The following is a 57,671-nucleotide window of genomic DNA, read 5'->3' as shown; positions in this document are numbered from 1 at the left end:
TCTACATAGGCGCGAATATCGCTTAGTAAGTTTTCGCGCTCTTGAAGCTGGCTTTGCACTTCTGAGATACGCTGACCAATACTTACATCGTCATGCTTAATTTCAGCCGTTTCATCACCCGCTTGAAGCGTAAGCTTGGCAAGAGATTTACTTAAGGTTTTAACCTGTTCCAAGTGCTCACTGGCAGTTTTAAGCGTAGTTTCAAGCTGCCCATGCTGCTCTTGAAGCTGTTCGCGATTAGCTTTATAGGTGGCTTGTTTGCTAGCTAAATTACGCTCGGACTCACCCAATAACTTACGCGACTTAGATAGCCCTTCCTGCCATACCACTTTTTGCTTGGTAAACACGTTAGTGTACCAACGTTCGTAGTCGGCCACTTTATGACGATGGGTTTCAGTGCGAGTAATGTCTTCTTTAAGCTTATTGATTTGCTTTTTAAGCTGACCTATTTCATCAACATCCACGCCGCGATTACTTAATTCGCTTTCCAGCCAGCTCTGCATATCTTTGCGGTCTTGTGCAGCGTTGTCTTTCGCCTTACGCATGTCGCTATCAAGCTGAGATATACGTGCTTCACTATCAGCGATAAGCTGCTGCCAATGGAATTTGTGTTCGGTTTCCGCTTCGCGCTGCTGATCTTTGATTTCGTCACGACTTAGCTCAAACTGCGCCTTCGCTTGCTTTTGCGACTGCTGATTCGCTTCAAGCTTAGTTTTGGCTTTTTGCTTACGTGCAGAAAGCGCCTGCTGATATTCACTAAGTACCGTATCGCGGTCTTGCTGTGCACGTTTACGGCTGGCTTCGGCACTTTTAACAGCGTTGTCTTTTTGGGTAACCACAAGCTCGGCGTTGCGCACATCTTCGTTCGCTTTCGCGAGGCGCTGTTCACATTCGTTCTGCGCGGCAAGGGCAGCGGCTTGACGAATTTCAGCTTCTTGCAGCTGCTGTTTAAGGGCTTGTTCGGTAAAGGCATAGTCTGGGGTATCAAGTTCAGTAAGTGCTAACTTAACGCCCATAAAGGTATCGCTGTCGCCTTGTGCATTCTTTGCCATAGCAGGTGCTAAATCAGTACGCTCTAGTAGCTCAGGGCGAACAACTTTACCTAAGGATAGCTCCCAGTCATCGACATTGGCGCGCAAGAACTCAAGTAGCGAGCCTTCGCCAGGGTAAAGAAGCGCATTAATTTTGTTAACCGCTTTTTCTTCTTGTTGAAAGGCGTTGCGCGCTTTATCTAACGCATTAGAACACTCTTTGCGAAACTCAACTGATTTGCTGTGCGCCTGCTGCGCTTGTCGCAGCTCACCGCGCGCTGCATCTTCATTAATCGATGCTTCTTTGATGGCCGCATCAAGAATATCTAGCTGAGATTGTTCAAACTCGTTGTAGCCTGCATTACTTAGTGAAGCTTTTAGTTCAGCTTCAGCTACCTTTAACTCATTCAAACTATTTTGGTAATCGTTCTGAAGCGCGCTTAGCTGGCTATTGTAGTCGCTCTGAATGCGACTTAATGCTTCACGCTCGCTCTGCTGCTGCTCAGCTTTATTCTCTGCGGCTTCTTGGCGTGCGGCTGACATTTCTTCTAGGGTAATTGACAGCTTTTCACCTAGCTCAGCCAAGCGCTTGTTGTAGGCTGACTCAATATCTTGGTGTTTTTCAGTAAGCAATACATAGCGACTATCGGCCATGGCTTTTTCATTTTGCCACTGCGACAAATTTGCCACGTCTTCTTTAAGCTGCTCAATATTGTCGTCTTGCCACTTATCGAATTCACGCTCTACCGTATCAAGTTCACTGGTGAACTTCTCAACATCGGCGCGAGCAGATGAAATCACCTGATTTAGGTGATCACGGGTATCACCCCACTCGCTGTCCGTTTGTTTGCGCTGGAAGCTATTCTCATCCAGTTCATTCTTTGTTGTTTCAACGCGCGCAGCCAAGTAGGTCTTATCAAGCTCGAAGCTATGCTTAAGGTTAGCAAGCACTTGCTCTGTTGTGGTTAGCGCCATGTCAGCTTGTTCGAGTTTAGAAAACTCAGGGCGAATTTTGTCGAATTGTTTAATTAAATGACACTCTTTAATCCAGTCATCGACGCGGTGCCGGCTTAGGCCTGAAGTAGGTGGCGTAACGCCATCCTCTTCTAAAATGGCGGCAATCATGGCCTTGATAGTTTCCATCTTGCCTTCTTTAGAGTGAACCGCTTTAGCCAGTTTTTCGATGTGGCGCATGTGTTTCGACGGTTCGCAAAGGCTAAAGATTTTAGCGTAGCCTAATAACTCACGGGCATTGTTACTCTGGTTAAGCACACCGTGATCGTTTTGGATGATTGCGCGGAAGTCTTTCGTATTAAGTAAGCTCGTAACCAATATGTTGTTACGCTTCATAGCACGTGCAAGCTCGGCGCTGCTTACACTGGCGTGTTTGCCGTTCTTTTGCTCTATTAAATAGTCACTGATTTCAAATGGCTTGCCGATTAAACGGTAATTTACGCCCGTACCATTTGAGCTTAACACTGCTTGGCACAGGTCACCTTCGGCACGCGTGTATTCATAAATAATAAAGCTAGACAAACGAGGCAAATACCAGCGTTCAAAGCTGTCACGGGTTGCCGGTACCACGCGACTTGGGTACTCGCCGTAAAACACGGGAATAAGTCGTTGAAGCGTGGTTTTACCCGACGCATTGGTACCACAAATATTGGTGTGTCCATCAAGCTTTAGCTCGACTACGCCTGGTAAATGCGTGTCGATAAGAATAATACGTTTTAAGCCTGCCATAGTGTTCCTGTATCAATAACTCTGCCGCGTGAACGCTCACACAGCACAAAACTGTACCTGCTTTGATAGGGTAAAAGTTGCCTACCTGAAAGAAAGCGAGCACATGCGCACGATGTAGCCCGTCAGTGTATTATGAATTCACGAATTTGCACAGATGCGCGGCGATTTGTTGGTTACAAAGCATGCTATTGTTTGAAAGTTAAGTTAGCAAAGCATTTAAATATGCCGATAACGCTACTTAAAAATAAAGCGGCACGTACTGATTAGGTACGTGCCGCTTTAGCGAAAGCATAAAGCTTTCATTGAACAGCTAAGAAGTGAACTGTTTCTATAAGGCTGTCTATCAGCTGTTTTACTTCACTGACAATACATTTACCGACTCAGGCGCGGGATACATCATGCTGAAAGTCGGCGCAATGTCACCCGAGGCTGCATTTAGAATATTGTCAAAGCGCAGGATCATGCCATTTGATTTTTCAGCAACATATACATGGCCATTGCTGAGCATCAAGTCTACCGGATTACCCAACATTGAGTTCGGTCCTGCAATATTAACCGATACATCAGTTATGCCATCGGCACTGCCTGCGCCAGGGATCACGTACAATTTACCGTCAGTAGCATCCGCTGCGCTGCCTACATCGGAAATGACCAAGCTATCGCTTTGGCTATCATAGTCTATGCCATGGATGTTGGTCGGCGCGGCAAATGCTGTCCCACCACTTGCAGGAACAATCAGCCTGTCTTCACCCGTAATTACGGTTTCACCGCTTTCCATTTTGCGCATCACTTCTTCAAACACGGCAACCGAACCGTTAGTTAACGCCAGATAGGCGCTATCAGTCGATGGGTCGTAATCCACATCCCAAGGGCGCGCCCCGTTGGACGCTTCAAGTGTTAATAGAGGCGCAACATTGCCTGACGCACAAGGCGAAAATACGCGAACGGCAGGAGTAGTTTCGTTGACATCAGCTACAAATACCACACCTGCTTCTGAGGCAATATCTAACCCTTTAGGTGCAATCAGTCCGGTAGCGCTACCCATAATCATGTGGTCGTAGCTATCGCTGTACGTCATTCCATCGCGCATAGTTTTCAAGCGGTTGATTACTAGTAAGCCACCTGTTGAGCTATCCACATCATCAAAGGTGATGACACCATCACCACTAGCCGTGAAAGCGGCACTCTCAATGCTCATACCAGCCTCAAAGGTGCTTAGCTCGCTGGAAAGTACTGCGCTGTATTGCGCTACTTGCCCCGTGGTTGCACCTTCGCTTGCAGGGTTACTTGATACCGAAAGGCCCATAATAGGCATGGTAGTTATCCCGTCGTCAGAGGCGTCCTTCATTTCATCTAGTTCTTTAAATTCAGCCAAAGACTCTGGTTTCACCGAAGGTGTAGATAACGTCGGGGCAATGTCACCACTAGCACCGTTGAATATGTTAGAGAAGACCAAAATGGCGTCGTTTGATTTTTCCGCCACGCGAAGGTCAGAGCCCGTAAGAATAATATCTACAGGATTACCGAGCTGCGTCGATGCTCCACCGATAACTCTTGTTGGAACGACAGCTCCGTCAGCCGTAGAGACATTTTCTAAAACAAAAATTTGACCATCATCGGCAATTGCAGCATCGCCAACGTCTGACAACACCATGCGGTTAGACATAGGCTCATATACAATACCATGAAGGTTTACTGATATTTGATTTCCGTCTGCATCAGAAGGTACCACCGAGCGCATTACTGTGGGCGCAAAACCCGAACCAGCTACATTGTCATATACCGCTAGCGTACCATCGGTTAGAGCCACAAATAATCTATCGTTCTGTTCATCGTATGCTAGGTCCCATGGTTTTGCAGAAACCATAATCTCAGCAACAGGCGCAACGTCTCCCGACGCTTGCCCACCGAAAACGCTTACCTTTTGACCGTTAAAATCAGCTACCATTACCAACCCAGCGTCTTCAGCAAACGCGATACCTTTAGGGTTAACCAGGCCTGTTGCTGTACCGGTGATTTCGTTACCCGTATTCATCATATAGTTAGTTTGGACATCGAAATTGCACAATGTCCTCAATAAAGGTAAATCACTGTCACCTGCTTGCACCAAGGCTCCGCTTTCAGTGAAAACAATGCCTTCATTAGCGCCTGTGCTTACCGTGCTGAGTGCATTGGCATTTTGATCTACCACAGTTACCGTGTTGCGATTAGCATCGCCATTATTCGCAACCAAAAACGTACCAGCAGCAAAGCCAGGCGCACCGTCTTGCCCTGGAGCTCCATCTTGGCCTGGTGCGCCATCGATACCATCTGCGCCATTCAAACCGTCGCTCCCGTCATCACCATCACAGGCGCTTAAGGCCAAAACCATAGCTGAAGCTAATAGTGAAAGTTTTAATTTTTGTTGTGATGTTTTATTGAATTCCATCTTCATCTCCGTACTTGTTGTTTAGTGAAGAGACGCTGCCAACCGCGCAATGCGATAAGTACTGCTCACGTCCTACTCAATAAGCCAAACGGGCGACGATTGATATTAGATGCAAAAAAATAAAAAAACCTCAATGCATTGCTGCGATTGAGGTTTTTTAGCGTTATGAAATTATGCGATAGCCTTAACGTGGAGGGAAGCCACCGCCTCCGCCAAATCCGCCTGGACCGCCGAATCCACCCGGGCCGCCTGGACCACCTGGGCCTCCAAAACCGCCACCCGGAGGCATCATGCCTTTCATCTGGCGCATCATCTTCTTCATGCCGCCGCCAGACATCTTTTTCATCATTTTCTGCATTTGCGTAAACTGTTTAAGCAAACGGTTTACGTCTTGAATTTGCGTACCTGAGCCTGCTGCAATACGGCGCTTACGCGACCCTTTAATCATATCTGGGCGCGCACGTTCAGCCGGTGTCATTGAGTTAATAATGGCTTCCATTTGGTTGAACTGCTTGTCATTTGCCTGATCTTTAATTTTGTCAGACATACCGCCCATGCCAGGAAGCTTATCAAGCATTCCCATCATGCCGCCCATGTTCTTCATTTGCTCAAGCTGATCTTTAAAGTCTTGCAGGTCGAAGCCTTTTCCTTTCTGTACCTTCTTGGCCAGCTTTTCCGCTTTCGACTTATCGACTTTACGCTCAACCTCTTCGATAAGGCTAAGTACGTCGCCCATGCCCAAGATACGAGACGCAATACGCTCAGGGTGGAAAGGCTCAAGTGCATCAACCTTTTCGCCCATACCGATAAACTTGATAGGTTTACCCGTGATGTGACGAACCGACAGTGCAGCACCACCTCGTGCATCACCATCTGCTTTGGTCAGTATTACACCGGTTAGCGGTAGCGCGTCGTTAAACGCCTTTGCCGTATTCGCAGCATCCTGACCGGTCATGGCATCAACCACGAACAGAGTTTCAATTGGCTTAACAGCAGCGTGAAGCTCTTTAATTTCGTCCATCATGTCGCTGTCGACATGCAAACGACCTGCTGTATCCACTAGTAGTACATCGAAGAAATTCTTCTTCGCTTCAACAATGGCATCGTTAACGATATCAATGGGCTTTTGTAAAATCGTTGACGGGTGAAAAGCTACATTCACTTCACCGGCAAGGGTTTCAAGCTGCTTGATAGCGGCCGGACGATAAACGTCGGCACTCACTACCATCACTTTCTTTTTCTCGCGCTCAGTTAGGTATTTCGCAAGTTTACCTACAGACGTAGTTTTACCCGCACCCTGTACGCCCGCCATAAGCACAACAGCCGGAGGTTGAGTTGCGAGGTTAAGCTTTTCGTTCGCCTCCCCCATCACCGACTCTAGTTCAGACTGAACGATTTTAATAAATACTTGGCCAGGCTTGAGGCTTTTGGTTACTTCGGTACCAACTGCACGTTCTTTTACCTGTGCAACAAACGCTTTTACTACGGGTAGCGCAACGTCGGCTTCAAGTAGCGCCATACGCACTTCGCGTAGCGTTTCTTTAATATTGTCTTCAGTAAGACGCCCTTTACCGCTGACATTTCGTAAGGTCTGGCCTAAGCGTTCTGATAAATTCTCAAACATAGTATGAAACTTCTTTTTATTTCAGACGTAATGCCCGCATTGTAACGTAAAAGCGAACGGTAACGTACCCACAATTGCGGTTAAATTTTTAAACTTTTGCGTTAAGGGTTGTCGAAATTTGATGTACGAATTTCGAAGTCGATATGGAGTAAAAATTGTCCTTCCATGATCCTATATCCACACTAAAAGTGGGTGTGAAACAAACAAAATCAAGGAGATGGTTGAATTTACTTGCAAGTTGCAGTATCAATACCGACTCAGTCGGTGAAGACGTCACCTACCTATTACAGGACGCATCATGAACACCCTTTTCGCCATTTCTGCTGCTTTACTCTACGCATTAGCTGCGGCAGTACTTATTGGCAAATTCGTACACCAAGACGGCCCGAATAAGCGATTAGGGCTATCCATCGCTAGTGTTGGGGCAATTGCACATATCGCTTTTCTCACCAAGGTTATTATTGTCGCGCCTGGGCAAGACATGAGTGTAACCAACGTGCTTTCATTAGTGTCGTGGATAATCACCGTTTCCATGCTTATATTTGCCCGCGCCATTCCTAATCTTATTTTACTTCCTGTTGTATTCGGCTTTGCAAGTCTTACGGTACTCGCCTCACAGTTTATTCCCGTGTCGTACATCATGCACATAGAGCTGCAGCCGGGCTTAGTTATCCATATTAGCTTGTCATTGTTTGCTTACTGCACTTTGGTCATTGCATTCTTATACGCACTGCAAATGTCCTACATTACCTACCGGTTAAAGCAAAAAGGTGCTGCGTTACTACATTCATCACTACCGCCTTTAATGCTTGTAGAAAACATTTTGTTCAAGCTGTTGCTTGCGGGAACTTGTTTACTAACCGTCTCACTAATTAGCGGGTTTGTTTTCTTAGAAGATATGTTTAATAAAACCTATGCGCACAAAACAGTACTTTCCGCTGCAGCGCTTGTGGTATTTCTTATCCTTCTTATAGGCCAAAAGCTTCGAGGGTGGCGCGGGCGACAAGTTATTGTGATGACAATCTTGGGGGTGACGCTACTGTCCCTTGCCTATTTTGGCAGCAAACTAGTTCGCGAATTTCTTCTTTAAGACTCCCTGTATATATTGCTGAGCTCGCTGCCGGGGGTTGCTTTATACGCGGCTCGGCGGCGCTTGTCACTTTTCGGTGTTATCTAGTTAATTAGGGGCATATCGACAATTTAGGGGCATATCGACAATTTCCCCTTGAAACTCGGACCTCAAATCAATACATTTGAAGCCTAAGTTAAGACAGGAACCCATTAATTGGACGACATATCAACGAGTACGCTGTTTATCGCGCTCGGCGTACTCATATTACTATCTGCGTATTTCTCTAGTTCAGAAACTGGCATGATGTCGATTAATCGTTATCGACTCAAGCATTTGCAAGGAGAAGGCAACCGCTCAGCTATACGTGTTGCTAAACTTCTAGAACGACCTGATCGCCTTATCGGCCTTATTCTCATCGGAAACAACTTAGTTAATATTGCAGCATCCTCGCTTGCAACCATACTTTGTATTCGTTTATTCGGTGACTATTGGGGGCTGTTTGCTGCTACCTTTGGCTTAACGCTGGTCCTACTTATTTTTGCAGAAGTAACGCCGAAAACACTAGCTGCGCTGTATCCAGAAAAAGTGGCATTTCCGAGCTCCATTATTCTGCTTCCACTGCTTACCTTGCTGTACCCTTTTGTGGCAGCAATTAACGGTATCACAAACGGCATTCTAGCTTTGCTAAGAATTAGTCCTGCAAGTGGAAGTGACGACTCGTTAAGTCGAGAAGAGTTAAGAACCGTGGTTTTTGAAGCTGGTGCCATGATCCCTAAGCGACACCAAGATATGTTGGTGAGTATTTTGGACTTAGAAAGCGTAACGGCCGAAGATATCATGGTGCCACGTGCTGAAATTTTTGCTATCGACATTAACGACGATTGGAAGAAAATTCAAAAAGCCTTAACCCATGCTCAACATACCCGTGTTTTATTATACCGAGACAGTGTCGACGATGCGGTAGGCTTTGTGCATGTGCGTGACGCCCTGCGCCTACTATCAAAAGACCAGTTTACTAAATCAAGCTTGCTTCGCGCTGTTCGTGAGATTTACTACACGCCTGAATCTACCCCACTGCACACGCTGATGTATAAGTTTCAAGCGGAAAAAGAGCGCATTGCTTTGGTCGTTGATGAGTATGGCGACATTATGGGTCTAGTCACTCTTGAAGATATTCTTGAAGAGATTATCGGTGACTTTACCACCAGTATGGTTCCAGACCACAGTAAAGAAGCACACGTACAACAGGATGGTTCAGTATTGGTTGATGGTAGTGCCAACGTCCGAGAATTGAACAGAGAAATGGATTGGAACCTGCCTACGGAAGGCCCTAAAACCCTTAATGGTTTATTACTTGAGTATCTTGAAGATATTCCTGAGAACAAAGTAAGTGTGCGTTTGGCGGGTTATCCGTTAGAAATTGTAGACATTTCAGAAAGCATGATAAAAACCGTCAGAATCATGCCGGAATACTATGTTGCACCTAAAGAGTCGAATAATGACCACTAAGCGTTTTGGTGGTTAACCTGCCTTTCGGCCTTATCAGCTAACCTTTTGATTCGTCAGCTAGACGCTGTGCTCTATTTGCCAGCGCTCTAGCTTTCGCAGCAGCGACCTTATCTGACAATTCAGATAATTTGGCAATAATATCCTGCGTCTCCTTATCTTCACGTAAATCAGCCTCCGCCATATGCGATTGCAATGAACGTTTAAGGAGCTCAGGAATAGATTTGCTGTCCATTTCCCAACCCTTCAATAGAATAAACTTTGACACTCTCAAAGAGTCTATCGACCATGTGGGAATATACTTAACGATTAATTGTTCAATTTCCGAAATTAATCGCTAAGAAGGAGCAAGGCGTTTACAGCCCTTGATAATGCGTTACCAGCGTGCCTTTGTGCTCTTTTAAAGAATACTTGATAACAGCAATTGAGGCCGTAGAAAACAAACTTGTGGTGTAAGACTGGCACAGTTCATCAACGAGATAGCTAACTAGCGGCATGTGACTAACAACAAGAAGTTTTTTGATTGGTTTTTTGGAATTGACCGCGGCGTGAAGAAGTCCATCAATATAATCACTCACCAGTCTTGGCGAGCCTTCCGGAACAATATCTTCATTATTTTCAACTTTGTTCGCAATGATATCAAGCGATACCATATCATGGGTCTGTTTGGCTCGACGATAAGGGCTCACAAGCGCTAAGTCCACAATGCCTTTCTGGCAATACTGGTCTTTTAACCATAAAGCTGCTGTTTTGGCTTGCTCTCTACCTAATGGTGTAAGTTGCCTGCTTTTATCATCGAGTCTGGGCGCTTCTGCTTCACCGTGACGCATAATGAAAAGATAAATGTCGTCGTTGCTACTTTGACCTGACATAACATTGCGCATAGTATTAATGAAAGTACGCTAACGATATCAGAGAGCTGATTCTTCGCCTAGCGCTAAACTATGAATAATGAGAATTTTCGACCATTATTTAAGGTTTTGTGAAGATTATCTTAATAGACGCTCCAGCAGTAAGGTGCCTTTTATCAAATATGAGACGATGTGAATAACACAATAAACCTAGAAGACGCGCACCACGTTATGTTACCTAACGGGCTACGCGCTATGTTATGTTATACGCCTGAGGCAAGTGAGTCGTTTGTCTCTATGGCGGTAAGAGCTGGGCACTTTTACGACCCTGATGACTGTCAGGGGTTAGCTCACCTGTTAGAGCATATGTTGTTTATGGGAAGCCGTCATTTACCCAAGCCTAACGCAATAAATGGTTTTATTGAGCAGCATGGGGGCACGATAAACGCGTGGACAGGCACCGAGTATGCAAACTACCATTTCAACTGTAGCGGTGACGCTATTGCGCAAACCTTGCCCGCGTTCGCCGATATGCTTAGACAACCTTTGTTTGAGGACGAGGCGCTCACTAACGAAATCAAGAATATCCATGCAGAATTTGAATTCAAAAAGAAAGACGACCTGCGTCGACTTTATCAAATTCACAAAGAAACCTGTAATCCCCAGCACCCCTTTGCTAAGTTTTCAGTAGGTAATAGTGATACCTTTTCTCAACATGGATGCGCCGCGCTTAAACAACGCCTTAAAACACTTCATCAAACCTATTACTGCGCAAAAAACATGTGCTTGTGTATCGTCAGTACCATGCCGCTCCCGCAGCTTGAAGCATTAGTGCACCAATGTTTCGGTAGTATGCCACAAGGTGAATTGGCAGCTGATGATTGGCCACCGCTTTACACCGATAATGAGCTAGGAATACAAATAAACATTCACCCACTGCAGTCAGCTAAGCGAATGATAGTAACGTTCGCCCTACCCGCTTTGCAGAACGACTACAAAACAAAACCATTGAACTATATTAGTCATTTAATTGGGGATGAAGGTGAAGGAAGTTTACTTGCCTACCTTAAAGAAAAAGACTGGGCGCTGAACCTCATTGCTGGTTCAGGTATAGAAGGAGACAACTTTAAAGACTTTAATGTGAGCTTTCAGCTGTCGCAAAACGGGCTCGACAACAAAGACCGTGTATTAGAGGCACTTTTTAGTTATATCTCAATAATTCGAGACGCTTCTCATGAGGATTGGCGCTTTCACGAGAAATCGAAGTTAAATACGCTAACCCTTGAGTACGAAGAAAATATCAAGCCACTTAGCCTGGTCACTGAATATGCGCAGCACCAGTTTATTTTTGGTCCAGACGAATTATGCAAACTGCGTTCTACCATAGGAAGTTATGATAAAAGCGTCATTGAACATGCTTTGTCCTATTTCACTCCAGACAACATTCGTCTGAAAGTTATTTCGAAAGACGTAAAGACCACTCAAGTTTGTGCATTCTACGAAGCTGAATATAGCGTTGAGAAAATTGATGCTGTGTTGTTGCAAAAACTATCTTCACCTTCACCTATAAGTGAATTACAGCTTCCTCCACCCAACCCTTATTTAGCAAACGAGTACAGCCTTATACTGCCTGAGACTGGATTTAACATTCCTAATAAGTTAGTCGATACCGGCGGTTACCGGTTCTGGTTTGCCCAAGACCAGCAGTTCCACAGCCCTAAAGGCGATATTTATATTTCTTTTGACGCTGCAAAATTTTCTGACTCTTTACTGTCTGTTGCCGCTAAACGCATTTGGCTTGGCGCTTTAAATGATCATTTGCAGGCAAAATACTATCGAGCTGAAATTGCCGGTCTTCACTATCGTATATATGGCCATCAAGCTGGTTTTACGCTTCACACGCGAGGCTTTACTAACCAGCAAACCTTTTTGGCCAACGAACTTCTCGATGCTGTACTTGATTTTGTACCCGACGAAAGAGCGTTTGAGCATCACAAAACGCTGCAGCTCCAAAGCCTTCACAACTCGCTATTGAACAAGCCAACTAACCGTTTATTTTCTAGATTAAGCGTGCTTATTCAACGCAATACCCAGGCTCCAGTAGAACTTTTAGATGTGATAGACACTATCTCTTACGAGCAAATGCTTAATTTCAGAACCCGTGCTTTTGAACATTATTTTATTGAAGCATTTATTCACGGAAACTGGGCGAGTGAAGAAGCAAAAGCCTTTTCAGCAAACTTACAAAAACAATGTAAGAATGCAGGTGGTGGTCCACTATCACGCGCCGTATCTAAGCTTCCAGTAGGCGGGACACTTTATCATGAAGTGCTGTGCAATCATGACGATTCAGCGGTTGTGCTTTATCTACAGGCTCCGTCCCCAGGGTTAACCGATACGGCGTTATGTATGGTATTAGAGCAAATGCTAGCCGCTCCATTTTTCAATTCGTTACGTACAGAACAACAACTGGGCTATATCGTAGGAACGGGCTATGTTCCACACAACCAGCACCCCGGCATGGCGTTTTACATTCAAAGTCCACAATGCAGTCCCAAACACTTGTTAGATGCGATGACCGACTTTTTATTTCAGCAGTTAAACGAAATAGAATTCTACCGCTTCTATTGGCCAACTATTCAACAAAATCTCATAAAGCAGCTAGAAGAACGGGACCTTACCCTTTCGATGAAGTCTCAACGATTATGGGTAAGCTTAGGTACCCAGGATTTAGGATTTAATAGAAATGTTAAGCTTGCCGAGCGAGTGAAAGCGCTGAGTTTTGAAGAAATTCAAGATTTTGCACACCAACTCGCTAAACGTGAACGTTGCGGAGAACTGGTTCTGTTTTCAAGAGGAAAGTTCGAAGCAATCGAAACACAAGGGAAACGAACTATCAACAGCATTTCTCACTTTAAGCAAGAAATCCCGTACTACTAATCAACGTATACTAATAGCATAGTGTTAAACAAAACCGGCGATTTGCCTGTCTATTCACAGTACGTTTAGCATCGTGTTTACGCGGTAAGTATACTGCGCTCATAAATAGCCAACTTAAAAAGTAGCTAGCAACATAGCCCGTTCTTTCAACATCTTGTGGAAAACAAACACGAACCTACAAGATAGCCAGAATATAAACGTCAAGTTTTTGACCATGGTGTCGATAAATAGACATCGAATTTACCCTCGGTTGCTTAATAAGTAACCCATCATCCCTGCTATCTCTAAAAAGTCCTTGTAGAGACTCGGTTAATTCGGCATATTTATCATTCTGGTTGTTAGGGATGCTGCCAGAAAAATTAAAAAAATAATAAATGGCGTATGCCAAAGGTGTATAGGTGCGCTCAACCCTAATTTATTCAATGCTGCTTCTCTCGTTGGCTTTGTCTGGAATTATTTTCAATTCTGCAAAGGCGATAGAAGTGTCTGATCTTCACTTCACAGAATTAAATAAGCAACACGGCCTATCAGATACCGCAGTGTTAGACATTGTGGAAGACCATATGGGGTTTATTTGGCTAGCGACGTCAAATGGCCTCAATCGCTATTCGGGTTATGACGTAAAGCAATACCACCCGTCAGATGTTGATCCAAACTCCTTACCTTCTGGTTTCATTAAAACACTATTTGTCGATTCTGAAGGGCAACTGTGGGTTGGTACTCATTCCGGATTAGCACTTTATCAGCCCGCGTCCGACAACTTTAAAGTCTTCAACAAAGATAACTCTGTTATTAAAACCGATTTAATCACTGCCATCTCTCAATCAAAAAATGGCGACATCTTATTTGCAGATAAAAAGTTTTTGTATCGTTATTCAAAAAAAGCTTCACAAATCAGTGTCCTCACTCAAGTTTTTAAAGAAGAAAGCTTTATAAAAGTGATTTTTGAAGAGGCTAACCGTATATGGGTTGGCTCTAACCAATTCGGTGCTGCCTTAATAGACGTTGAAACGCTGGAAGTTCACAATGCAAGTAAAGTGAACCCTTGGGGTGTTTCTTTAGACATACGTGCACTGCACGATATCACTGTAATTAACGGCAATTATTGGTTGGCGACAAATGAAGGCCTTATTGTTTTAGCGTCTAATGGTCGTATTTTAAAGCGCATTAAAAGTGATGATTTGGGCGTAACCGAAGAAGTTAATTCTTTTTCAATTTCTGTGGTAGGTAAAGATATTTGGGTGGGCACTTATATCGGACTGTTTTTATTGTCAGATGCTGCTGAGAGCTCTATATCGGCAGATTATCAACCTGATTATTTGCATTTGAATTCAGATATTTATAGTTCTACTGGCATTCCATCGGCCATCGTATTTCGAGTAATTGAGGACCGGACGGGTGTTGTATGGGCCGCCACCTTTCATCGGGGCGCTTTTAAGTATCATCCTGAATATGCCAGCGTACATTTTCAGCCAGTTTACAACTCCGAGCGCCACAGCGACGATAATTATTCTACCCTGTGGGGCTTTGCCGAAAGCAGCAATAAGACACTCTACCTAATTTCTCAGCAAAAAGGGCTAGGTAAAATATCCCGAGAAACAGGCAAGGTATCCTTTTTCAAATTTTTCGAAGACATGGACCCAGCTATACATTACTGGGACATTGAAATTGATGAACAAGATAATATTTGGATTGCTTCGTCTGCTGGCTTACTCGTGCTAAAAGATAATGGCGACAACCTAGAATTAGTACATGAGTATTTCAAAGGCACATTCATAGATTATATTTTCAAGGGCGACTCATCCATCTGGCTACAAGTGTTAGATGGCCGTATCTTCTCTATAAACACCAACTCTAGTTCTAGCCAGATACAAAACAATGAAGTAATAAAAACGGAAACAACTGAACAAGCCAAAGGCATATTAGCAATTTATGAAGATGACAAAAATAACATTTGGTTTAGAGCAGGTGAAAAGCTAATCATTTACTCTGTAAATGAGGGAGAAGTCGTTCGAGTTTTAGACTCATCCAATGGAATAAATTCATTAGTCTATGGTGTACACGAAACTGCTTCTGGCTTATGGTTGACCACACGGTCTGGTGGCGTTATTCAGCTAGATAAGAAAAGCTTCACCCTGATTAATAAGCAAAAAAGAGACAACCAAAGTGGTTTTATAACTTCAACAGTAGCTGTAGGAAACAGCATTTGGTATTCCGATGCAAAGGGGGTACACAAGGTTCACCTACCTTCGCTCAGAGAAGCAGACAGTATTCCTAACGCCCAGTTGGAATTTAACTCACTTGGTGAAGGCGCCGTCATTGCCACTTCTGATGAGACAATTTATTTTGGTGGTAACAAAGGCTTTGTTAAAATTTCAAAGCAAGCAATAAACGTTAATGATCAAGTAGAGCAAACCCTACCTCCACAACTGTATCAAGTGAGTGTGTTTGGTTCAGTTGAAAAAACCAGATATACACAAGACAAAAGTGAAGACACTTCAAGTTATCAGGCTTTAAAAGAAAGTATCACTTATGAAGAACAGTTAATGCTTAAGCACGACGAAACGCGCTTTAGTGTTTCATTTGGGCTTGTTAACCCGGTTTATCCGGATCAGGTAACCTATCGATACAAGCTTACCGGTTTTGAAAGTAACTGGGTTTACGTCGATAAAGAACGTACTGCACAGTTTAACAATATTTCATTTGGTAACTATACATTTTCAGTACAAGCGAAAGAGCCAGGTAAAGCTTGGTCTGACAGCAGAGATTTAAAAATTACTATTGCGCGCCCTCCCTGGCTTCATACCGTTGCCCTTGTGTTTTATTGTTTAATCGCCTTAGCAATACTTGCCTTTATTATTCGCCAGTACCAAATAAGAAAGGCAAATCAGCTTGCTATTAAAGAGTCAGAAGAACGTTTAAAACTTACGTTGTGGAGTTCGGGCGATGAGCTGTGGGACTGGGATGTCTATCGAGGTCAGGTTTATAGGGCAAACACTTGGGGCACGTTAGATTTTCCTCAAGACGATATTCGTACCACCGGCGCTTATGATGCCAATATTCATCCTAACGACATTAATCGTGTCAAATCTGCACTCAGAGAGCATTTAGAAGGCAACAGTGATTTTTATGAACTAGCCTACCGCGCTAAGACATTTAAAAATCAGTGGATCTGGATCCTTGATCGCGGAAAAGTGGTTGAGCGTGACCATAACGAACAACCAGTGCGAATGACGGGTACGTTAAAGAACATTCACCACTTAAAAGAAGCAGAAGAACAGCTTAACCTGTTCAAGCGCTCGATAGAGAACATTTCAGAAGGGGTATTTATTACCAATACCCAATTCAAATTTATCAGCGTTAACAATGCTTACTGCAGCTACACCGGGGAAACCCGCGACCAAGCCCTTGCCAGCTACATGCATTTTCACCTGTACCCCGATGCATTTACCGAAGAAATCAAGAAAACCCTTAAGTCTAAAGGCAACTGGTCTGGTGAGGTAGAAAGCGTACGTGTGAACGGCGAACGCTACGAAATGGAGCTGAATATTGATGCCGTACACGATGAAGACGGCAAAATTAGTCATTTCGTGGGTGTTTTCAGCGATATTACTTCACGTAAGAGCACCGAAAAAGAACTATTAAAGCTCGCGAACATCGATCCTCTTACCGAGCTACCTAACCGTTCGTTTTTCCAAGCAAGTCATCAAAACTTGGTGCGAAAATCCAGCGCTCACTCCTTACTTTGCTTGGACATGGATAACTTTAAAAAGATAAACGACTCACTGGGCCACCAAACCGGCGACATTTTAATTAAGCAAATAGCCAAGCGACTACAGCGCATTACTGGCAAAAATGCCACCTGCTACCGACTGGGTGGCGATGAATTCAGTATATTGATGGAAGATAACGCTGATATTCATACTGTCACCCACTATGCACAAAACTTGTTAGATACGTTATCGCGCCCCTTTATTATTAATAAACAAGAGTTTGTGCTGGGCGCAAGTATTGGTATTGCCTTTTACCCTGATGACGGTGAGTCACCCCAAGAAATGCTTAAAAACGCAGATACGGCTATGTACTTTGCTAAAAACAACGGCGGCAACAGCTATCAGTTCTTCAGTGGTGAAATGAATCAAAATGCAGTGAGGCAGCTGCAAATTGAAAACTTAATCCGCCAAGGCATTAAAGACGACCTATTCACCGTTTACTATCAGCCAAAAGTGGATATTGCTTCGGGCAAGTTAGTCAGCATGGAGGCTTTAGTACGTTTTGAACACCCGCAAAAAGGCATAGTAAGCCCTGGGCAATTTATCCCGTTAGCAGAGCAAACCGGTCAAATTATTGAAATTGGTGAGCAGGTACTTCGCAAGGCCTGTGCCGATACCAAACGCTGGGTAAATCAGGGGTTATTTAGCGGTCGTGTGGCCGTTAATATTTCGGCAAAGCAGTTTGAACTACCAGACCTAGATGACAGAATAAACAGAATATTGAGCGATGTAGGTCTGTCACCGCTTCACCTTGAGTGTGAAATTACCGAAGGCACGCTAATGGAAAGCCCCGAAAACGGCCTTCAAATGATGACCCGACTGCGTGAGCGAGGCATTCACTTAGCGCTAGATGATTTTGGCACCGGCTATTCGTCACTGGCGTATTTAAAACGTTTCCCTCTCAACACCTTAAAAATTGATAAAGCGTTTATCGATGATATTGCGAAAAGCAATGTGGACAGGCATATGGCAGCCGCCATTATAAATATTGCCCACAATTTAGGTCTTAAAGTGGTAGCAGAAGGTGTCGAAGAAGAGTCACAATTAGACATACTGCGCCGCTATGACTGCGAGATGTTACAGGGGTTCCTATACAGTCGCCCACTAAACGCAGAACGTTTCGAAAAGCTGCTTACCGAAAATCAAAAGCTACATACACTGTTAGGCAGTAGCCAGTACTAATGCCTTCCCCCCTTCGGCATTCTTTACTGAGGGGGCATTTCTTACCCCGCTAACTACCTTCAAGCGGCAAGCTTAGGCAAAACTCTTCCCTTTCAACCTTCGTATATTAGACTTTAGTGCCATTATTATGGCGCTAGCTTTGCCCCTATTTACAGCACCCCAAAAAAAACTCGTAAACCTTTGATTTTAAAGAATTTAAAAAAGCATCTTACATATTGGCACGTAACTAGCAATAACTAGAGTGCCGGTAACAAATATAAAAAATCGGCTTTGTTTGTTCGTTCAAAAATATCAGAGGAAATTAACATGTTAAAAGAGTACGCTGTTGCACTAGTACTTTCTACCGCTACCCCAGTTGCTGCCGACAAACTAGAAGGCGCTAAACAGGCTCCTGAGTCGCAAAAAGAAACCACTACTCAGCCAGAGTATATTAGACCTCAAACAGGTGGTGGTGTTGGTGTAGGCTTATAATTTGAAGCTTAAACGATTTTCAAAAAAAGAGAGTACCTACTCTCTTTTTTTATATCCGCAAGATAAGAACAACATTTAGTTAATAAGGTAATCGCTGACTCTACGCTGCAATATAAAGATTATTAAACCCTACCGCATTGCGCCAATGTATATGGCGAGAGATAGAGAACATGGGCAGCAAAACAGGGCCTAGAATAAGACCAGCAAACGCCCACTTCTTCGCATTCATTCCCCATTTAAACGCTTCTACATAAAAATAGAGAGAAAAGATAACGCTTAATACTACGAGTGAAATCACACTGCCTCCGCCTGTTTAACCTAATTACGTGGGGGTACTTGTCCCCATCAATTATTCAATTTAACTTACTGATAATTGACGCCAATAAATTGACACGTACATTTTTTAACCGCCTGAATTCTACCCAAAATAGAACAATAAACCAGCAAAAATACCCATTAGACATAAAAAAACCGGGCAATGCCCGGTTTTTAACATTTTATAAACTTAGCTGTAAAATTTTTGATCGTTTTCCGCCATTTTTACTAACACTTCAGCAGGTGCAAATTTATCACCTACAGCAGTAGCATAATGGTTTAAACGAGCAACAAGGTGTTTGATACCCAGTGTATCCATATAGCGGAACGGGCCGCCTAAGAATGGAGGGAAGCCAATACCGAAGATAGCGCCAATGTCGCCGTCGCGGGCATTACGGATAACGCCTTCGTCTAAACAGCGCGCTGCTTCATTAAGCATCATTAATACACAGCGTTCAGCAACTTCTTTTTCGCTTAGCTTAGCAGAAGGTGATAGCCCAAGTAATTCGTAGATTGACTCATCCACTTCTTTACCTGGTTTTTTGCCTTCATAAGAATAAAACCCTTTTTGGTTTTTCTTACCTTTTCTGCCGTCTGCAAGTACTTTGTCAAAAGCACTTGGCGCAGTGAAGCGCTCGCCGAACGCCTCTACAAGAAATGGGATGATCTTAGTACCAACATCAATGCCCACTTCATCAAGTAGTTTCACAGGGCCTACCGGGAAGCCAAACTTAACCAATGACTTATCGATGTGCTCAATAGGCTCACCGTCAAGAATGAGGTTTGCCGCTTCATTCATGTAAGGTGCCAAAATACGGTTTACGTAGAAACCCGCACCGTCTTTAACAACAACCGGTGTTTTGCCTTGCTTTTTAGCAAATTCAACTGTCGATGAAATGACTTGGTCAGACGTTTTATCGTGAGCAATTACTTCGGCCAAAGGCATTTTGTCTACTGGCGAAAAGTAATGCAGACCAATCACATTTTCAGGACGTGCTGCCTTAGCTGCAATTTGTGTAATAGGAATAGACGAGGTGTTAGACGCGAAAATCGTGCTTTCTTTGCAGTTTTCTTCAATATCCGCCACCATTTTTTGCTTAAGATCTAAATCTTCAAAAACCGCTTCAACAACGATATCGGCATCCTGGTAACCGCTGTAATCAAGCGTACCGGTAAGAAGCGCTAACTGCTTCTGCATTTCGCTGTTACGCATGAAACGCTTCTTCACCTTTTTGTTTAAGATGTCATAGCTATATTTCATTGCATTGGCGATGCCTTCAGCACGCACGTCTTTAATACGCACAGGTACACCGGCTTTGGTCGACGTTACATAGGCGATACCACCACCCATTAAACCACCGCCAAGCACACCGACTTTCTTCATTTTTTCAGGTTTAACACCTTCAACGCCGTTTTCTTTCTTCATTTCTGTCGTAGCGAAGAAAATCTGACGTAACTGGAAAGATTCCGGCGTCATAACAAGCTTACCAAAGGCTTCAGCCTCGGCTTTAAGCCCCGCTTTCATCCCTTCGTTCATGCCCGTTTCAATTACATCAATAATGTAGCCTGGCGCTGGATAATTACCTTTGGTTTTGGCAAATGTCGCCTCGCGCGCTTTTTTGAACATCATGTTACGGCCCGGGCCGGTTTTCTCTAACACTTTGTCCATCACACTCTTTTGCGGCGCTTCCCTTTCTGGTTTGCGTTTAAGCGCAAACTGTTCAGCTACCTTCAACAAAACACTGTGAGGTACCACATCATCTACAATACCGTACTTTTTAGCTTGCTTAGCGCGTGCTGGAGACCCAGTAAGCATCATTTTCATCGCTTGCTGAATGCCAATTAGGCGAGGAAGGCGCTGAGTACCACCGCTGCCTGGCAACAAGCCAAGCTGCACTTCCGGTAGACCTACCTGAGTGCTAGGTGAATCGGTACATACACGGTAGTGACACGCTAATGCTAGTTCTAAACCACCGCCTAACGCTGGGCCGTGAATAGCCGCAACAAAGGTAGCCTTCATGTTCTCAATTCTATCGAAAATGGCTTGACCGCCAGCGGCAATCGTTGTGGCATCTTCCGCAGTTTTACACGCTGCTAGCATGGTGATATCGGCACCTGCTACGAATGAGCTTGGCTTGCCGCTTGTTAACACCACACCTTTAATGCTGCTGTCGCGTTCAATATCATCAAGCATGGCAGATATCTCATCGCCAAACTCAGCTTTAAGCGTATTCATGCTCTCGCCAGGTACGTCCATGCTAAGAATAGCTACGCCATTATCTTGCTTGGTTAACGTAAATGCACCTGATGTTGGCTGAACTTCATTTGTCATTTCTTGTTCCTGACTCATATTATTCTGTCTCCACAATCATTGCGGCACCAAGACCACCCGCAGCACATGCAGTAAGAAGACCTGTACCGCCGCCACGACGATTTAGTTCGTTTAGCATTTGCGTGATCATACGTGTTCCGGTTGCAGCAAACGGGTGACCATAAGCAATTGAACTACCCATTACGTTGAATTTGTCCATATCAATTTCACCCGTCGCTTTGTCGCGGCCAAGTTTCTCTTTAGCGAACTTGTCACTTGCGAACATCTTAAGGTTTGCCAAGGTTTGCGCTGCGAACGCTTCGTGCATTTCAATCAGTGTTAGGTCGTTTAGCGTCATACCTGCGCGGTCTAGCGCAATAGGTGTCGCATACGACGGCCCCATTAGCATGTCTTCCCACACGTCGATTGCCGAAAACGCGTAGCTCTTAATGTAGCCAAGCGGCGTATAACCTAGCTCTTTCGCTCGGCTCTCTGTCATCATAAGCACTGCAGAAGCACCGTCAGTAAGCGGTGTAGCGTTTGCCGCAGTTACCGAGCCGTACTTTTTATCGAATACCGGGCGAAGTTTTGCGTAGCCTTCAAGCTTAGAATCGAAACGTACGTTGTTATCGCGCTCAAGAGCACCTTTGTAAGGTTCAGCATAAGCGGTCATCACTTCGCTAGACAGCTTGCCTGCTTCCCAGCTTTCAGCGGCTAGGCTGTGCGAGCGATGCGCAAGCTTGTCTTGCTCTTCACGAGAAATTTGATGCGTTTTCGCCATTTGTTCTGCCGTTTGCCCCATCGACAAACCTGTAGAGTACTCAGCTACAGCAGGAGGTACTGGCGCTAAATCTTTTAGGCTCAAACGCTTAAAGATGTTTAGCTTTTGACCCAAGGTCTTGGTTTTCTGTAAATCTACCAACGCACGTGCAAGATTCTTCGATACACCGATAGGCGATACTGATGTTGAATCTGCACCACCTGCAATCCCCACCTGAACCGTACCGGCCATCATGCTTTCAGCGATGTTTACCGTAGATTGAAAACTCGTCGCACATGCACGAGATACGCTATAAGCATCGGTGTGAATATTCATGCCTGTACCAAGCACGATTTCGCGCGCAATGTTTGGCGCTTCAGGCATTTGCACTACTTGACCGTAAACAACTTGGTCAACCCACTCTTTTTGAACACCATGGCGAACGAGAAGTTCGTTTACGACCATTTTACCTAGATCAACAGCCGGAACACCGTGGAAATATGTAGCCATCTTCGCAAACGGAGTACGCAACCCCGCGACAATGGCGATGCGATCACCCTCTCGGGTAGTAACTGATTGTTTTGTTGCCATAATGCACCTAAATTAATGACCGACTTCCGTTTGAGCTCATCGCCCCAAAGTGGTCTGACCTGTAATAAACCCGATTTTTACAAACAATGAACAAAATAGCAAATAATGCAGGGTTAAGGGCAACATAAATGAAACTAAAGTTTACCCTGGTTATAAATTTTGACCGTTTTATGCTATCGAAATTTAAAAAGCTTGCTTTGCATCCAACCGCATATCGCGTTTTTATTACTGTTTGACGACTTGAAGAAAGATAGAATGAACCTTATATGGAAATGAAAGTCTGTTTTGTGTCATTGTGACGGGCTAAAGCTATCTAACTAATATGTAATTTACTTTGTAGCTAAGCGATCACTTTATCAGAGATTTATAAATCTATCGTTCCGATGACACTTCCTGATAACGAGAACTCAAACGGAAATTTTGCATTATGGCAGCAGCGCAATTTCAACAGTTACACGCTTATTTAGACCAGCAGATTATTGGTCAGCGTGCGTTAACCAAAAGCCTTCTTATCGCTCTTTTAGCCGACGGCCACCTTCTGGTAGAAGGTCCTCCGGGGCTTGCAAAAACACGTGCAATCAATGCACTTGCTAACGGTATTGACGGCGACTTTCATCGTGTACAATTTACCCCAGACCTTTTGCCTGCCGACTTAACCGGTACAGATATCTACCGCCCTGAAACCGGCGAGTTTGTTTTTCAAAAAGGGCCGCTCTTTCATAACTTAGTGCTAGCCGATGAAATCAACCGCGCACCCGCAAAAGTGCAATCGGCCCTGCTTGAGGCCATGGCGGAACGTCAAATTACGGTAGGCAGTAAAACCTACCCTCTTCCTCCGCTATTTTTAGTAATGGCAACGCAAAACCCACTAGAACAGGAAGGAACTTATCCACTTCCTGAAGCACAGCTAGACCGATTCTTAATGCACGTGGACATTGATTACCCTGGCGCCGAGACAGAATTAGAGATATTGCGCTTAACGCGAGGTGAAGCCCTCTCAGAACCGCCTGTTACGCCACCAACGCTAACTCAAGACGATATTTTTACCTCGCGTAAAGAAGCGTTGTCTTTGTATATGGCGCCTGAGTTAGAACAGTATTTAGTTCAATTGATTATGGCTACACGTCAGCCTACGAATTTTGACGCGGAATTAGGCCAGTGGATAGCGATGGGAACAAGCCCTCGAGCAACCATCAGTCTAGATCGCTGTGCACGCGCTCACGCATGGCTTAGCGGCAGAGACTTTGTTGGTCCTGATGATATTCAAGCTGTGGTTCACAACGTGCTTCGCCACCGTATTATTCTGTCATATCAAGCCGAGGCTGAAGGCGTAACGATTAACGACGTACTTGATAAGATTGTTGCAACTGTCGCAGTCCCTTAAGCTATGGTGAATGTACAAGCGCAGCTAAACAAGCTGCAAAGTAATGGCGTCTCGTTGTCTACCGCAGAATTATTACGCTACCAGCAGTTAGCTAAGCTGTTTAGTTTGGCGCCTAAACGTATGCCACAAGCTAAACTTGCTGGGAGTTATCTCACCAAGCACAAAGGCCGAGGCATGGAGTTTGATGAGGCCCGGCATTATCAGCCTGGTGATGATATTCGCGCTATTGATTGGCGCGTTACTGCGCGCACGGGTAAAACTCACACTAAAGTGTATCGGGAAGAGCGAGAGCGCCCGGTTTTTCTATTCTGTGACTACCTACCTTCAATGGCATTTGGCACGCAGCTGCTTACTAAAGCGGTGCAAGCCGCTCATGTATCTTCATTAATTAGCTGGTCTGCTGCCGCTCGCGGCGATAAGGTTGGCGCGCTGGTATTTAATCAGCAACAGCACAAAGAAATTAAACCACTAACTCGCAAAAAAGCAGTGTTGCACGTGTGTCATGAACTTATGGCATTGCACGAACAGAGCGCGCAATCTAAGCCGGACAAAGTCAAAGACGAACAAGCTTTTGCCGATGCGTGCGCTAGGGCAAGACGAATAGCAAGACCGGGGAGCTTGGTTTATCTTGTGTCGGACTTTCAGCATTTAAGTACCCAAGCTATTCAACACTTAAGTCACTTAACACGACACTGTGAAGTAAGGGCTATCGTAATTAACGATCCAATAGAACACGCCTTGCCACAAACCAGTTCACTACAAACCGTCAGCGTTTCTGATGGCCGAAACCAACAACGCTGGGTGTTAGGCGACAATACCGAGCAACAGCACTATCAAAAATGGCGCAGTGAACACAACAGCGCGATTTATAGCACCTTGCGCAAAAACAATATCGCTCGATTTAGTGTTTCAGCGGGTCTTCCCCTAGACGAGCAGCTTCAAAGTATGCAACAAGAACAAAGGTTGGAGCTTAATTAATGCAGAGCAGTATTCTTTCAACCCATTTTGTATCAAGCTTTTTATCTAGTTACACAAAATCAGCTGCTCAATCGATGCCACCGGCAAATCAAATGCCAGTGCCCCCTCAGCAGCAAGATCCACTCGCTCAACTGCGCGATATACACGTACCTACAGAGGTCAACATTTGGCCATTAGATTGGGGTTGGTGGGTCGCAATTGCAGTAGTTTTACTTGCTCTATTTTGCCTATATAAAGCGATCACTGCTCACCTACGTCACAACAAGGCGCGTAAGCAGGCTTTAGCCTTACTTGAATCGATTTCAGCACAACAAAGCAATTGGCCCGTAGCGTTAAACTCAATTCTAAAACGCACGGCGATGAGCTATTACCCAACTCAGCAAGTAGCTGGGTTATACGGTAAACAGTGGCAAGCGTTCTTAACCTCTGCATTGAAAAATAGTGATAGCAAACTTGAAAGTGATTTAGGTTTGTTAGTAAGCAATGTTTATCAAGCCACCCCCAACCCTAGTGATTTTGAAACCTGCAAGGGGGCAGTAAAAAACTGGCTTTCAAAAGCCAAACTGCCAAAAAACAAGGGGGCTAAAGGCGGTGTGAATGATGGCGGTCTAAACGATGGCAGCCATCATGATAAACAAGCCAAGGAGCCGCATCATGCTTAATTTTGCTTGGTGGTGGGTCTTTTTCGTACTCCCCTTACCTATTATAGTTCGCTTGCTTTCTAAAAAAGCACAAGACATGCCTATGGCTGCACTGCGGGTTCCTAGTTTGCGACCTGGTGAAGTGTCAGAGCAAGCCCAATTGAAACAAACCAAAATTCCGCTAGTGGTAAGTAGCTTAATATGGCTGCTGCTCGTAACGGCTGCCGCGCGCCCTCAATGGTTAGGAGAGCCTGTCAGCATACCGAACGAAGGTCGAGAAATGATGTTGGCGGTTGACTTATCGGGCAGTATGAAGATAGATGATATGCAGCTAAATGGCCGACAAGTTAACCGTTTAACCATGACTAAGTCGGTGGTTTATGACTTTATCCAGCGTCGCGTAGGCGACAGAATTGGGCTTATCTTATTTGCCGATACTGCTTACGTTCAAGCGCCGCTTACCTATGACAGAGATACGGTTTCTACACTTCTGAGTGAAGCTGTCATTGGGTTGGTTGGCGAACAAACGGCCATAGGCGATGCGATAGGTTTAGCCGTGAAGCGCTTTGACGAACGGGAAGAGTCTAATAACGTATTAATTCTTCTTACCGATGGGCAAAATACTGCAGGGAATATTACCCCCGAGCAGGCGAAAGAGTTGGCGATTAGTAAGGGTGTGAAGGTTTACACTATTGGTGTGGGTGCAGATAAAATGCTGATCCAAAGCTTTTTTGGAAGCCGACAAATAAACCCGTCGCAAGAGCTTGATGAGGGCATGTTAACCGACATTGCGACTAGCACCGGCGGCCAATATTTTAGAGCTCGAAATGCCCAGGAACTTCAGGCTATTTATCAACAACTTGACGCGCTTGAGCCTATTGAAGGTGAAACGCGTAAGATGCGTCCATTGAGCGCTCTGTTTTACTATCCCCTTGGTGCGGCAATATTACTGTCAGCACTATGGGCATTCTTCACGGTTCTTTTATCAACATTTCGTTGGTTCGCACAAAGACGAATTAACTCGTCCCAGCCACACCCGAGCTCAGCTGATTCAAAACAAGCAGCACAAACAAATAAGGAGACGAAGTAATGGAATTCGACTTCTTAAACCAATTTCATTTTTTACGCCCCGAATGGTTTATCGCGCTCGCTCCCTTGATGCTGCTTGTGTTTTTAATTAGAAAAACCACGGCTAAGCAATCTGGCTGGCAATCTGTGATCCCTTCTCACCTATATCAATACATGGTGATTGGAAAAAACGAAATGGGCGCAAAACCTCCAATGTGGATGCTTGCTTTTGTGTGGATTATAAGTGTGATAGCACTCGCTGGCCCAACGTGGGAGCGCCTGCCGCAGCCGGTTTACCAGTTGAAAATGGGACACGTTATAGTCATAGATATGTCGCTTTCAATGCGCGCTACCGATATGACGCCAGACAGGCTAACTCGCGCTAAATATAAAGCGATAGACCTAGTCAACGCTATTGGTGAAGGAGAAATGGGCTTGGTTGCTTACGCTGGCGATGCGTTTGTCATTAGCCCCTTAACCGAAGACGCAGGAAATATCACAACCCTTATCCCAAGTCTTTCACCGGAAATTATGCCCGTGCCGGGCAGCGACCCACTCCTAGGCATAGAGAGTGCGTCAGAGCTTCTCACGAATGCCGGATATAACTCAGGCATGATCTACTGGATTACTGACGGTATAGAGTTAGAACAACAACAAGAGCTTCAAGAGTATGTGGCTTCTATTCCTTTTACAGTAAATGCACTTACCGTTGGGACATCTGAAGGCGCGCCTATTCGCCAGCAAAGCGGCGAGCTCTTGAAAGACTTCACCGGCAGCATCGTTATTCCCAAGTTAAATGAAGGCGCAGTGAAAGGTGTGGTTAAAACGAGCGGCGGACGCTTTGAATCCTTTACATCAAACGACGCCGACATTGATGCCCTCGCCTCGGTATCTCTATTAGATAAAAGCGACAGCGAAGAGAACGAAGAAGAGAGTAATTTGCAAGGAGACCAGTGGAAAGAAGTTGGCCCTTACTTGCTGCTTATACTTCTTCCGTTTGCCGCCTTTGCATTCAAACGCGGGTTAGTTTTCATCGTGTTGGTGGGTTTACTTAGCCCCTCTATGATTAAAAACGCCCATGCTCTGCAACGTGCCCAAGCCTCAGAAATTGCTGGCACGTCACAAGGCATAAGCGCACCAGAAAATACGCTAGAGATGACAAATAATCCTGATTCACTTTCATGGTGGCAAACGCCATTTATGAATGACAACCAGGAAGCATTGAACAGTTACCAAAGAGGCAAGTACAAAGACGCCGTAAATCAGTTTAATGACGACACCTGGAAAGCATCATCACTTTATAAATCAGGTGACTACGAAGGTGCATTAAATGCCTTCAAAAACATTCCTGGCCCCGAGAGTCTTTACAATCAAGGCAATGCACTGGCAAAACTCGGTAAGCTTGAAGACGCTATTAAGAAATATGATCAGGCGTTAAGCGAAGCCCCCGATTTCGACGATGCAAAAACCAACAAAAAGATTGTCGAGGATTTGCTGAAACAGCAGCAACAGCAGAATCAGGAGCAAAACCAGAACGAAAATGGCGATGACGGCGAACAGAGTGACTCGCAGGATAATGGCCAAGATAGCTCTGATAACTCTGATAGCTCTGATAGCCCTAATAGCAAACAGCAATCAGGGGACCAGAACAATCAGGAAGGTTCAAACGAGCAGAATGGTCAGCAAGACGGTAATGAGGGTCAACAGTCTGACCAAAGCCAAGCTAATGATGAACAGCAAAATGGCGGAGATAACTCACAACAGCCTGATGATTCCGAGATGAACAGTCAGAACGAGTCATCAGACTCTATGCAGCAAAATGCAGAACAGGAAGAGTCTGATCAAGGTGACAGCGCGCAAGCGCAAAAAGACGAACAACAAGCAGAGCAGGAAGCAAAGGCTATGCAAGGTCAAGAGACCGAGCTTACCGACGCAGAAAGAGAAGAGCTGCAGCGAATGGAGAGTTTAATGCGCCGCGTGCCAGATGACCCTGCATTTCTACTAAAACGAAAAATGCAATTAGAAGCACAAAAACGTCAGCGTCAACGTATGCCTTCAAACCGGAGTGATTGGTAGATGAGAGCCTTATTACAGTCTATACGTATAGTTTTTTTATTTACCCTACTTGTAAATGCGGTGGCTTATGCCGATGTAAATTCGCTGGAAGCCACCATTGATAGAAACCCTGTCATGTTGGATGAAGCGATTCGCTTAACGGTTACCGCAGACGGCAGCGCGGACAGAGATGCATTCGACAGCTCTCCCCTGCTTAAAGATTTTGTGGTCGGCAGAACATCGGTAAGTAGCCAAACCTCAATCGTCAATTTCGACACCAAGCGTACCACCGTTTGGACCACTACGTTATTTCCTCGTAAGGAAGGCACGTTCACCATTCCTTCACTAACCATTGAAGGTAAATCAACCAAGCCTATTCAAGTTAAAGTAATACCAGTTCAAGAACAAAGTAATGTCGCACGAGACTATTTTGTTACCACGGATATCGACTTGAAAGAGGCCTATCTAAATCAACAGCTGCTTTATACGGTTAAGCTGTTTCTTTCGAGCAATATTGAGCGCGGCAGTTTACAAGCGCCAGAAATGCAAAATGCGGAAATTACCCAGCTAGGAGAAGATAAACAGTATACCGATATCGTAAACGGTAGAAGGTATCAGATTATAGAGCGTCAATTTGCCGTTGTGCCTCAAGCATCCGGTGAATTCACGCTAAGAGGCCCTATTTTCACTGGCGAAGTGATGGCTGCCAATACCAACCAACGTTTTGGCTTCTTCAACCGCACCCAGCAAATTAATCGGGTTGGGCCCGACATCACGGTGAACATTAAGCCCATTCCTCAGGGGATAGATTACCCTTGGTTGCCTTCTGAAATGGTGCGAGTGGATGAAGAATGGCCACAAGGTGATAGTTTTGTAGCAGGTGAACCAGTCACCCGTATTGTTACGCTAACCGCATTGGGCGTAGTAGAAGAGCAGCTTCCCGATATTCCAGAGTTTTATCCGCCAAACTTTAAGCTGTACCCTGATCAATCTAATACTACGACAGTCGAAAAAGACCAGAGCTTAATTTCACAGCGCCAAACGTCGCTGGCAATTATTCCTACGCAGCCGGGTAACTTTGTCTTACCTGAAATTACTATCCCTTGGTTTAATACGCTTACTCAGCAAACCGAGTATGCCACTATTCCCGCTCGTTCAATTACGGTAGCGCCAGCGAGCGGCGCAAATAATGCTAATACTTCTAATATCCCAAATACTCCATCAACCAGTAGTACAGGTACTGACGCTATTCAAAACGATATACCTTCCACTGCAACAAAGCCTAGTGTTAGTACTAACGATGAGAGCAAGCCATTAGGCTCTGCTTCAGGTGAAGCCATAACTGACGAAAATGCGCAGTTTAATTGGATGGTAATTGGTGTACTACTTGCGCTGTTTATTATTGCGCTTACAGGATGGTTAGTTACCTACAGAAAGCTTAAGCAGGCTCAGTCTGCCGGACTTGGAATAACTCACAAAACCGGTTCTGCACAGCGCATCCACTCTAGTGCTCAGTGGGATGAAAAAGCACATTTTCAGAGCCTTATGTCTGTGATTAAAGCAAAGAATACACGTGAGCTAACACCTGCCCTTAACAAATGGATAAAGGCGCTTACCTTAGGTAACGCGCAACTTTCACAATTTAAAGGTATCACCGATAGAGTAAATGAACTTTACGCACTTCGTTTCTCTGCCAATAAGGTTGATACGAGCGCACAATCTAAACAAGTTACGAAGGCTTTAGAGCAACTCTCGCATGAAATTAAGCTAGCTCGCAGCGAATGGAAGCAGAAAAATACAAAGAACGATCACACGCTATCTAACTTATATCCTGCTTCATAAAACGCATTTCATTTGCTAATACACTAGAATTTGCGTAATGAAAGCCCTTGCAACTAGCTAAATCAAAGTGGCGAGGGCTTCTTAACAAAAATGATTGCGTTCGAGAAACAGTCGAGCCTTCGAGCCTTATTGTCCTCTTTAAGGCTTATTAACCTTAGAAGCTTTAGCTTATAAAAATAATCAATTAAACGCGACGGGGAATAAAATGAAGAAAACACTATTAAAGCTAACGCCAATCGCGTTAGCCGTTACTACGTTAACCGCTTGCTCTCCAGCGAGCGAAACCGCTAAAACAGCGCCAGAGCCGATCAAAGCAGAGCAGCCCGCTGGGCAGTCTGAATCTGAACGCCTCAATGCTTTTTTTGAGCGCACATTTGAAGAAGATCTAAAACGCTCTCCACTATTTCAAAGCTACTTAGGTAAAAAGTGGGATTACGACAAGTGGGATGACATCAGTGACGAAGAGGCTGATGCCCGTATTGCTATCGCGAAAAATCGTTTAGAAAAGCTTGATACCTTCGACACCAGCAAATTGAGTGATCAAGAAAAGTTAAGTTTGCGCCTTTATAAACTTGGTATTGAGCGCGATTTAGCTAACGATGAGTTTAGACACCACCGCTATATTGTGCATCAATTCCGTGCTGCGCACACCCAGGTTCCTAGCTTCCTTATCAATATTCACAGCGTAAAAAGCAAAGAGGACGCTCAGGCATATATTGGGAGATTAGACAACGTTCGTTCTTACTTTGACCAAGTAATTGAACAAATGAAGTTACGTGAAAAAGCAGGCGTATTCCCACCCGCATGGGCTTATGACCAAATGATTGATGCGTCAAAAAATGTAATAACTGGCGCGCCGTTTGATTCAAGCGAAACACCTTCTACTATTTGGGAAGATTTTCAAAACAAGGTTAACAACCTTGATATAACAGAGGCCGAAAAAACCACATTATTAGGTGAGGCGAAAGCTGCACTAGTAACTTCGGTCATGCCATCTTACGAGAAGTTTATCGAAGAGCTCGCCCATCAAAGAGAAGTAACGCCTGAAGGCGACGGTGTGTGGCGCTTACCAAATGGTGATAAGTGGTATCAGAATCGCCTTAACTGGTTTACCACAACGGACCTTACCGCCGAAGAGGTGCATCAAATTGGCTTGGACAATGTTGAGCGCATACACAACGCGATGCGCGAGATTATGGAACAAGTAAAATTTGAAGGCACCCTTCAAGAGTTTTTCGTTTTCATGCGTGAAGATGACCAATTCTATCTGCCTTCAACCGATGAAGGTAGACAGCAATACCTTGATATGGCGAAAACCGCCATAGACGACATGCGAGAAGCTATTCCTGAATACTTCGGCATTCTTCCTGAAGCGCCAATGATTGTTAAACGGGTTGAAGCGTTCCGCGAACAATCTGCGGGCAAGGCGTTTTATCAAAGCCCAGCGCAAGATGGCAGCCGTCCAGGTATTTATTACGCAAACCTTTATGATATGAAAGCTATGCCAACTTATCAGTTAGAGGCGCTTGCGTATCACGAGGGTATCCCTGGTCACCACATGCAGCGCGCTATTGCACAAGAGCTAGAAGGTGTGCCTCAATTCCAGAAGTTCTTGAGCTTCACCGCCTACACCGAAGGCTGGGGTCTGTATACCGAAGAACTCGCGAAAGATATGGGTTTCTATAAAGACCCTTATTCTGATTTCGGACGTTTAGCGATGGAACTATGGCGTGCATGTAGGCTTGTTGTTGATACAGGTATCCACGCTAAAAAATGGACGCGTGAAGAGGCGGTAGATTACCTTGTTGAAAATACGCCGAACCCTGAATACGACGCGCAAAAAGCGATTGAGCGCTACATTGCTATGCCAGGTCAGGCCACGGCCTATATGATTGGTAAACTAAAGATCATGGAACTTAGAGAGCATGCGCAAAAGGAACTTGGCGACAAGTTTGACTGGAAAGGCTTCCATGATGAAGTACTGAAGTACGGCCCTGTTCCACTCTCTATTCTAGAAGAAAATATTAATGCATGGGTCGCCACGCAGAAAGGTGCGTAGAAGCTTCGGCTAATTGCTCCGCCGACTTGCACTAAATTGAAAACGCGTCTTTCGGTTAACGAAATGACGCGTTTTTTATGCCATAGTGAAAATGTTCAGATTTTTTGGATTAATTTATGTTTGGGCGAAATAAATCCGGTAGTAGTCAGGTCTTATCGGATATGAAAGCAAAACACCAAAGATATGAAGCGCTGGTAAAGGCATTTCATGCCGACATCTACCGCTATGCATTTTGGCTTATCAAAGACCAGAGCATTGCCGAAGATGTTGTTCAGGAAACCTTTTTACGTGCTTGGCGCTCATTAGATGCGCTAAACGATGAGAAAGCAGCAAAGTCATGGTTAATTACCATACTGCGCCGTGAGAATGCCCGTCGTTTTGAACGCAAGCAATTTGATACCGTCGATATAGATGACGTTCATATTCAGGATGATACTCAGCAGGCCGATGGCGATCTTCGAGACAGAGAGCTTAGGCGGCTATTAGGGGGATTAAGTGTTGAATATCGTGAACCCTTAATACTTCAATTAATTTTCGGTTTTAGTGGCGAAGAGATCGCCAATCAGTTAGGGCTTAACAAGAACACGGTAATGACTCGCCTTTTCAGGGCGAGGAATCAGCTAAAAGAGGCATTAGAGAAGCAAAATGAACAGAGAGGTCGTGTAAATGGATGAGTTAGAATTTAGGCGTCGAATCTACGCCGATCCAGAAACGACTGACAGTGATGTTGTAGAAGCAGCAAAAGCGGATGAAAGTAAACGCAGTTTCTGGAATGAACAAAAGCAGTTAGATAAGCAATTAAAGCAAGCATTGAAAGTTGATGTACCAGAAGACCTAGCTAGCAAGCTTATTTGGCAACAATCAACGGACGAGTTTAACCGCTATAAACGAAGAAGTCGTTGGTATTTGGCGATGGCTGCGTCAGTTGCCTTCACTGTAGGTATCGGACTTACCATGTGGTACCACCAGCCGCTTAGTATTGGCGGACAAGCACTTGCTCACATGCAGTATGCCGAAATGGAGAGTGCCCACTCGCTGCTTCCTGCAGACTTAGATATGGTTAACGCAAAACTGGCAAGTTTTGGTGGTAGTTTCAGCGAAATGCTAGATGGCGTTGAAGTGATAAACTATTGCCATTTGAGCACTGTAAGAAGTCTTCACCTTATTGTGAATACGCCCCAAGGCAAGATGTCTGTATTCGTAGTACCTGAGCGAGGCGATATCTCAGTACCCAGCGAGTTTGCTGACGGTCAATATCATGGAGAAAGCATTAAGATGAATCATGCGAATGTGATGATTGTTGGCGATAAAAACGCTGATTTAAGCGAAATGAAAAAAGCAGTCTCTGAAAGGATTCAATTTTCAGCCTAACGGAAGACGCCCCCCGTTCCAAAAAAGTGCGTACCTTATGCACTTCCCTTCGTCGGCCCACTGCGGCCGATTTTTTTTGCTAAAATTAAAGATGAAAATATACGCAATAAAACCTATAATTCAGGATTAAAACAACTGTTTTAATCATCAGCAAACATTTCAGCTTATCCGCAGTATAGAGGTAGCAAATTCAATGACCGCTTGGTGTCGTTTTACTAGGGTGAAGTTTTGTCTACTTATTATCATTTTCGTTAGTCATTCTCTTAATGCACAGTTAGACAAAAGCTCTGAAAAATTGAGGCTTAAAAAGTTAGATGCTTATAGTCACCTAGCAGCAACAACTATTTATAACTGGAACAGCCAAACTGATATCGACAATGATCAAATAAAGACTAGAATTGAAAATTTACAAATTCAAGCTGATGAAACTAGTGAGGGTATTATCTTTAGGCACTTACTAGCCACAGGAACAGCTAACGAAACGGAAAGCCCGCGAGTTCCCATTTTCGTCAGGTCACCTTTGCTTGAAAGTCACTGGAATGAGCTGAAATCCCTGAATCCAGACCTGTACGCTGCCGCTAGAGCCTACTACATTTATGCCAGAGCAGTTAACGACTTTAAGGGGTCATCTCAGCGAATCAATGAAACGGTGCCTGCGCTTAGAAGGTTGAAACGGGAAGTTTTGGAAACAGAAAATAAAACGGCAACCGCAATAGCTAGCATATGGCTGGCGATGGAACTCACCTTAGCTAACCCCATTCAGGCCATTAATGAAATAGAATACGCACTTCCCCATTTGCCCGCCCGCTCTTCTAGACTTACTTTAGAAAATGCGTTAGATAACGATACGGCACACGAATGGCTTCGCATTGCTTTTACTGAGCTATCGGTACCAAGTAGAGCCTACTTTCATTCAATGAAAATCGTAGAAGGGAGTAGTCAAAACGACGATGTCGTAACGTGGGCATACTACACTGCGATTGATTCCTTGCTACTTCAGGCTAAATACGAGGAAGCTTTATTCATTTCGGAAAAAGCTATTGAGCTTGTAAAAAAAAGAAATTCAAAAGCTGATGTATTTTTGATTTTTTATCAAAAATTAAGAGTGCTGATAATGGGGTTTCGGGTAACTCATGATAGTCAGATACGCTCTATTTTAAGTGAGATGGACGCTATAGGCGCTTCTCAATTTGACACCGTTCCAGAAGAACTTGTTTACCTCTACCAGTCTTATAAAGCCATTGTTGAAAATAATGAACAGCAACTCTCTTTGGCAGTGAAAAAGTACGAAAACTCCGTACTTAAAAGCGCGTCATCAAGCGAATTTAAGAGCCAATATCTTCTACGTAAAGAGCTTGAACTTACAAGAATTTATGATATCGCTGGCGATTACAAAAAAGCCTACGAGCATTCAAAAGCGTACAACCAACTGCTCTTCGAGAAAAACACAGAGCAATTTCAGTTTTCTTCGTCTAATTTCTCAAATAGTATCGCTAAGGATATTGAGCTAGCCCATTATCGACAGAAAGAAATCAACGCACTTCAAGAAGAAAAAGAAGGGCTATCCACCGATAAAGAGGCAATGAAAACTACCATTTTTATACTCATTGTCACTATTCTTCTCATACTCGCTTTATGGCTGTGGATTTCAAAAAGACAAAGCGATTTACTTGCCGAGCGTGATTCACTTACCGGTGCACTAACCCGTCGAGCCATGTTAAATAGCCTTAAAAAATCCCTTAACGACAATAAGACTTCGTGTATTGCCCTTCTAGACGTTGATAATTTTAAAAAAATTAATGACAGATACGGTCACACCGTGGGTGATGAAGTGTTAACTACATTTACCCAAATTATTCAAAATAGAATTCGCAAGTCAGACAAGCTTTGCAGATATGGCGGTGAAGAGTTTTTGATCTACTTTTCTGACTCCGATCAGCAGTCGGCAAAGCGTATACTTGATGAATTAAACATGACGCTTTCTCGTCAGAAACATTGGCGCCATACCAATGAAAAGTTCTCCGTCAGTTTCTCTTCCGGGCTTCTCAATGTAAACGGCGAAACCAATCTGGATACCATTATAAAGGCGTGTGATGAACTTCTTTATAAAGCCAAAAGAACCGGTCGTGCTCGCGTCGAAGCCTATGCGTTTTAATTTGTCGCCAAACTTTATTTACGTATAGCCGTATAGAAAACAAGCAAGGTCGCCGACTGACATAGAGACTCTATGTCATAGGTGTTAGCATGAAGAAAAAAGCATAGGGAATTTATATGGCTACTGGCACGATAATCTCGTTAGGTTTGTATTTCATTGTAATGTTAGGAATAGGCCTTTTCGCTTATCGGCAAACAGACACCAACGTAGAGGGCTACATGCTTGGCGGCCGCCAATTAGGCCCAGCAGTAACCGCACTTTCAGCAGGTGCATCGGACATGAGTGGTTGGATGCTCATGGGCTTACCTGGCGCTATGTATGTATCAGGCTTATCTGCTGGCTGGATTGCAGTTGGTTTGACACTCGGTGCTCTGGCAAATTATATGTTAGTTGCTCCACGCCTTCGCGTTTACACTGAAGTAGCCAACAACTCCATTACCCTCCCCGACTATTTTGAAAATCGCTTCGCTGATAACTCTCGCCTGTTAAGAGTAATCGCGTCTGTGGTTATCGTTGTCTTCTTTACGCTTTACACCTCTTCTGGTGTGGTAGCTGGCGGAAAGCTCTTTGAGACATCATTTGGATTAACTTATGAGACCGGCTTGTACGTTACCGCTGGTGTCGTTGTAGCCTATACCCTTGTTGGCGGCTTCATGGCAGTGAGCATGACCGACTTCGTTCAAGGGTGCATCATGTTTGTATCTCTCATTATGGTACCTGCCGTTGTTATTAGCGAGTTGGGTGGAATCGGCGCGTCAATTGACGCATTAGATACCATTAATCCGGCGCTTTTCGATGCATTTATGGATGCGTCTACCAATGAAGCACTAAGTGTGATCGGCATTGTTTCACTAATGTCTTGGGGGCTAGGCTACTTTGGTCAGCCTCATATCATTGTGCGTTTTATGGCTATACGTTCTGTGAAAGATATTCCAACAGCGCGCAACATTGGTATGGGCTGGATGATTGTATCGATTATTGGTGCGTTAATGACGGGGCTTTTCGGCCTTGCCTATGTAACAGGTAACGGAAACGAAATCGATCCAGAAACCGTCTTCATCTACTTATCTCAAATTTTATTCCACCCGCTTATCGGTGGCTTCCTGCTCGCTGCGATTTTAGCGGCGATCATGAGTACTATTTCGTCTCAGCTTTTGGTGACTTCAAGTTCACTGACCAGTGACTTTTATCAAGCATTCCTTCGTCGCGATGCGTCAGATGGCGAACTCGTTATTGCAGGTCGCGTGAGTGTAGTGGTTGTCGCACTTGTTGCCATTTATTTAGCTTATGATAGAGACAGCACCATTTTAACGCTTGTAAGTAATGCTTGGGCTGGCTTTGGTGCGGCATTCGGACCGCTTCTTCTATTTAGTCTGTTTAAGCGTGAAATGACACGTCGCGCAGCGCTAGGTGGCATGGTTGTGGGAGCGGTAACAGTGTTACTGTGGATTTATCTTCCAGTTGAAATCGGCGGCCAAAAGCTTGGCGAATGGATGTACGAGATTGTACCTGGGTTTATTTTATCTAGCTTAACCATCATGATTTTAAGTAAATCAGGTTCGCCGAGAGAAGGTGTGGTTGATACATTCGATGCTTTCCAAACCAAACTGAGCGAAAAATAAGCGCTCAACAAAAAAATTAGTTCGCAACAATACTGAGCGATGAACAAATAGCCCTGTTTAGGTTTCTGAACAGGGCTTTTTTCTTTTTATAACCCTTGAAAAAAGTGGCTTATGCTTCAATCGCATGACAGTTTTATTTAATGGAATAAGATAGCTATTTTAAATAGCAAAATCGCATACTACTTTTGAATTTAAATATGTTATCGTTCTATGCAGAAAAATAACCCATATATAACTTTTTTGTATATAACATAAAATTCGGACTTCAAAATGACTGCTAGTATCCCGTCTGTAACGCATTTGAAACAACTCGAAGCCGAGAGTATCCAGATTTTCCGTGAGGTTGCTGCTGAGTTTGAAAACCCAGTTATGCTTTACTCTGTAGGAAAAGACTCTTCTGTTCTGCTTCACCTTGCCCGTAAAGCGTTCGCGCCCGGCAAAATTCCTTTCCCACTATTACACGTAGACACCACGTGGAAGTTTGGTGAAATGATTAAGTTCCGTGACGAACAAGCTAAGAAGCACGGTTTTGATTTGCTTGTTCACATCAATGAAGAAGGTGTTGAAGCTGGCGTTGGCCCATTTAGCCACGGTTCAGCAAAACATACTGACATCATGAAAACTCAAGCACTTAAGCAAGCGCTGAACAAATATAAGTTCGATGCTGCATTTGGTGGAGCTCGACGCGACGAGGAAAAATCACGTGCCAAAGAACGTGTTTACTCATTCCGCGACAGCAACCACCGCTGGGACCCAAAAAACCAGCGCCCAGAGCTTTGGAATATTTATAATTCTCAGGTTAACAAAGGCGAAAGCATTCGTGTATTCCCAATGTCCAACTGGACTGAGCTAGATATCTGGCAATACATCTACCTAGAAAACATCGATATTCCACAACTTTACCTTTCTAAGCCTCGCCCTGTCGTTGAGCGCGACGGCATTCTTATTATGGTTGACGACGACCGTATGCCGCTAGAAGAAGGTGAAGTGCCAGAGATGCGCTCTGTGCGTTTCCGTACTCTTGGCTGTTACCCACTGACCGGTGCGGTAGAGTCAGAAGCAGCAACCCTACCTGAAGTTATTCAAGAAATGCTGCTTACCAAGACGTCTGAACGTCAGGGCCGAGTTATCGACCATGACAGCGCAGGCTCTATGGAGAAGAAGAAAATGGAAGGGTACTTCTAATGGCCACCGACAACGTTGTTTGGCATAAACACGAAGTAAACAAGACCACCCGTTCTGAAAAGCTTGGTCAAACGCCTCGCGTATTTTGGCTAACGGGTTTAAGTGGCTCTGGTAAATCGACTTTAGCCAACCTGCTTGAGAAAAAGCTTCACGAGCAGAACAAGCACACCTATTTGCTTGACGGCGACAACGTGCGCCACGGTCTGTGTGGCGACTTAGGTTTTAGCGATAAAGATCGCGTCGAAAACATTCGCCGCATTAGCGAAGTCGCTAAACTGTTTGTCGATGCCGGTACCATTGTGCTTACCGCTTTTATCTCACCTTTCAAAGCCGACCGCGATTACTGCCGCAGCTTAATGGAAAACGGAGAGTTTGTAGAAGTGTTTGTCGATACACCTCTTGAAGTGTGTGAAAAACGCGACCCGAAAGGGCTATACAAGAAAGCGCGTAGCGGTGAGATTAAGGACTTCACAGGTATTGATTCAGCCTATGAAGCACCTGAAGCGCCGGAAGTACACTTAACCTATCAGGATGAACCTGCAGAGCAAACCGCTGAGCGATTGTATGCTTTGCTTCAAGAAAAGGGATTAGTGTAATGACACAGCCTTTAAATAGTCTTGCACAAAAAGTGCTAGCTATCGCCAAAGAAGCCGGCGATAAGATAATGGCCATTTACGAGAAAGACTTCGCCATTTATGAAAAGCAGGATACCAGCCCGCTAACAGAAGCTGACCTTGCCGCACATAACGTAATCGTTAACGCCCTTGAAGCTGAATCTGACCTGCCAATTCTTTCTGAAGAGTCAGCAGATATTTCATGGGATGAACGCAAAACGTGGTCGTCATACTGGCTGGTAGACCCGCTAGACGGCACCAAAGAGTTTATTAAGAAAAACGGTGAGTTTACGGTAAACATTGCACTTATCGAAAACGGTAAGCCGACCATGGGTGTGGTTTACGCGCCAGCACTTAACAAAAGCTACGTAGGTATTGTTGGTGAAGGTGCATGGACTGAAGTGAATGGCGAATTTACAGCTATTTCTGCGCGCAAGCACGATGGTGCAGAAGTGTGGAAAGTGGTAGGTAGTCGTTCTCACCAAAGCCCAGAAATTCAGAATTTATTGGCACAGCTTAAAGGTGAAACCGAGCTTGTGGCGATGGGTAGTTCACTGAAGCTTTGCTTGGTGGCTGAGGGCGAAGCACATCTTTACCCTCGTTTAGGCCCAACATCTGAATGGGATACGGGAGCAGCACACGCCGTTGCACTAGCAGCAGGCGCAAACGTAACCGTACTTGACCCTGAAAACCCATTAGATGACAACGCTGACGCTCTTACGTACAACCAAAAAGAGTCTGTGTTAAACCCCTTTTTCCTTGTGAGCGCATAACATGAACAATGAAAACGAATTACTAAGACAGGACATTCTGTCTTACCTAGAACAACACGAAAAGAAAGACATGCTACGTTTCCTTACCTGCGGTAGCGTAGACGACGGTAAAAGTACCCTAATTGGTCGCTTACTTCACGATTCTAAAATGATTTATGAAGACCAACTTGCCGCTATCACTAAAGACAGTAAAAAAGTGGGCACTACCGGCGAGAAAGTTGACCTTGCCCTTCTTGTAGACGGTCTTCAGTCTGAGCGTGAGCAAGGGATTACTATCGACGTAGCCTATCGCTACTTCTCTACTGACAAGCGTAAGTTTATTATCGCTGATACTCCGGGGCACGAGCAGTACACTCGTAACATGGTAACCGGTGCGTCAACATGCGACCTTGCTATTATTCTTGTTGATGCTCGCGGCGGCGTTAAAGTACAAACCAAACGTCACTCGTTCCTGGTTTCTCTTCTAGGTATCAAACACGTTATTGTTGCTATCAACAAAATGGACTTGATGGACTATTCAGAAGAAGTGTACAAGCAAATTCAGGAAGACTACCTGAAGTTTGCTGAGCAGCTTGATATTCCTGATATTCAGTTCGTACCTATTTCAGCACTTGAAGGCGACAACGTAGTAGGCAAGAGCGAAAATACCCCTTGGTTTGACGGCACGCCACTTATGGAAATGTTAGAAAACATTGAAATTGGTGAAGACGACAACCTAGAAGATTTCCGCTTCCCTGTACAATACGTTAACCGCCCTAACCTAGATTTCCGAGGCTTTGCGGGTACGGTGGTATCTGGCCAAGTTGCACCAGGTGATGAAGTAACGGCACTTCCTTCTGGTAAGAAATCAAAGGTGAAGCAAGTCGTTACGTTTGAAGGCGACCAAGAGCGCGCTTATGTTCCACAAGCCGTTACGCTAACGCTAGAAGATGAAATTGACATTTCTCGTGGCGACATGATTGTAAAATCAGACAACTTGCCATTGCTTAATACGCAATTCAAAACACACCTTGTGTGGATGTCTGAAGAGCCGCTAATGCCAAACAAGCAATACTTGTTTAAGTTCGCGACTAAATCAACGCCAGGGGTAGTTGCTCATATCGATAATCAAATTGATGTGAACACGTTGGAAGAAACGGATGCCATGCACTTAAATCTTAACGAGATTGGTGTAGTAGACGTTAAGTTTACTCAACCTGTTGCATGCGACCCGTATAAACGCAACCGCCCTACCGGTTCATTCATCGTTATCGATCGCTTGACCAACGGCACTGTTGGTGCTGGTATGATCATTGACGAAATTGCGGGTGACGCACAGCATACATCGCCTAATTTCTCTGAGTTCGAACTTGAATTCAATGCACTAGTACGCAAGCACTTCCCGCATTGGAACTCTGTGGATATCAGTAAACTTTAAGCAGGACTGGAGCAATATGGATGTGACCCAGTTCATCGTACTGGCGGTATTTGCCGGTACGATATGCGCGCTGATCTTTACCAATCAGCGCCCTTCCACTGTATTTTCTGGTGCAGTGTTAGCTTTACTGGTTACCCAGCAGTTATCTCTTGATGACATCTTGCTAAACTTAACAAACAAGGGTCTTATTACCCTTGTTTTGTTGCTTTTGGTAAGCAGTGCAATTGATAAAACAGCGCTAATAAAACGCCTAGGTAGGAAACTAGTAAGTGCTAACTTTACTCAATCCTATTGGCGCTTGTTTTCACTGACATTTTTATCTTCTGCGCTTTTGAACAATACTGCTATTGTGGCAAGCCTTATTGGTCCAATTAAGCAAAACCAATATCATCCTGCCTCTCGATTGCTGATTCCGCTCTCATACGCAGCTATTTTAGGCGGTACGGTCACCTTAATCGGTACGTCTACCAACCTGATTGTAGACAGCTTTTTGCAAGAGCACGGGCATCCAGGCTTTAACTTTTTTGACTTCACACTTTATGGCACCGTAGCGGGTTTAAGCTGTGGTCTACTCATGTTTCTGTTACTTCCTTTGCTACCTCATATTGGCAATAAGAGTAATAACTATCACGAGTATATGGTTGAAGCCGAAGTGGAATCTGGTTCAGAGCTCATAGGCAAAACCGTAGAACAAAACCATTTGCGTAACTTACCAGAACTCTTTTTGGTAGAAGTGGTGCGCAATGGCAACCTGATATCTCCTGTTGGGCCTGACCTAGTCATTTTGGAAAACGACAAGCTGATCTTCTCTGGCAACGTTCAAAAGCTTGATAATCTTAGCCACATAAAGGGGCTAAGCATGTTCGCGGAGTCTGATGGGGTACTCCGTGAGAGCTTAACCGAGGTAGTGGTTGCCAATCGCGCTCAAGTTATTGGGCAAACCATAAAAAAACTTGGCTTTAGGGCCCTGTTTGATGCCGCGGTTGTGGCAATTCGGCGCGATGGAGAGCAGCTTTCAGGCAAGTTGGGAGAAATAAAGCTTCAAGCGGGTGACTTCTTACTTTTAGCTACGGGCCCAGACTTTGCGACTCGTCAAAATTTAAATAAAAACTTTTTTATTTTGTCAGAGCAAAAAATTGCTCGTCCACTAACGAACAAACAAGAATGGATTACCCTTGGCGGCTTCCTTACCACAGTGTTACTAGCCGCGACTAACGTCATTTCATTGGCTATCGGTCTACTATTTTTAGCCGCTGTCCTTATTGGCGTTAGGGTTACGTCAAATGGCGAAATGAAGCGCAATCTCCCGCTAAACTTAATTGTTGTGATAGTTGGTGCATTGAGTTTGGCCACTGCACTAGAAAACTCTGGGGTCATTATGACTACAACCGAAGCGCTAATGCCTCTCTTGGCGGGTACTGATTGGTTTGTAGCGCTCGTGATTATCTACTTATTCACCCTGCTTTTAACTGAGTTTGTAACCAACAATGCGGCTGCGGCATTAATGTTTCCTTTTGCTTACGGGCTAGTGCAAATTATCGGAGCGCCGCTAATGCCATTTGCTTTAGCAGTTGCCTTTGCGGCGAGCGCAAGCTTTATATCGCCATTTGGTTACCAGACTAACCTTTTGGTCTTTAACGCTGCCAACTACAAATTTGCGCACTTTATAAAGATAGGACTACCTATTTCTGTGATGTATAGCACAATAGTGCTAACGCTGCTGAATATAACTTATCTGTAGACTGTTTATGGTTTGCAACCATAGAAAATGAGAGGGAAGCCATGCTTCCCTTTTACCTCTATTTAACTGAGCGTGCGCCATACACTTAACTAGCCTTATTCATTTTCCCTTACAAAAAATGCCTCTTTATCAGAATCTTGTGCTGTACATAATCTATGCTCGCCAGTAACCTGTAAGCCTAAACTTATTCATGTGTAAACGAGCGATAACATATAGTCATTGTTTTACACAGTATCTGAACAACAAATAAAAACTAGAAAGAGGAGCAAGGGATGCACACTGTGACGAATCCTTTCCAAGCGTGTAATGATATCTTTTTCAAACCGAATGGCGTCTTCAAAGCAGTTGGTGAGCATAACAACTGGAGCTGGATGCCATTTATCTTGATCATGGCTATTACGCTAGTATCACAATACCTTTACGTGAATTTCGTCGACATTGAGTGGTTTGCAGAGATGAACATAGCGGCACAAGGTGACATGAGCCCTGCAGAAGAAGAACAAATGAAAGCCTTCTTCACTAGAAATGCATTGCTTTGGTCTTCCATTATTGGCGCCTTTTTTGTTCCTATTATTATAAACGCTGTGTACGCCGTTTACGTGAACTTAATGACACGTTCAGATGACACTCATGTTTACGGTTTTACTGACTGGTACGGTTTTGCGTGGTGGCTTTCAATGCCTTATGTGTTGACTGGTTTGGTTGGCGTTGCTCTGCTGTTGTTTGCTGGCGACCATCAGGTAGCGCCATCAATCTTGTCGCCTGCGTCTCTTGGGTATATTGCGAATATCCCGATGGACTCGCCTTGGTACGCTTTCGGTCAAGCGTTAAGGCTAGAGCTTTTCTGGGGTATCTATCTTGCTACTGTGGGCATCTCGCAATGGACGTCTTTTCCTCTTAAGAAGGCAGCACTAATTGCATGCGCGCCGTATGTGGTTATTTATGGCATTTGGCTGATAGCCTTAGCGCTATTCTAAAACACCTCTGTTCAATAGCCTTTTATCATTTGGCAATTGGCGCTGTTTTCGGTGAAAAACGTGGGCAGCGCAACACACTTAAGTCCACAAGGGTAGCTGAATAGTCGGCTTACTTCCCTCGCGTAGTGGTCTAAAATAGTCGGTATTCTGATAAAACTCTTTATCTTGTTGAGTGTGCCACGAAGGTACACCCAGCAAAGGCAGTGGCTTCAAAAGCGGTGTACTCTCAAAATAATTTAACGCTTTGATACGTGTAATCATGGCATCATCAACTATCGACCGCTGCTGCCATTTATCAAGACGGCTAAAACCGTGAGGCACAGACACCGCTAGCCATTTGCCTGTGAGACCGACAAACGGATTAAGCATCATTTCTAAATTTGCGTGGCCAAAAATAAAGGGGCTTACTTTTGAATGCCACAACGCTCGCTTGTAGACAAAAACTTTCTCCCATTCATGCGCGGCGAGGTCACCTAAGAATGCTTCCAACGCATTAGCTGTACAAGGCAAGGTTCCATTAATTTTGTTTTGCGAATTGGTGCCGTTATCAGAGAATTCACTGTGTGAGCGCGGACTATTTTCTTCAGGTGCTTCGATAGCAAGTACTACTCCGCATTCATCGAAGTGAGTAATGCGATTGCGTCGTGACGTTCTGGGGTTTACACCATGGAGTTTAATGTCATTGATGTGTAGCTCATTTAACAACGATTTTGTTCTTGGAAATTGAAGCCAAATAAGGGCATTAAATAGATCATGCCAGCTTTGCTCTCGAGTAGGCACAACTCCATCTTCGCTGATGATGGTTTCGTAGTAACGCTGATCATCTTCTGAAAACTGGCTTTGCCCTTTAAACAAAGGCCCTTTCCAGGAGCTACAGTAATGCACCGTTAAATTGTTTAGCAAGTCAGGAGTAGGAAAAGCACTTTTACCTAGCAAGCCAACCTCTTCTAAAAGGTCCGTAACTGGTTTACTCGCGTGTTTTAGTAAGTAGTCTTTACAGAAGGGTATTGAGTCTGATTGCATATCAACTATTGGTTCGCTTTGGGGTTTTCTCTATACTGGGTGCGTATTGTAGAGCAAACAGAGACTAACAATGAAAAAAATGTTTTTGCCATTGCTTGTACCTACCCTTCTAGGCGTAAGTGCTTGCACACCTAATAACGACAGCGCGTCACAAGATCAGTCTGCGAAAAAAGAGATGCCTGTGGCGTCTAACTTTGACAGTGTTTACAACAATATTTCAGACGCTGATATTCGCGAGCCATTAAAGGTACTGTCTTCAGATGAGTTTGAAGGTCGTCTACCGACAACTGAAGGCGAAAAGAAAACCATTGATTACCTGGTCAGTGAATTTACTAAAGCGGGACTTAAGCCAGGTAACGACGATAGCTTCCTTCAAAAAGTAGCGCTTATGGAGATCACCGCTGATCCAGATATGACAATGACCATAGGCGACAATACCTTTGCCTACAAAGAGCAAATGGTTGCCTCTTCTAAACGTGAGCAAAGCTCTGTATCTCTTGAAGATTCGGAACTGGTGTTCGTAGGTTATGGTGTAAATGCACCAGAGTATGACTGGAATGACTACGAAGGGTTAGACGTAAAAGGCAAAACGGTCGTCATGCTGATAAACGATCCGGGCTTTGAAAATCCGGAGAGCGGCAAGTTTCAGGGCACAACGATGACCTACTACGGCCGTTGGAGCTACAAATATGAAGAAGCGAGCCGTCAAGGGGCAGCAGGCGCTATTATTGTTCATGAAACTGCACCTGCCTCTTACGGCTGGTCAGTTGTTGCTAACAGCTGGAGTGGTCCGCAGTACGGCTTAGTAAGTGCCGACAAAGGAGCAAGCCGTGTGGCTGTTGAAGGTTGGTTAACGATAGATGCAGCGAAGAAGGTGTTTGCCGATGCCGGCCTTGATTTCGACACAGAGAAAGCAAACGCTATGCAAGGTCCTTACAGCAAAGCAATGGACATCAAAGCAACGGTTACGGTTAACAACACCTTCAAAAAGTCAGAGAGCAACAACGTTATCGCGACTCTGCCGGGCGCAGAATTTCCTGATGAGCATATTATCTACACGGCACATTGGGATCATTTAGGTAAAGATGAGAGCAAAGAAGGCGACCAAATCTATAATGGTGCTCATGATAATGCGACGGGCACTGCGGCCATTTTAGCCATGGCAAAAGCTTACTCTAAACTTACACCTGCACCAAAACGCTCGGTATCATTTTTAGTGGTGACCGCTGAAGAACAAGGATTATTAGGCAGTAAATTCTATGCAAGCAACCCGGTTATTCCTATTGAGAATACCGTTGCAAACATCAACATGGATGCAATGAACGTATTGGGTAAGACCAAGAACGTTGCCGTTGTAGGCATGGGTAAGTCAGAAATGGAAGATTACCTTGAAGCCGCTGCAGCTAAGCAAGGTCGTACACTGACTCAAGAAGACAGACCAGAAGCTGGTTACTATTACCGATCAGATCACTTCAGCTTTGCCAAACAAGGTGTTCCAGCACTCTATGCAGAGGGCGGTAACGAACCAGCAGATGCAGAAACAGCTAAATATAGAAAACGCATGAACGTTATTGTTACGGGCTGCTATCACCAAGTATGCGACCAGTATCGCGATGATTGGGATTTAAGCGGAATTGTGCAAGACACGCAAATGCTGTTTGACGTGGGTGTGGGCGTTGCGAATGCTGACGCTTGGCCTAGGTGGAATGAAGCGAGTGAGTTTCAGCGCAAAAATTAATATCCGAACTGACTTCTAAGCGTTAAAAATGCTTAGTTATGCAGCAATACTAAAAGGGCCTTTTTATAGGCCCTTTCTTATTTTTCCTTCCCAAAGCACTTATCCAAGCGGCTTCGAATCGCTATCTTTTACTATTCAGTAAACACACTCACTATTTAATTGATATGATAATTACGCACTCAAAATAGGATAAAAATGTTAATAAACGGCTGTTTTGGGATAAATGGAATAAGAATTTCCATTTTCTCATCATAATGTACTTGCAATTTCCTGTCAGACTGGCACATTCAGGGCACGCGAATAAGAATAACAACAAACCATCGCCCACTCGTACGCGAGTACCGACAGAAAAAACTTCTATTATTTTTTTCAACAAGTGAACAGAGAGAATCCGTTATATGTGTGGTATTTTCGGTATCCTTGATATCAAAACCGATGTGTCTGAACTCAGAACCCAAGCCCTCGATTTATCAAAACTTTTGCGCCACCGTGGCCCTGACTGGTCGGGTATCTGGAATAATGACAATACCATTCTTTGTCACGAAAGATTGGCGATTGTCGACGTTGATACAGGGGCGCAGCCTCTTATCAGCCAAAACGATAAACAAATTCTTGCCGTAAACGGTGAGATTTATAACCATAAACAACTAGCTGCAGACTTAGCTGAACCATATCCGTTCAAAACCCGTTCTGATTGTGAAGTTATCCTTCCGCTTTTTCAGCAAAAAGGCATCGACTTTATTGATGAACTAGAGGGTATGTTTGCGTTTATTCTTTACGATGAAGAACAAGACGCTTACCTAATTGCCCGTGACCACATTGGCATCATTCCGCTTTACACAGGTTATGATGAACACGGTAACTTCTATGTTTCATCTGAAATGAAAGCGTTAGCAGGCGTATGTAAAACAATTAGTGAGTTTCCTCCTGGCCACTACCTGTGGAGCAAAGAAGGTAAAATCACCAAGTACTACAAACGCGACTGGATGGAATACGACAACGTAAAAGACAACACAAGTGACCTAGACGAACTTCGCGTAGCGTTTGAAAAAGCGGTGAAGTCACACATGATGTCTGATGTACCTTACGCTGTACTTCTTTCAGGTGGCTTAGACTCATCGCTGGTTTCTGCTGTGGCTGCACAGTACGTAGCCAAACGTGTTGAAGATGAAGACAAGACTGACGCGTGGTGGCCTCGTCTGCACAGCTTCGCTGTTGGCCTTGAAGGTGCTCCGGACCTTAAAGCTGCGAAGAAAGTGGCCGACATGATTAGCACCGTACACCATGAAATTCACTTTACCATTCAAGAAGGTTTAGATGCCATCCGTGATGTTATCTATCACTTGGAAACCTACGATACAACAACGATCCGCGCCGCTACTCCGATGTACTTAATGACACGCAAGATTAAAGCGATGGGCATTAAAATGGTGCTATCGGGTGAAGGTTCTGATGAAATTTTTGGTGGTTACCTGTATTTCCATAAAGCGCCAAACGCCAAGGAATTCCATGAAGAAACGGTTCGTAAGCTAGATCGCCTTCACATGTTTGACTGTGCGCGTGCTAACAAGGCCACGTCAGCATGGGGTGTAGAGGCCCGTGTTCCTTTCTTAGATAAGAACTTCATTGACGTAGCCATGCGCTTAAACCCACAAGACAAAATGTGTCTAGATGGAAAAATGGAGAAGTGGATCCTTCGTAAAGCATTTGATAACGGCGAAACCCTTCCAGCAGAAGTATTATGGCGTCAGAAAGAACAATTTGGTGACGGCGTAGGCTATTCGTGGATCGACTCAATTCGCGATTTCGTTGAAAACGAAGTCTCGGACCAGCAACTTGCGACAGCTGAGTTCCGCTTCCCAGTCAACACACCAGACACGAAAGAAGGCTACTACTATCGCACTATCTTTGAGAGCTACTTCCCTCAAGAGAGTGCTGCGCGCTGTGTGCCAGGCGGTAAATCTATTGCGTGTAGTACTGCAGAAGCTCTTGAGTGGGATGAGAGCTTTAAAAACAACGCAGATCCTTCTGGCCGCTCGATGAAAGGCGTCCACGCAGGCGAGTCTTAATAGACAATCGTACAAGCAGATCTAATATTCAAAAAACGCGGCCTACGCCGCGTTTTTTATTGTCTATTTATTCTTTTGATGCTTCTCTTTTTGGTTTATACCATAAAGCAGAATTAGTAAGAGGGGTCTCAATAGGTAATAACGGATTTTCGAGAGTGAAAATTTTACGCTCATTAACCCCCAAAGACGCTAAGATTGGGGCGTAGGTAGATTCAAATAACGCATCAAAAGAGCCATCTTCAATGGCTCGGTTAAGGCCTGTTTCAATAAGATTCGCTAACGTCTTGTTACTTGAACTTACAAAGTAATACATAGCGGTGGGGTAATACAGCGCCATTGAAGGCTCAAGGTAAAGATTGTTACGACGACCTTCCACCTCCAGCTCTGCGTCCACTTCCATAACAGAACGAGGAAAAAAGTCCCCTTTACCTTGTTTAATCATGTCATACGCTTCGCGAAACTCAGGCACAGTAAACACGTTAAACCCGTTGGCTTGAAGAATTTTGGTGTCCGGCCACTCTTCGCCTTGAATCGGTACGAGTTTACGCATATCGGTCAGCGACAGCACATCGTTGAACTTCGCCTTTTTATTTTCGTTAATAACGAAAACACGAAGACCTATAAGCCCTTTTGCGATTGGAATACGAATGGGGGTCAGCTCCTTCTCGCGCTGGCTATCCGTCATGCTCCATACTACGTTAACTTCTCTGTTTTCACGTAGCTGACGCATCGCTTTGCCCGTCAGCAATATACGATCAGAAGGGCGCAGCTCATAATTTACGCCGGTTTTATCTAGCGCAAGTTTAAGCAGAGCAATAGGGTATTGAGCACGGGCATCTGAGTCGTCAATCGGACGCGGATAAGTGATTGTCCAAGTAGCGGCCTCAACCATTGATGCAGCAGTAAAAGAACATAAAGCGACGGCCGCTATTACGGCTTTTTTTAGCAGATTAAAGCTATGCATCTTCTTTATGTCCTTTGTTAATTTGATTACTCAAGCGCAAGACGTGTTTGCCACAAAGGCGACGTATTTCAAACACTTATTCAATACCAATGTATTTGTGTGTTTGTAAAGATAGCCGCCAGTTACGTTCAATACAAGTACGCACTGCAAGTTCTGTGGCTCTCTTTTGCTGGCTAATTGGTTGTAAACAAACCTGTTTTCCGTCTAATGACGATACATTAGCAAGCAGCGCATCAAGCTCGTTTATATGTTTTTGCATTGCGATGGGGTGCTTGATTTCATTCGCTCTTTCAAGCGCACTTACTAAGACGTCATATCCGCCTTTCATGTTTATTTTAGGAGAAACCGTCACATACGTACGCGTGTCACAAAGTACTTCAAAGGTACCGCTGGTCTCTATTTGTGTTGTGTATCCGTTATCGTGTAGTAGGCTCGTCAGAGGACGTAGGTCGTACATACATGGCTCACCGCCAGTAATAACTACATGCTTTGCCACATAGCCTTGTTTCCCAAACTCAGCCAGCAAAGCCTCCTCACTGGAGATGAAATAGGTTTCAGACTCTTCGCCTTTTGTGATCACAGCTTGTGGCGACACACTCAAGTCAGGCTTAATTTCCCATGTGTGTTTAGTATCGCACCATGGGCAGCCCACAGGACAGCCTTGTAAACGAACAAAGATAGAAGGTATACCAGTGTGAGCACCTTCACCCTGGATAGTTTCAAACATCTCATTGATGTTTAATGTGGACATTACAGACAATTTGACACCCTTTAACGATTGTATGTTGGGATTTTACCAAGGATCACATAAAATTCGGGCATAATTTCTTAAATCTTCGAAAAACTATGTCAGAAAACGTTGTTGTTATCTATTCAGGAGGCATGGACTCCTTCACAGTGCTGCATAAAGCACTAAAAGCAGGCAAAAAAGTTCATGCACTGAGCTTTAACTACGGACAACGCCACAAGAAAGAGCTCGATTACGCCGCGAATGTATGCAAATCCCTTAATGTCCCACACAAAATTGTTGATATTAGCGCTATAAATACGCTTATCGGTGGCTCAGCCCTCACGTCAGATATCGACGTACCAGAAGGCCACTATGAAGAGCCAAGCATGAAGCAAACCGTAGTACCAAATCGCAATATGATATTGCTCTCACTTGCCGTTGGCTACGCAGTAAGCTTAGAGGCTAACGAAGTTTATTATGGCGCTCACTCTGGCGATCACGCCATTTATCCAGATTGCCGCCCTGAATTCGTGCATAAAATGAATGATGTATGCGGGATTGCTAACTATACTCCCGTTACTATTATGACGCCTTATATTGACGACAGCAAAACGGCTATTTTAACGGACGGCTTGTCAATGGGACTGGATTATGGACAGACCTGGACCTGTTACAACGGCAGGGAAAAAGCGTGTGGAAAATGCGGAGCGTGCGAAGAACGCCTAGAGGCATTTAAAGAAAACGATGCAATCGATCCTTTAGAGTACGAATAAGCGTTGCGCTAACCCGCACACGTTGTCCGATAAAAAAACACCCCTTGTTTCACGCGCTTTTATGCGCGTTCAGACAAGAGGTGTTTTCATATCGCTTGCGTTGATAAATCTACTTCTGACTTTCAGAAATAAAATAGCTTAACTCTTTAATACAGTGACGTAAGACCGGATTTAACCGTGTGTTTTTGCCATTCATAACAAACAACTCGTGACTGAAGTTAAATAAACTCCCCTGCGCAATTGGAACAAGTCCTAGCGCCGCCCCTTGCTCTTTTGCCATATAATCTGGCAACAAACCTATGTATTCACCGGTCATTATCGCCGACATTGCTGCGTCAAATGAATCAGAGAAGGTCTGGATAGATAGCCTGGTTTCATCTTCGATATAGTTAGCTGACGATAAGCCTGAAATTCCGATAGCAGGATAGTCACCAATTTTAACGCCTTCTGGTAACTCAGTATCGCGATACTTCGCCAAAGGGTGAGTTGGCGCACAGTACAATCGTCCTTCCGTCTTAATCCCGACGGGGTGGAAAGTTACTGATTCAGGCTTAACCATATCGTAGGTTGAAACAACAAGATGGCATTCGCCAGATAGCGCGACATGCTCAACCTCGTTATAAAGACGTGTTTGAATATTCACATGAATATCGTCAAACTTCTTCATCGTACTCTTAACCGCTTTACTCACGGCTAAATGCATTGAAAGCGGAAGGCCCGCCATTAACACTAGCGTGATATGGCCGGAGTAGTCATCGTGCAGCGATTTCAGGTTGAACACAAAGTTGTCGAAGGCATTGAAGATGCGCTTGGTTTCTTGAAAAACCACCTCGCCTTCTTTTGTCATTTGAAAGCCACCACGGCCACGGTGGCATAGTACCAAGTCTAAACGCTCTTCTAGCTTTTTAATTGCGGCACTGATATTAGGGCGTTGCATACGCAACACAGGTTCTGCCGCAGTAAATCCGTTGCAGCTCGCTACCGCGTAAAACACTCGCAGTAACTTGATATCTGACTCCTGAAGACGATTAAGCATATTAGCACCTGTTTATAGGTATAGTTATCGATACTCAAGCTAGAACTATATGTAACTAATTGTGCTATTACAACGATATTTTATGGCTTTTCGTCTCATTATGTGATGAAAATTACAAATTTGTGCTAGCCAGGTCGGCATTAAGTCCAGAATATCTATAGGAATATAAAGGCCATAAAAGAAGAAATGCGCTTAAGCTCAGTAAGAGTTATTTAGTTTAATACTAAAGCATGCATACTAGGGCCTGTTGACCTTTGCAATACATCATAGATCAACAGGCCTAGATAAACTCTCGACACATTGCAGCGAAAAAAGAGTGTCGTTATCTTTCGATAAGTGTGGACTAGGACAGTGTAACTACCTGCTTTCTCAGCGCTTCTATGTCGTCACGCAATGACGCTGCTTTTTCGAATTCAAGTTCTCGAGCATATTCGAACATCTGCTTTTCAAGCTCGGTAATTTGATCCATCAGCTCAGTGGCACTGGCTGTTTTCTGCTGTTTTTTCTTCTCTTCAACTTTGCGCAGTCTGACTTTACCTGACGCAGGGTGTGCAGAGTCGCCTAAGTCCATAATATCGGTAATAGGCTTGTTAAGTCGCATCGGCGTAATACCGTTTGCCTCATTATGCGCCATTTGCTTCTCACGACGGCGCTCGGTCTCGTCCATCGCTTTTTTCATCGACTTGGTAATACTGTCAGCGTACAAAATAGCTTTACCATTCACGTGACGCGCGGCTCTACCAATGGTCTGAATTAATGAACGCTCAGCGCGCAAAAAGCCTTCTTTGTCGGCATCTAAAATCGCCACCAGCGACACTTCCGGCATGTCTAAACCTTCACGTAAAAGGTTAATACCTACCAACACGTCGAATTTACCCAGTCGCAAGTCTCGGATTATTTCAATTCGCTCTACCGTATCGATATCCGAATGCAGATAACGAACTTTAACGCCGTGCTCATTTAAATACTCGCTTAAATCTTCAGCCATACGCTTGGTTAATGTAGTAATAAGCACACGTTCGTCAAGCTCTACCCGTTTTTGTATTTCAGACAGGACATCATCAACCTGAGTGGCTACAGGACGTACTTCAATAACAGGGTCTAGCAGACCCGTTGGACGCACAACCTGCTCTACTATCTCACCGTCAGTTTTCTTTAATTCATAATCGCCTGGCGTCGCAGAAACATAGATGGTTTGGGGGCAAATCTGTTCAAATTCTTCAAACTTAAGCGGACGATTGTCCAACGCCGACGGCAGCCTGAAACCAAATTCCACCAAGGTCTCTTTTCTAGAGCGATCCCCGCGATACATTGCTCCTACTTGAGAAACAGTTACGTGAGACTCATCAATAAACATTAGGCCATCTGCTGGAAAATAGTCCAATAAGGTTGGAGGTGGTTCGCCCGGTGCTCTTCCTGAAAGATAGCGAGAGTAATTCTCGATCCCAGAACAATAGCCAAGCTCCATCATCATTTCGATATCGAACTGGGTGCGCTGTGAAATACGCTGCTCTTCAATCAGCTTATTCGCCTCTTGAAGTTGCTTTTTGCGATCGCCAAGTTCTTCCTTGATATGCTCAATAGCATTGAGGATTTTCTCTCGAGGGGTTACATAGTGCGTTTTAGGAAAAACCGTTGCTCGAATAACTGACTTATCGACAGCCCCGGTTAGCGGGTCGAACAGACTAATTTTATCTATTTCATCGTCAAAAAGCTCGACCCTTACGGCTTGCTTTTCAGAGTCCGCAGGGAAAATATCTATAACATCGCCACGCACACGGAACGTACCCCTTTCAAACGCTAAATCGTTACGCTTGTACTGCAGTTCTGCAAGGCGACGTAAAATGTCACGTTGGTCCATGGTGTCGCCCTGGCGAAGGTGCAATAGCATCTTCATGTAGGATTCAGGGTCACCCAAACCATAAATAGCCGACACACTCGCTACAATGACTACGTCTCTGCGCTCCATCAACGCTTTAGTGGCGGACAGTCGCATTTGTTCAATATGATCATTGATTGACGCGTCTTTCTCAATAAAGGTATCTGTACTTGGAACGTAGGCTTCTGGCTGATAATAATCGTAATATGAAACGAAGTACTCTACGGCGTTATTGGGGAAGAATTCTTTCATCTCACCGTAAAGCTGAGCCGCTAATGTTTTGTTGTGTGCAAGAATAAGCGTTGGCCTCTGCACTTCTTTAATGACATTAGCCATGGTAAAGGTTTTACCCGACCCCGTAACACCAAGCAGTGTTTGGCCGGCCAAGCCACTTTCTAGGCCATCCACCAAAGCTTCTATTGCTTTTGGCTGGTCGCCTGCTGGCTTGTATTTAGAATGAAGCTCAAACCCTCTACTCATTTACTTAACCTTTTCTTTAGCTTACTGCTTAACATCTTGCTTGCGGTCAAACTACTCAACATTAAAAACGCACAGCCTTAAATAGCCGCTCTGGTATTAGCTGTGCTCAGACGTTTCTTTATCTAATTCAAACTGAGTAATCGCACGTTTGAAAACAACAAATGAAACACACGCCATTGCAATATTGGCAATGACCGTTCCTGCAAATAACCCTTTCAGTTCAAATAGAAAACTACCCACAATGCTGATAGGTACGAAGAAAACAAATAAGCGGATGACACTTAACGTTAATGCCGTCATTGGACGATGCATGGCATTCAACGATGAGTTAGTCAGAATGATAATGCCTTGCATGCCATAACCCAGCGGCACAATCATCAGAAACAGCTGTATTAGTACGCTTACCTCTGCTTCATTAGCAAAGGCGACGGCTATCCAGCTAGACAGCGCCCACATGACAAGAAAAATGGCGAACTGCCAAACCAGAACAAATTTCAATGTAAGCGAATATGCCGTTTTTACCCGTTCTACTTGGCCTGCCCCAACGTTTTGACTGATAAATGGAGGCAGTGTCATGGAAAGTGCTAGCACAACAATACTTGCAATAGACTCCATTCTATTTCCCACTCCCCACGCTGCAACCGCTTCAGCACCGTAACCAGCAACTACAGCTGTCATCACGCCACCGGCAACAGGGGTAAGCATATTTGCCCCCGCCGCAGGTAGTCCTATTTTGAGAATTTCACGGCTGCTATCACGCAGCTCGGCAAGTGACAGCAGTCGAGGCAACATCAACTTTCGACGAACGGCTAAAATATAAAGAATCCATAATGCACCAACTATCCACGCTATAAAGGTAGCGAGTGCCGCGCCTTTTATTCCCATTGCCGGAATGGGCCCAAGGCCGAAAATGAAAATTGGATCAAGCAACGCGTTTAATCCCCCGCCTGCCGCCATAACAATACTGGGTGTGCGGGTATCGCCACACGCTCGCAGCACACTATTGCCCACCATCGGCATGGCAAGAAAGACGCTCGACAAGTACCATAGCCCCATATAGTCAGATATATACGGCATGAGATTGTCTGTTGCATTAAGCAACGTAAACACAGGCTCTATGGTGAAAAAGCCAATTGCAGCTAATGCACCCACGAGCAAAAAGGACATCATTAATGAACCCGTCGCATAATGTTGAGACTTAGTTATTTCTTTACTGCCTTGTAACTTGCCTATAATTGCAGAGGTACCAATACCTAAACCTATGTTTAGGCTTATTACGGTAAAAGTAACGGGAAAGGTAAAACTAATAGCGGCTAAAGGGTCGGTGCCCAACAAGCTCACAAAAAAGGTATCGATAAGTCCAAAGCTCATCATCATTACCATTCCCAGTATCATGGGAATAGTCATACGCTTTAACGTAGTACCTATATCTCCTTCCAATAAGTCGGAAGTACGTTGTTTAGCGTTACTTTTTATCACTTGAGCTCCGGCAAACTAAAATCCCCTCATCAATTGCGCGTTAGTGTAAAAGAGTGAACACTATTTAGCTATGCGTATTCGACAAACAAAACAAAGCATAAGAGGGTTGTATGAAAAGCGATGTTTTTGACAAAAGTACGTGCGATGAACCATTTCGCTGGCTACGCCACAAAATTCCTAGTTTTTTTATAAAAATAAATCAAAACACGTGCGTATGTGTTCATTACAGTTTAATTTCTATCCTGTTTCACTTTTAATATGCAGGCAAAACGTCTCGGGCGCATCTAGCTATCTAAATAGAGCGTTTAAAAGACACACAAAAATGTTAACAAAATGTAAGACATTGAGAATTAAGATGGATTTCATTGAATAGCATTTAGGCATTCGTTGAATTAACACACAAGCTACTTTTTGTTCAACCGATCTATTCCGATCGAGAAACAAGATCAAAAAAAACACCCTAACCCTCTGTATTAAAAAGCTTATCCACTCAATAACGCCATAACCTGATTAGATCAATACGCACGCGATCTCGTAAATAACAACAGCGATTATAAGCTATCAACATAGTTATCCACAGATTTAGTGGATAACTAACGCCAGACCATATTCGGCGGGATTTCGTGCTCGATTAATTTCTCAGCACGTAAGTGGTGACTAACCTTTTAATCCTCAGGTACAGGTTACAGATTTATTAAACCCTGTACATAATACCAGTATGAAAGCGTTTTTTTATTCTATTTAGTTATACCCTTTAACTTTAGTGAGATATATAAGAAAACGAGATGGGTAAAACTATCAATGACTAAAACAACCTCTTGTTCATAAGCAATGAGGGAATAATGTGCAGTTATTAACCATCATTTTCTCTGCATTGACGACAAAATGAACATAAAAGCCGTAAAAAGCTATTTTTTGCGCAGTCAGCACAAATATTTCATTTATGTTGTTGACAGTTCCTAAGTACGTCTTTAATATTCGCCTCCGTTGAAGCACAGGTCCCCCTTAGCTCAGTTGGTT

General features: G+C 44.3%; 39 protein-coding genes and 1 tRNA gene (2 of these 40 running past the window's edge). 26 read left to right on the top strand and 14 right to left on the bottom strand.

Features of this window, described 5'->3' with window-relative positions:
• The 3 genes from ACX5KA_RS00905 to ffh all read right to left on the bottom strand — a co-directional run.
• Positions 1-2,774 carry the 5' portion of an ATP-binding protein gene (locus ACX5KA_RS00905; RefSeq protein ID WP_458730230.1) on the bottom strand. It extends 949 nt beyond the left edge of the window, so the window shows 2,774 of its 3,723 coding nt (coding positions 1-2,774); it begins with the start codon at positions 2,772-2,774; the stop codon falls past the left edge of the window.
• A gap of 352 nt (positions 2,775-3,126) precedes the next feature.
• Entirely contained in the window at positions 3,127-5,202 is a 2,076-nt protein-coding gene (locus tag ACX5KA_RS00900; protein WP_458730229.1) for a YncE family protein, read from the bottom strand.
• Between the two features lie 184 nt (positions 5,203-5,386).
• Complete coding sequence (gene ffh / locus ACX5KA_RS00895; protein ID WP_458730228.1) at positions 5,387-6,826, bottom strand: signal recognition particle protein; 1,440 nt, start codon at positions 6,824-6,826, stop codon at positions 5,387-5,389.
• A 298-nt stretch (positions 6,827-7,124) separates the two neighbouring features.
• Between ffh and ACX5KA_RS00890 the strand changes: the two genes are divergently transcribed.
• Together ACX5KA_RS00890 and ACX5KA_RS00885 are read left to right on the top strand one after the other, a co-directional pair.
• Positions 7,125-7,916: a cytochrome C assembly family protein gene (locus ACX5KA_RS00890; protein WP_458730227.1), complete on the top strand. Its 792-nt coding sequence runs from the start codon at positions 7,125-7,127 to the stop codon at positions 7,914-7,916.
• 195 nt (positions 7,917-8,111) lie between these two features.
• A complete protein-coding gene (locus tag ACX5KA_RS00885) occupies positions 8,112-9,407 on the top strand; it encodes an HlyC/CorC family transporter (RefSeq protein WP_014948817.1) in 1,296 nt (431 codons plus the stop codon).
• 37 nt (positions 9,408-9,444) lie between these two features.
• Here ACX5KA_RS00885 and ACX5KA_RS00880 read toward each other — a convergent pair whose 3' ends face one another.
• Positions 9,445-9,639: a hypothetical protein gene (locus tag ACX5KA_RS00880; RefSeq protein WP_014978722.1), complete on the bottom strand. Its 195-nt coding sequence runs from the start codon at positions 9,637-9,639 to the stop codon at positions 9,445-9,447.
• Positions 9,640-9,760: 121 nt separating this feature from the next.
• Positions 9,761-10,276 carry a phosphohistidine phosphatase SixA gene (gene sixA / locus ACX5KA_RS00875; protein WP_014976012.1) on the bottom strand — a complete coding sequence of 172 codons (516 nt, stop codon included), beginning with the start codon at positions 10,274-10,276 and terminating at the stop codon, positions 9,761-9,763.
• Positions 10,277-10,447: 171 nt separating this feature from the next.
• Here sixA and ACX5KA_RS00870 point away from each other — a divergent pair, with 171 nt between their 5' ends.
• From ACX5KA_RS00870 to ACX5KA_RS00860, 3 genes are all read left to right on the top strand, one after another.
• The gene (locus tag ACX5KA_RS00870; protein WP_458730226.1) at positions 10,448-13,195 is read left to right on the top strand and encodes an insulinase family protein; all 2,748 of its coding nucleotides are present in this window, start codon (positions 10,448-10,450) and stop codon (positions 13,193-13,195) included.
• Between the two features lie 398 nt (positions 13,196-13,593).
• Positions 13,594-18,150: an EAL domain-containing protein gene (locus tag ACX5KA_RS00865; protein WP_458730225.1), complete on the top strand. Its 4,557-nt coding sequence runs from the start codon at positions 13,594-13,596 to the stop codon at positions 18,148-18,150.
• Between the two features lie 306 nt (positions 18,151-18,456).
• The gene (locus tag ACX5KA_RS00860) at positions 18,457-18,621 is read left to right on the top strand and encodes a hypothetical protein (protein WP_458730224.1); all 165 of its coding nucleotides are present in this window, start codon (positions 18,457-18,459) and stop codon (positions 18,619-18,621) included.
• A 100-nt stretch (positions 18,622-18,721) separates the two neighbouring features.
• Here the strand turns inward: ACX5KA_RS00860 and ACX5KA_RS00855 are convergent, their stop codons facing one another.
• From ACX5KA_RS00855 to fadI, 3 genes are all read right to left on the bottom strand, one after another.
• Complete coding sequence (locus tag ACX5KA_RS00855) at positions 18,722-18,919, bottom strand: hypothetical protein (protein WP_458730223.1); 198 nt, start codon at positions 18,917-18,919, stop codon at positions 18,722-18,724.
• Positions 18,920-19,126: 207 nt separating this feature from the next.
• Complete coding sequence (gene fadJ / locus ACX5KA_RS00850; RefSeq protein ID WP_458730222.1) at positions 19,127-21,268, bottom strand: fatty acid oxidation complex subunit alpha FadJ; 2,142 nt, start codon at positions 21,266-21,268, stop codon at positions 19,127-19,129.
• A gap of 19 nt (positions 21,269-21,287) precedes the next feature.
• Complete coding sequence (fadI, locus tag ACX5KA_RS00845; protein ID WP_458730221.1) at positions 21,288-22,598, bottom strand: acetyl-CoA C-acyltransferase FadI; 1,311 nt, start codon at positions 22,596-22,598, stop codon at positions 21,288-21,290.
• 427 nt (positions 22,599-23,025) lie between these two features.
• On the opposite strand from fadI, the gene ACX5KA_RS00840 reads away from it, so the two are divergent.
• The 17 genes from ACX5KA_RS00840 (at position 23,026) to ACX5KA_RS00760 (ending at position 44,480) form a co-directional block, all read left to right on the top strand.
• On the top strand, positions 23,026-23,982 hold the full coding sequence (locus ACX5KA_RS00840) for an AAA family ATPase (protein WP_458730220.1): 957 nt from the start codon (positions 23,026-23,028) through the stop codon (positions 23,980-23,982).
• 3 nt (positions 23,983-23,985) lie between these two features.
• Positions 23,986-24,960 (top strand): DUF58 domain-containing protein, encoded by a 975-nt coding sequence (locus ACX5KA_RS00835; RefSeq protein WP_039216729.1) that lies wholly within the window; start codon positions 23,986-23,988, stop codon positions 24,958-24,960.
• Positions 24,960-25,622, top strand: coding sequence for a DUF4381 domain-containing protein (locus ACX5KA_RS00830; RefSeq protein ID WP_039216728.1), 663 nt, complete (start codon positions 24,960-24,962; stop codon positions 25,620-25,622). Before ACX5KA_RS00835 ends, ACX5KA_RS00830 begins: the two co-directional genes overlap by 1 nt.
• Positions 25,615-26,691: a vWA domain-containing protein gene (locus ACX5KA_RS00825; protein ID WP_039216727.1), complete on the top strand. Its 1,077-nt coding sequence runs from the start codon at positions 25,615-25,617 to the stop codon at positions 26,689-26,691. Before ACX5KA_RS00830 ends, ACX5KA_RS00825 begins: the two co-directional genes overlap by 8 nt.
• Positions 26,691-28,745, top strand: coding sequence for a vWA domain-containing protein (locus tag ACX5KA_RS00820; protein WP_458730219.1), 2,055 nt, complete (start codon positions 26,691-26,693; stop codon positions 28,743-28,745). Before ACX5KA_RS00825 ends, ACX5KA_RS00820 begins: the two co-directional genes overlap by 1 nt.
• The gene (locus ACX5KA_RS00815; RefSeq protein ID WP_458730218.1) at positions 28,746-30,566 is read left to right on the top strand and encodes a BatD family protein; all 1,821 of its coding nucleotides are present in this window, start codon (positions 28,746-28,748) and stop codon (positions 30,564-30,566) included. It abuts the gene before it with no gap.
• A gap of 205 nt (positions 30,567-30,771) precedes the next feature.
• On the top strand, positions 30,772-32,625 hold the full coding sequence (locus ACX5KA_RS00810) for a DUF885 domain-containing protein (protein ID WP_014997786.1): 1,854 nt from the start codon (positions 30,772-30,774) through the stop codon (positions 32,623-32,625).
• 116 nt (positions 32,626-32,741) lie between these two features.
• Positions 32,742-33,299, top strand: coding sequence for a sigma-70 family RNA polymerase sigma factor (locus tag ACX5KA_RS00805; RefSeq protein ID WP_458730217.1), 558 nt, complete (start codon positions 32,742-32,744; stop codon positions 33,297-33,299).
• Positions 33,292-33,996, top strand: coding sequence for a DUF3379 family protein (locus ACX5KA_RS00800; RefSeq protein WP_458730216.1), 705 nt, complete (start codon positions 33,292-33,294; stop codon positions 33,994-33,996). Before ACX5KA_RS00805 ends, ACX5KA_RS00800 begins: the two co-directional genes overlap by 8 nt.
• Before the next feature lie 193 nt (positions 33,997-34,189).
• Positions 34,190-36,151: a GGDEF domain-containing protein gene (locus tag ACX5KA_RS00795; protein ID WP_458730215.1), complete on the top strand. Its 1,962-nt coding sequence runs from the start codon at positions 34,190-34,192 to the stop codon at positions 36,149-36,151.
• Between the two features lie 116 nt (positions 36,152-36,267).
• Entirely contained in the window at positions 36,268-37,773 is a 1,506-nt protein-coding gene (putP, locus tag ACX5KA_RS00790) for a sodium/proline symporter PutP (RefSeq protein ID WP_458730214.1), read from the top strand.
• 270 nt (positions 37,774-38,043) lie between these two features.
• On the top strand, positions 38,044-38,958 hold the full coding sequence (gene cysD / locus ACX5KA_RS00785) for a sulfate adenylyltransferase subunit CysD (RefSeq protein WP_014976001.1): 915 nt from the start codon (positions 38,044-38,046) through the stop codon (positions 38,956-38,958).
• The gene (cysC, locus tag ACX5KA_RS00780) at positions 38,958-39,554 is read left to right on the top strand and encodes an adenylyl-sulfate kinase (protein WP_039216718.1); all 597 of its coding nucleotides are present in this window, start codon (positions 38,958-38,960) and stop codon (positions 39,552-39,554) included. Before cysD ends, cysC begins: the two co-directional genes overlap by 1 nt.
• Positions 39,554-40,345 carry a 3'(2'),5'-bisphosphate nucleotidase CysQ gene (gene cysQ / locus ACX5KA_RS00775; RefSeq protein WP_239301453.1) on the top strand — a complete coding sequence of 264 codons (792 nt, stop codon included), beginning with the start codon at positions 39,554-39,556 and terminating at the stop codon, positions 40,343-40,345. Before cysC ends, cysQ begins: the two co-directional genes overlap by 1 nt.
• A 1-nt stretch (position 40,346) precedes the next feature.
• Positions 40,347-41,762 (top strand): sulfate adenylyltransferase subunit CysN, encoded by a 1,416-nt coding sequence (gene cysN, locus ACX5KA_RS00770; RefSeq protein ID WP_039216715.1) that lies wholly within the window; start codon positions 40,347-40,349, stop codon positions 41,760-41,762.
• Positions 41,763-41,778: 16 nt separating this feature from the next.
• Positions 41,779-43,503, top strand: a complete 1,725-nt coding sequence (locus tag ACX5KA_RS00765; RefSeq protein ID WP_039216714.1) for an SLC13 family permease — start codon at positions 41,779-41,781, stop codon at positions 43,501-43,503.
• 272 nt (positions 43,504-43,775) lie between these two features.
• On the top strand, positions 43,776-44,480 hold the full coding sequence (locus ACX5KA_RS00760) for a YIP1 family protein (RefSeq protein WP_039216713.1): 705 nt from the start codon (positions 43,776-43,778) through the stop codon (positions 44,478-44,480).
• Between the two features lie 78 nt (positions 44,481-44,558).
• On the opposite strand, the gene ACX5KA_RS00755 is transcribed toward ACX5KA_RS00760, so the two are convergent.
• A complete protein-coding gene (locus ACX5KA_RS00755; protein ID WP_039216712.1) occupies positions 44,559-45,503 on the bottom strand; it encodes a DUF3025 domain-containing protein in 945 nt (314 codons plus the stop codon).
• Positions 45,504-45,573: 70 nt separating this feature from the next.
• On the opposite strand from ACX5KA_RS00755, the gene ACX5KA_RS00750 reads away from it, so the two are divergent.
• Together ACX5KA_RS00750 and asnB are read left to right on the top strand one after the other, a co-directional pair.
• Positions 45,574-47,241 carry a M28 family metallopeptidase gene (locus tag ACX5KA_RS00750; RefSeq protein WP_458730213.1) on the top strand — a complete coding sequence of 556 codons (1,668 nt, stop codon included), beginning with the start codon at positions 45,574-45,576 and terminating at the stop codon, positions 47,239-47,241.
• Between the two features lie 398 nt (positions 47,242-47,639).
• Positions 47,640-49,310: an asparagine synthase B gene (gene asnB, locus ACX5KA_RS00745; RefSeq protein WP_458730212.1), complete on the top strand. Its 1,671-nt coding sequence runs from the start codon at positions 47,640-47,642 to the stop codon at positions 49,308-49,310.
• 67 nt (positions 49,311-49,377) lie between these two features.
• Here the strand turns inward: asnB and ACX5KA_RS00740 are convergent, their stop codons facing one another.
• On the bottom strand, positions 49,378-50,274 hold the full coding sequence (locus ACX5KA_RS00740) for a type 2 periplasmic-binding domain-containing protein (RefSeq protein ID WP_458730211.1): 897 nt from the start codon (positions 50,272-50,274) through the stop codon (positions 49,378-49,380).
• A gap of 76 nt (positions 50,275-50,350) precedes the next feature.
• Entirely contained in the window at positions 50,351-51,025 is a 675-nt protein-coding gene (gene queE / locus ACX5KA_RS00735) for a 7-carboxy-7-deazaguanine synthase QueE (RefSeq protein WP_039216704.1), read from the bottom strand.
• Positions 51,026-51,120: 95 nt separating this feature from the next.
• On the opposite strand from queE, the gene queC reads away from it, so the two are divergent.
• Positions 51,121-51,777 carry a 7-cyano-7-deazaguanine synthase QueC gene (gene queC / locus ACX5KA_RS00730; protein WP_039216703.1) on the top strand — a complete coding sequence of 219 codons (657 nt, stop codon included), beginning with the start codon at positions 51,121-51,123 and terminating at the stop codon, positions 51,775-51,777.
• A gap of 109 nt (positions 51,778-51,886) precedes the next feature.
• Here queC and ACX5KA_RS00725 read toward each other — a convergent pair whose 3' ends face one another.
• The 3 genes from ACX5KA_RS00725 to ACX5KA_RS00715 form a co-directional block, all read right to left on the bottom strand.
• The gene (locus tag ACX5KA_RS00725; RefSeq protein WP_458730210.1) at positions 51,887-52,813 is read right to left on the bottom strand and encodes a LysR family transcriptional regulator; all 927 of its coding nucleotides are present in this window, start codon (positions 52,811-52,813) and stop codon (positions 51,887-51,889) included.
• Between the two features lie 343 nt (positions 52,814-53,156).
• Entirely contained in the window at positions 53,157-55,172 is a 2,016-nt protein-coding gene (gene uvrB, locus ACX5KA_RS00720; protein WP_014948785.1) for an excinuclease ABC subunit UvrB, read from the bottom strand.
• A 96-nt stretch (positions 55,173-55,268) separates the two neighbouring features.
• Entirely contained in the window at positions 55,269-56,651 is a 1,383-nt protein-coding gene (locus ACX5KA_RS00715) for an MATE family efflux transporter (protein WP_458730209.1), read from the bottom strand.
• Positions 56,652-57,650: 999 nt separating this feature from the next.
• Here ACX5KA_RS00715 and ACX5KA_RS00710 point away from each other — a divergent pair.
• Positions 57,651-57,671, top strand: a tRNA-OTHER gene (locus tag ACX5KA_RS00710); it runs 56 nt beyond the window's last position.

Source organism: Alteromonas alvinellae, from assembly GCF_902705805.1.
Note: the sequence above shows the minus strand (reverse complement) of the source record. Positions and strands in the feature narration are given on the sequence as shown.

What these genes read in the sequence shown, in the direction of transcription:
- ACX5KA_RS00900 (WP_458730229.1), bottom strand. Translation starts at nt 5,202, where the DNA reads ATGGAATTCAATAAAACATCACAACAAAAATTAAAACTTTCACTATTA.
- ffh (WP_458730228.1), bottom strand. Translation starts at nt 6,826, where the DNA reads ATGTTTGAGAATTTATCAGAACGCTTAGGCCAGACCTTACGAAATGTC.
- ACX5KA_RS00890 (WP_458730227.1), top strand. Translation starts at nt 7,125, where the DNA reads ATGAACACCCTTTTCGCCATTTCTGCTGCTTTACTCTACGCATTAGCT.
- ACX5KA_RS00880 (WP_014978722.1), bottom strand. Translation starts at nt 9,639, where the DNA reads ATGGACAGCAAATCTATTCCTGAGCTCCTTAAACGTTCATTGCAATCG.
- sixA (WP_014976012.1), bottom strand. Translation starts at nt 10,276, where the DNA reads ATGTCAGGTCAAAGTAGCAACGACGACATTTATCTTTTCATTATGCGT.
- ACX5KA_RS00860 (WP_458730224.1), top strand. Translation starts at nt 18,457, where the DNA reads ATGTTAAAAGAGTACGCTGTTGCACTAGTACTTTCTACCGCTACCCCA.
- fadJ (WP_458730222.1), bottom strand. Translation starts at nt 21,268, where the DNA reads ATGACAAATGAAGTTCAGCCAACATCAGGTGCATTTACGTTAACCAAG.
- fadI (WP_458730221.1), bottom strand. Translation starts at nt 22,598, where the DNA reads ATGGCAACAAAACAATCAGTTACTACCCGAGAGGGTGATCGCATCGCC.
- ACX5KA_RS00840 (WP_458730220.1), top strand. Translation starts at nt 23,026, where the DNA reads ATGGCAGCAGCGCAATTTCAACAGTTACACGCTTATTTAGACCAGCAG.
- ACX5KA_RS00835 (WP_039216729.1), top strand. Translation starts at nt 23,986, where the DNA reads ATGGTGAATGTACAAGCGCAGCTAAACAAGCTGCAAAGTAATGGCGTC.
- ACX5KA_RS00830 (WP_039216728.1), top strand. Translation starts at nt 24,960, where the DNA reads ATGCAGAGCAGTATTCTTTCAACCCATTTTGTATCAAGCTTTTTATCT.
- ACX5KA_RS00825 (WP_039216727.1), top strand. Translation starts at nt 25,615, where the DNA reads ATGCTTAATTTTGCTTGGTGGTGGGTCTTTTTCGTACTCCCCTTACCT.
- ACX5KA_RS00820 (WP_458730219.1), top strand. Translation starts at nt 26,691, where the DNA reads ATGGAATTCGACTTCTTAAACCAATTTCATTTTTTACGCCCCGAATGG.
- ACX5KA_RS00815 (WP_458730218.1), top strand. Translation starts at nt 28,746, where the DNA reads ATGAGAGCCTTATTACAGTCTATACGTATAGTTTTTTTATTTACCCTA.
- ACX5KA_RS00810 (WP_014997786.1), top strand. Translation starts at nt 30,772, where the DNA reads ATGAAGAAAACACTATTAAAGCTAACGCCAATCGCGTTAGCCGTTACT.
- ACX5KA_RS00805 (WP_458730217.1), top strand. Translation starts at nt 32,742, where the DNA reads ATGTTTGGGCGAAATAAATCCGGTAGTAGTCAGGTCTTATCGGATATG.
- ACX5KA_RS00800 (WP_458730216.1), top strand. Translation starts at nt 33,292, where the DNA reads ATGGATGAGTTAGAATTTAGGCGTCGAATCTACGCCGATCCAGAAACG.
- ACX5KA_RS00795 (WP_458730215.1), top strand. Translation starts at nt 34,190, where the DNA reads ATGACCGCTTGGTGTCGTTTTACTAGGGTGAAGTTTTGTCTACTTATT.
- putP (WP_458730214.1), top strand. Translation starts at nt 36,268, where the DNA reads ATGGCTACTGGCACGATAATCTCGTTAGGTTTGTATTTCATTGTAATG.
- cysD (WP_014976001.1), top strand. Translation starts at nt 38,044, where the DNA reads ATGACTGCTAGTATCCCGTCTGTAACGCATTTGAAACAACTCGAAGCC.
- cysC (WP_039216718.1), top strand. Translation starts at nt 38,958, where the DNA reads ATGGCCACCGACAACGTTGTTTGGCATAAACACGAAGTAAACAAGACC.
- cysQ (WP_239301453.1), top strand. Translation starts at nt 39,554, where the DNA reads ATGACACAGCCTTTAAATAGTCTTGCACAAAAAGTGCTAGCTATCGCC.
- cysN (WP_039216715.1), top strand. Translation starts at nt 40,347, where the DNA reads ATGAACAATGAAAACGAATTACTAAGACAGGACATTCTGTCTTACCTA.
- ACX5KA_RS00765 (WP_039216714.1), top strand. Translation starts at nt 41,779, where the DNA reads ATGGATGTGACCCAGTTCATCGTACTGGCGGTATTTGCCGGTACGATA.
- ACX5KA_RS00760 (WP_039216713.1), top strand. Translation starts at nt 43,776, where the DNA reads ATGCACACTGTGACGAATCCTTTCCAAGCGTGTAATGATATCTTTTTC.
- ACX5KA_RS00755 (WP_039216712.1), bottom strand. Translation starts at nt 45,503, where the DNA reads ATGCAATCAGACTCAATACCCTTCTGTAAAGACTACTTACTAAAACAC.
- ACX5KA_RS00750 (WP_458730213.1), top strand. Translation starts at nt 45,574, where the DNA reads ATGAAAAAAATGTTTTTGCCATTGCTTGTACCTACCCTTCTAGGCGTA.
- asnB (WP_458730212.1), top strand. Translation starts at nt 47,640, where the DNA reads ATGTGTGGTATTTTCGGTATCCTTGATATCAAAACCGATGTGTCTGAA.
- ACX5KA_RS00740 (WP_458730211.1), bottom strand. Translation starts at nt 50,274, where the DNA reads ATGCATAGCTTTAATCTGCTAAAAAAAGCCGTAATAGCGGCCGTCGCT.
- queE (WP_039216704.1), bottom strand. Translation starts at nt 51,025, where the DNA reads ATGTCCACATTAAACATCAATGAGATGTTTGAAACTATCCAGGGTGAA.
- queC (WP_039216703.1), top strand. Translation starts at nt 51,121, where the DNA reads ATGTCAGAAAACGTTGTTGTTATCTATTCAGGAGGCATGGACTCCTTC.
- ACX5KA_RS00725 (WP_458730210.1), bottom strand. Translation starts at nt 52,813, where the DNA reads ATGCTTAATCGTCTTCAGGAGTCAGATATCAAGTTACTGCGAGTGTTT.
- uvrB (WP_014948785.1), bottom strand. Translation starts at nt 55,172, where the DNA reads ATGAGTAGAGGGTTTGAGCTTCATTCTAAATACAAGCCAGCAGGCGAC.